At 63.5% G+C, this 57671-nt stretch carries 54 protein-coding genes and 3 pseudogenes; 20 read left to right on the top strand and 37 right to left on the bottom strand.

The annotated features are described in order from the left end of the window. Window positions 1-200: 200 nt before the first annotated feature. Window positions 201-1205: an acyl-CoA dehydrogenase family protein gene (locus AC1D1G_RS07800; RefSeq protein WP_477951634.1), complete on the top strand. Its 1005-nt coding sequence runs from the start codon at window positions 201-203 to the stop codon at window positions 1203-1205. A 577-nt stretch (window positions 1206-1782) separates the two neighbouring features. On the opposite strand, the gene AC1D1G_RS07795 is transcribed toward AC1D1G_RS07800, so the two are convergent. The 3 genes from AC1D1G_RS07795 to AC1D1G_RS07785 all read right to left on the bottom strand — a co-directional run bounded on the left by AC1D1G_RS07795 (window position 1783) and on the right by AC1D1G_RS07785 (window position 5930). Beyond that, on the bottom strand, window positions 1783-4758 hold the full coding sequence (locus AC1D1G_RS07795) for a UPF0182 family protein (protein ID WP_477951633.1): 2976 nt from the start codon (window positions 4756-4758) through the stop codon (window positions 1783-1785). Between the two features lie 663 nt (window positions 4759-5421). Continuing rightward, entirely contained in the window at window positions 5422-5682 is a 261-nt protein-coding gene (locus AC1D1G_RS07790; RefSeq protein ID WP_477951632.1) for a Txe/YoeB family addiction module toxin, read from the bottom strand. After that, on the bottom strand, window positions 5679-5930 hold the full coding sequence (locus tag AC1D1G_RS07785; RefSeq protein ID WP_477951631.1) for a type II toxin-antitoxin system Phd/YefM family antitoxin: 252 nt from the start codon (window positions 5928-5930) through the stop codon (window positions 5679-5681). The genes AC1D1G_RS07790 and AC1D1G_RS07785 overlap by 4 nt, the downstream gene beginning before the upstream one ends. Between AC1D1G_RS07785 and AC1D1G_RS07780 the strand changes: the two genes are divergently transcribed. After that, window positions 5920-6153: an excalibur calcium-binding domain-containing protein gene (locus AC1D1G_RS07780; RefSeq protein ID WP_477951630.1), complete on the top strand. Its 234-nt coding sequence runs from the start codon at window positions 5920-5922 to the stop codon at window positions 6151-6153. The genes AC1D1G_RS07785 and AC1D1G_RS07780 overlap by 11 nt on opposite strands. Before the next feature lie 47 nt (window positions 6154-6200). Here the strand turns inward: AC1D1G_RS07780 and AC1D1G_RS07775 are convergent, their stop codons facing one another. From AC1D1G_RS07775 to AC1D1G_RS07715, 13 genes and pseudogenes are all read right to left on the bottom strand, one after another. After that, window positions 6201-6641: a hypothetical protein gene (locus tag AC1D1G_RS07775; RefSeq protein WP_477951629.1), complete on the bottom strand. Its 441-nt coding sequence runs from the start codon at window positions 6639-6641 to the stop codon at window positions 6201-6203. 216 nt (window positions 6642-6857) lie between these two features. Beyond that, window positions 6858-7028 (bottom strand): hypothetical protein, encoded by a 171-nt coding sequence (locus AC1D1G_RS07770; RefSeq protein WP_005563647.1) that lies wholly within the window; start codon window positions 7026-7028, stop codon window positions 6858-6860. 294 nt (window positions 7029-7322) lie between these two features. Further along, a complete protein-coding gene (locus AC1D1G_RS07765; RefSeq protein WP_164065323.1) occupies window positions 7323-7622 on the bottom strand; it encodes a rhodanese-like domain-containing protein in 300 nt (99 codons plus the stop codon). Next, window positions 7619-7885 (bottom strand): hypothetical protein, encoded by a 267-nt coding sequence (locus AC1D1G_RS07760; protein WP_164065322.1) that lies wholly within the window; start codon window positions 7883-7885, stop codon window positions 7619-7621. The genes AC1D1G_RS07765 and AC1D1G_RS07760 overlap by 4 nt, the downstream gene beginning before the upstream one ends. Further along, a complete protein-coding gene (locus AC1D1G_RS07755) occupies window positions 7882-8337 on the bottom strand; it encodes a hypothetical protein (protein WP_164065321.1) in 456 nt (151 codons plus the stop codon). The genes AC1D1G_RS07760 and AC1D1G_RS07755 overlap by 4 nt, the downstream gene beginning before the upstream one ends. 36 nt (window positions 8338-8373) lie before the next feature. Continuing rightward, window positions 8374-8793, bottom strand: coding sequence for a MarR family winged helix-turn-helix transcriptional regulator (locus AC1D1G_RS07750; RefSeq protein ID WP_061696956.1), 420 nt, complete (start codon window positions 8791-8793; stop codon window positions 8374-8376). A gap of 612 nt (window positions 8794-9405) precedes the next feature. Continuing rightward, the gene (locus AC1D1G_RS07745; RefSeq protein WP_061696955.1) at window positions 9406-9861 is read right to left on the bottom strand and encodes a MaoC family dehydratase; all 456 of its coding nucleotides are present in this window, start codon (window positions 9859-9861) and stop codon (window positions 9406-9408) included. Continuing rightward, window positions 9858-10631, bottom strand: a complete 774-nt coding sequence (gene fabG / locus AC1D1G_RS07740) for a 3-oxoacyl-ACP reductase FabG (protein WP_005563657.1) — start codon at window positions 10629-10631, stop codon at window positions 9858-9860. The genes AC1D1G_RS07745 and fabG overlap by 4 nt, the downstream gene beginning before the upstream one ends. Window positions 10632-10646: 15 nt before the next feature. Then, a pseudogene (locus AC1D1G_RS07735) lies at window positions 10647-10829 on the bottom strand (hypothetical protein); the annotation flags it as partial. A 255-nt stretch (window positions 10830-11084) separates the two neighbouring features. After that, the gene (locus AC1D1G_RS07730; RefSeq protein WP_477951628.1) at window positions 11085-11921 is read right to left on the bottom strand and encodes an SDR family oxidoreductase; all 837 of its coding nucleotides are present in this window, start codon (window positions 11919-11921) and stop codon (window positions 11085-11087) included. Window positions 11922-12039: 118 nt separating this feature from the next. Then, window positions 12040-12987, bottom strand: coding sequence for a helix-turn-helix transcriptional regulator (locus AC1D1G_RS07725; protein WP_477951627.1), 948 nt, complete (start codon window positions 12985-12987; stop codon window positions 12040-12042). 92 nt (window positions 12988-13079) lie between these two features. After that, complete coding sequence (locus AC1D1G_RS07720) at window positions 13080-14600, bottom strand: long-chain-fatty-acid--CoA ligase (RefSeq protein ID WP_477951626.1); 1521 nt, start codon at window positions 14598-14600, stop codon at window positions 13080-13082. Window positions 14601-14652: 52 nt separating this feature from the next. Then, complete coding sequence (locus tag AC1D1G_RS07715) at window positions 14653-15669, bottom strand: polysaccharide deacetylase family protein (protein ID WP_477951625.1); 1017 nt, start codon at window positions 15667-15669, stop codon at window positions 14653-14655. A gap of 187 nt (window positions 15670-15856) precedes the next feature. Between AC1D1G_RS07715 and AC1D1G_RS07710 the strand changes: the two genes are divergently transcribed. Beyond that, window positions 15857-16867, top strand: coding sequence for an NADP-dependent oxidoreductase (locus AC1D1G_RS07710; RefSeq protein WP_477951624.1), 1011 nt, complete (start codon window positions 15857-15859; stop codon window positions 16865-16867). A 547-nt stretch (window positions 16868-17414) separates the two neighbouring features. On the opposite strand, the gene AC1D1G_RS07705 is transcribed toward AC1D1G_RS07710, so the two are convergent. From AC1D1G_RS07705 to AC1D1G_RS07650, 12 genes and pseudogenes are all read right to left on the bottom strand, one after another. Next, entirely contained in the window at window positions 17415-18176 is a 762-nt protein-coding gene (locus tag AC1D1G_RS07705) for an NADPH-dependent F420 reductase (protein WP_477951623.1), read from the bottom strand. Window positions 18177-18430: 254 nt separating this feature from the next. Continuing rightward, window positions 18431-18700 carry an RES domain-containing protein gene (locus AC1D1G_RS07700; protein ID WP_477951622.1) on the bottom strand — a complete coding sequence of 90 codons (270 nt, stop codon included), beginning with the start codon at window positions 18698-18700 and terminating at the stop codon, window positions 18431-18433. 439 nt (window positions 18701-19139) lie between these two features. Then, complete coding sequence (locus tag AC1D1G_RS07695) at window positions 19140-19289, bottom strand: LuxR C-terminal-related transcriptional regulator (protein WP_477951621.1); 150 nt, start codon at window positions 19287-19289, stop codon at window positions 19140-19142. Between the two features lie 195 nt (window positions 19290-19484). Next, window positions 19485-19781 carry a hypothetical protein gene (locus AC1D1G_RS07690; protein ID WP_005560796.1) on the bottom strand — a complete coding sequence of 99 codons (297 nt, stop codon included), beginning with the start codon at window positions 19779-19781 and terminating at the stop codon, window positions 19485-19487. Beyond that, entirely contained in the window at window positions 19778-20434 is a 657-nt protein-coding gene (locus tag AC1D1G_RS07685; RefSeq protein ID WP_477951659.1) for a hypothetical protein, read from the bottom strand. The genes AC1D1G_RS07690 and AC1D1G_RS07685 overlap by 4 nt, the downstream gene beginning before the upstream one ends. A gap of 40 nt (window positions 20435-20474) precedes the next feature. Next, window positions 20475-20576, bottom strand: a pseudogene (locus AC1D1G_RS07680) (hypothetical protein); the annotation flags it as partial. Further along, entirely contained in the window at window positions 20533-21084 is a 552-nt protein-coding gene (locus AC1D1G_RS07675; RefSeq protein WP_477951658.1) for a hypothetical protein, read from the bottom strand. The pseudogene AC1D1G_RS07680 and the gene AC1D1G_RS07675, both read right to left, overlap by 44 nt. A 532-nt stretch (window positions 21085-21616) precedes the next feature. Further along, window positions 21617-22465, bottom strand: a complete 849-nt coding sequence (locus AC1D1G_RS07670; RefSeq protein ID WP_043786965.1) for an SDR family NAD(P)-dependent oxidoreductase — start codon at window positions 22463-22465, stop codon at window positions 21617-21619. A 210-nt stretch (window positions 22466-22675) separates the two neighbouring features. Next, window positions 22676-23419: a carboxymuconolactone decarboxylase family protein gene (locus tag AC1D1G_RS07665; RefSeq protein WP_477951620.1), complete on the bottom strand. Its 744-nt coding sequence runs from the start codon at window positions 23417-23419 to the stop codon at window positions 22676-22678. Window positions 23420-23431: 12 nt separating this feature from the next. Beyond that, window positions 23432-24808, bottom strand: coding sequence for an aldehyde dehydrogenase family protein (locus AC1D1G_RS07660; protein ID WP_477951656.1), 1377 nt, complete (start codon window positions 24806-24808; stop codon window positions 23432-23434). Between the two features lie 100 nt (window positions 24809-24908). Then, a complete protein-coding gene (locus tag AC1D1G_RS07655) occupies window positions 24909-25673 on the bottom strand; it encodes an SDR family NAD(P)-dependent oxidoreductase (protein WP_477951619.1) in 765 nt (254 codons plus the stop codon). Between the two features lie 51 nt (window positions 25674-25724). Then, on the bottom strand, window positions 25725-26981 hold the full coding sequence (locus tag AC1D1G_RS07650; RefSeq protein WP_477951618.1) for a CaiB/BaiF CoA transferase family protein: 1257 nt from the start codon (window positions 26979-26981) through the stop codon (window positions 25725-25727). 182 nt (window positions 26982-27163) lie between these two features. Here AC1D1G_RS07650 and AC1D1G_RS07645 point away from each other — a divergent pair, with 182 nt between their 5' ends. The 12 genes and pseudogenes from AC1D1G_RS07645 (at window position 27164) to AC1D1G_RS07590 (ending at window position 38894) form a co-directional block, all read left to right on the top strand. Beyond that, window positions 27164-27910: a GntR family transcriptional regulator gene (locus AC1D1G_RS07645; RefSeq protein WP_005560782.1), complete on the top strand. Its 747-nt coding sequence runs from the start codon at window positions 27164-27166 to the stop codon at window positions 27908-27910. A gap of 274 nt (window positions 27911-28184) precedes the next feature. Next, the gene (locus tag AC1D1G_RS07640) at window positions 28185-29507 is read left to right on the top strand and encodes an MFS transporter (protein WP_043786954.1); all 1323 of its coding nucleotides are present in this window, start codon (window positions 28185-28187) and stop codon (window positions 29505-29507) included. A gap of 77 nt (window positions 29508-29584) precedes the next feature. After that, on the top strand, window positions 29585-30706 hold the full coding sequence (locus AC1D1G_RS07635; RefSeq protein ID WP_477951617.1) for a thiolase C-terminal domain-containing protein: 1122 nt from the start codon (window positions 29585-29587) through the stop codon (window positions 30704-30706). Continuing rightward, window positions 30607-31110, top strand: a complete 504-nt coding sequence (locus AC1D1G_RS07630; protein WP_082833262.1) for a Zn-ribbon domain-containing OB-fold protein — start codon at window positions 30607-30609, stop codon at window positions 31108-31110. The genes AC1D1G_RS07635 and AC1D1G_RS07630 overlap by 100 nt, the downstream gene beginning before the upstream one ends. A 561-nt stretch (window positions 31111-31671) precedes the next feature. Then, window positions 31672-31911 carry a hypothetical protein gene (locus AC1D1G_RS07625; protein ID WP_061697462.1) on the top strand — a complete coding sequence of 80 codons (240 nt, stop codon included), beginning with the start codon at window positions 31672-31674 and terminating at the stop codon, window positions 31909-31911. A gap of 55 nt (window positions 31912-31966) precedes the next feature. Further along, a pseudogene (locus tag AC1D1G_RS07620) lies at window positions 31967-33371 on the top strand (IS1380 family transposase). After that, on the top strand, window positions 33275-33619 hold the full coding sequence (locus tag AC1D1G_RS07615) for a zinc-ribbon domain-containing protein (protein WP_420855178.1): 345 nt from the start codon (window positions 33275-33277) through the stop codon (window positions 33617-33619). Before AC1D1G_RS07620 ends, AC1D1G_RS07615 begins: the two are co-directional and overlap by 97 nt. A 254-nt stretch (window positions 33620-33873) precedes the next feature. Then, entirely contained in the window at window positions 33874-34242 is a 369-nt protein-coding gene (locus tag AC1D1G_RS07610) for a histone-like nucleoid-structuring protein Lsr2 (RefSeq protein ID WP_061697460.1), read from the top strand. Window positions 34243-34809: 567 nt separating this feature from the next. Continuing rightward, window positions 34810-35868, top strand: a complete 1059-nt coding sequence (locus tag AC1D1G_RS07605) for a hypothetical protein (RefSeq protein WP_477951616.1) — start codon at window positions 34810-34812, stop codon at window positions 35866-35868. 6 nt (window positions 35869-35874) lie between these two features. Further along, window positions 35875-36861, top strand: coding sequence for a hypothetical protein (locus AC1D1G_RS07600; protein WP_477951615.1), 987 nt, complete (start codon window positions 35875-35877; stop codon window positions 36859-36861). 85 nt (window positions 36862-36946) lie between these two features. Next, entirely contained in the window at window positions 36947-38239 is a 1293-nt protein-coding gene (locus AC1D1G_RS07595) for an adenylosuccinate synthetase (protein ID WP_005560763.1), read from the top strand. Window positions 38240-38246: 7 nt separating this feature from the next. Next, the gene (locus AC1D1G_RS07590) at window positions 38247-38894 is read left to right on the top strand and encodes an NUDIX hydrolase (RefSeq protein WP_477951614.1); all 648 of its coding nucleotides are present in this window, start codon (window positions 38247-38249) and stop codon (window positions 38892-38894) included. 508 nt (window positions 38895-39402) lie between these two features. Here AC1D1G_RS07590 and AC1D1G_RS07585 read toward each other — a convergent pair. Then, window positions 39403-39657 carry a hypothetical protein gene (locus AC1D1G_RS07585; RefSeq protein WP_005572871.1) on the bottom strand — a complete coding sequence of 85 codons (255 nt, stop codon included), beginning with the start codon at window positions 39655-39657 and terminating at the stop codon, window positions 39403-39405. Window positions 39658-40061: 404 nt separating this feature from the next. Continuing rightward, window positions 40062-41909 carry an RNB domain-containing ribonuclease gene (locus AC1D1G_RS07580; protein WP_477951655.1) on the bottom strand — a complete coding sequence of 616 codons (1848 nt, stop codon included), beginning with the start codon at window positions 41907-41909 and terminating at the stop codon, window positions 40062-40064. A gap of 1047 nt (window positions 41910-42956) precedes the next feature. On the opposite strand from AC1D1G_RS07580, the gene AC1D1G_RS07575 reads away from it, so the two are divergent. Further along, complete coding sequence (locus tag AC1D1G_RS07575) at window positions 42957-43625, top strand: ScbR family autoregulator-binding transcription factor (RefSeq protein WP_275957911.1); 669 nt, start codon at window positions 42957-42959, stop codon at window positions 43623-43625. Between the two features lie 539 nt (window positions 43626-44164). Here AC1D1G_RS07575 and AC1D1G_RS07570 read toward each other — a convergent pair. Continuing rightward, complete coding sequence (locus AC1D1G_RS07570; protein ID WP_420855168.1) at window positions 44165-44377, bottom strand: zinc finger domain-containing protein; 213 nt, start codon at window positions 44375-44377, stop codon at window positions 44165-44167. Between the two features lie 372 nt (window positions 44378-44749). Between AC1D1G_RS07570 and mihF the strand changes: the two genes are divergently transcribed. Then, a complete protein-coding gene (gene mihF / locus AC1D1G_RS07565) occupies window positions 44750-45067 on the top strand; it encodes an integration host factor, actinobacterial type (protein WP_005564740.1) in 318 nt (105 codons plus the stop codon). Between the two features lie 81 nt (window positions 45068-45148). Here mihF and AC1D1G_RS07560 read toward each other — a convergent pair whose 3' ends face one another. Next, window positions 45149-45490 (bottom strand): histone-like nucleoid-structuring protein Lsr2, encoded by a 342-nt coding sequence (locus AC1D1G_RS07560; protein WP_477951613.1) that lies wholly within the window; start codon window positions 45488-45490, stop codon window positions 45149-45151. Between the two features lie 650 nt (window positions 45491-46140). Between AC1D1G_RS07560 and AC1D1G_RS07555 the strand changes: the two genes are divergently transcribed. Next, on the top strand, window positions 46141-46647 hold the full coding sequence (locus AC1D1G_RS07555; protein ID WP_477951612.1) for a helicase associated domain-containing protein: 507 nt from the start codon (window positions 46141-46143) through the stop codon (window positions 46645-46647). A 293-nt stretch (window positions 46648-46940) separates the two neighbouring features. Here AC1D1G_RS07555 and AC1D1G_RS07550 read toward each other — a convergent pair whose 3' ends face one another. Then, complete coding sequence (locus AC1D1G_RS07550) at window positions 46941-48050, bottom strand: hypothetical protein (RefSeq protein ID WP_206016697.1); 1110 nt, start codon at window positions 48048-48050, stop codon at window positions 46941-46943. Window positions 48051-48302: 252 nt separating this feature from the next. Then, entirely contained in the window at window positions 48303-49397 is a 1095-nt protein-coding gene (locus AC1D1G_RS07545) for an integrase (RefSeq protein WP_477951611.1), read from the bottom strand. A gap of 1649 nt (window positions 49398-51046) precedes the next feature. On the opposite strand from AC1D1G_RS07545, the gene AC1D1G_RS07540 reads away from it, so the two are divergent. Further along, window positions 51047-51967, top strand: coding sequence for a ParA family protein (locus AC1D1G_RS07540; RefSeq protein ID WP_043792356.1), 921 nt, complete (start codon window positions 51047-51049; stop codon window positions 51965-51967). Window positions 51968-52892: 925 nt separating this feature from the next. Further along, complete coding sequence (locus AC1D1G_RS07535; RefSeq protein ID WP_242323783.1) at window positions 52893-53129, top strand: hypothetical protein; 237 nt, start codon at window positions 52893-52895, stop codon at window positions 53127-53129. Between the two features lie 234 nt (window positions 53130-53363). Here the strand turns inward: AC1D1G_RS07535 and AC1D1G_RS07530 are convergent, their stop codons facing one another. From AC1D1G_RS07530 to AC1D1G_RS07520, 3 genes are all read right to left on the bottom strand, one after another. Continuing rightward, complete coding sequence (locus AC1D1G_RS07530) at window positions 53364-53558, bottom strand: hypothetical protein (protein ID WP_005571223.1); 195 nt, start codon at window positions 53556-53558, stop codon at window positions 53364-53366. Window positions 53559-53631: 73 nt separating this feature from the next. Then, window positions 53632-54489, bottom strand: coding sequence for a ParA family protein (locus AC1D1G_RS07525; protein WP_005571224.1), 858 nt, complete (start codon window positions 54487-54489; stop codon window positions 53632-53634). A 115-nt stretch (window positions 54490-54604) separates the two neighbouring features. Then, the gene (locus AC1D1G_RS07520; protein ID WP_477951610.1) at window positions 54605-56224 is read right to left on the bottom strand and encodes a ParB/RepB/Spo0J family partition protein; all 1620 of its coding nucleotides are present in this window, start codon (window positions 56222-56224) and stop codon (window positions 54605-54607) included. Between the last annotated feature and the right edge of the window lie 1447 nt (window positions 56225-57671).

The following is a 57671-nucleotide window of genomic DNA, read 5'->3' as shown; positions in this document are numbered from 1 at the left end:
CCGCACCTCGGCTGGCGGACCGACTGTTACCGCTGTGGGACAACACAAGAGGCGAAATGGGGAACACCCCGATCGACGTTATGACAGCGGACCAAAACTGCAATTGGGCGAGAGCTCGGAAGCTGCACACCTCTCACAGCATCCGCCCACCGTTGAAGTGCGTCGGCGGGGTGCCGAGCAGTGTGGATACGGTGTCAGTCATGACTGACTGGGTGCACGAAGCGCAGGACCTCACCGACCAGGTGCTGCGACCAGCCGCGGCGGAGGTCGACGCAACAGGGAAGATCCCGCCGTCGCACTTCGACGCACTACGTGACCGGGGCTTCTACGGCCTCGCCTTCGCCACCACAGATCCCATCAATACCCTCGCCGACGTCGGCGAAATCCTCGTCAGCGGATGCCTGGCGACCGCATTCGTCTGGGCACAACACCACGGCACCCTGCTCCGAATGGTGATGTCGAGGAACGACACCCTCAAGACCCGCTATCTCGCCGACCTCCGGAGCGGCGCCGTCACCGCCGGTGTCTCCGGCAGCGGCTACGCCGACCCCGACAACCCCCTCATCGTCGCCACCGAAACAGACTTTGGATACACCATTACCGGGCAGGCACCGTTCGTCACCGGATGGGGCCTCGTCGACGTCATCGGTGTCACCGCATACGACCCCCGAGCACAGAAAACCGTCACCTTCCTCATGGACGCAACCGACGGCCCAACCGTCCACGCCAACCGAATCTGCCTGTCCGCGGCCGACGCATCCAACACCGTCAAACTGACCTTCAACGGACACCACATCCCCCACACCGCAGTCATCCACGTCCGAAAGACTCCTCGCGGCGGACTCAGCTTCGCGGACCGCGCCCTTCTCCGGATCAACGGCTCCCTCGCCCTCGGCGTGGCCCGAGCATGCCTGACCGAAGCCGACCGCACCGGACACCCCGCCCCAAAACTGTGGGAAACACACACCACCATCCGCAACGCCCTCAACACGGCGGCCACGGGTGACGGAGACATCTACGACGCCCGCGCCCGAGCCAGCCAATTCGCCGTCACCACCGCGACATACTCCGCCACCGCCGCAGGAAGCCGATCAGTCACACGCGGTGAACCCACCGAGAGAATGGCCCGGGAACCCGCCTTCAGCATGGTGTGCACCACCACCCCGGAAATCAAGTCACGCATCTCGAGCGCACGTCACCCCTAAGACGCCGCCAGGACGACGACACCCAGACAGCGGAGGTACAACACGATCGTCCGCATGAACGCTCTCGCTGATGCACCGTGCATCACGCCGTACCGCCATTCGCGAGCACCCAGCCGGTACCGATCCGCTCAGCCCGCTCCATACCTTCTCCGACCGACCAGGAGAATCGCTCCTGACGAGGCAGTTCGCATGGAGCGTGGCCCGCGGTTCGGGGACTGACCCTCGTACCGGAAGTGAGATTGGGGCTCCGCGCATGCGCCCACTGCTCGCGGTCTTGGACGGTGCTGGTCACCGTACCGGGACGTCCTTCTGGCGGATACGGGACACGCGGGCGTAGGCGGCGGGCCGCCGAGTAACGACACAAGGATGGGTCGCTACCCGACGAGCGGGAGCGAAACCAGACCGAGGATCGGCAGAGAGTTCGCCGCCGTCGATCTTGATCAGTTCGAGGGGGGCGGAGAGACGGCGATGGTGAACGCGTGCGCGGCCGGCGGGTGGTCCTGGCCGGTCTACAGCCCGAATCCGCAATTTTCCATACGGGACAACGTCATTGCGCGGATCGCGCGGAGGGGATGGGTCAGTGCGGGGTGCCGCCCGCGGCCAGGTAGGTGTCGATGGCCTGTTGCAGTCGGTCCAGGGCCGCGCCGTAGGCGGTGAAGTCGCCGGTGCGTTGCGCCTCGCGCAGGTTGGCCAGGGCGTCGTTGAGTTCGAGGACCGCGGCGGTCAGCTGGTCCGATGCCGCCGGTGGCGGGGCGGGCGGGGCGCCCGGTGGGGGCGGCGCCGGTGGTTGCCCGCCGGGAGGTGGTGGTGTGGTGGCGTCGCCGCCGGGTGCGGTGGCAACGGCGCCGGTGCCGGTGCCGAAGACCTGGTCGAGGGCCTCGGCGAGGGTGGGGGCGTACCCGATCCGCACCCCGCCGGTGCCGGGTTCGCGGTAGCTGACCAGGACCCGGGCCAGCTGCGGGAACGTGGAACTGTTGGGCGTGCTGGTCAAACGTTCGGTGAACACCGGTTCGACATAGAGGATGCCGCCGTCGGCGATCGGCAGGGTCAGCAGGTTGGCGTAGTAGATCCGGTTGGACCGCTCGAGCAGGGTGCGCTCGGAGGCGACGCGGGTGTCGGAGATCATCGAGTTCTGGGTCTGCCGCGGGCCCTGGGTCTGGGTGTCCGTCGGCAACCGCAGAATGTCGATCCTGCCGTAGTTTTCGGGGTCGGAGTGCACCGAGAGGTAGGCAGAGAGGAATTCGCGGTTGAAGCCGACCATGGCGCTGGTGAGTCGGAAGGACGGGGCCGCGGTGTCGGCGTCGCCGACCAGAACGTAGTACGGCGGCTGCTCCCCACCGGTGTCGGCGGTCGGATCGCTGGGCACCGACCAGAACGCGTTGGTGGTGAAGAACTCCCGCGGATCATCGACGTGGTACTTCGCCAGCAGGTCCCGCTGCAGGCGGAACAAATCCTCGGGGTAGCGGAAGTGCGCGCGCAGCTCGGTCGGGATCGCCGTCGGCGGCTGCACGGTGCCGGGGAACACCTTCATCCACGCCCGCAGGACCGGGTCGTTCTCGTCGACCTGGTAGAGGGTGACGGTGCCGTCGTAGGCGTCGACGGTAGCCTTCACCGAATTCCGCACATAGGACACCTCCTCGCGGGCCAGGGTTCGGCCGGTGTCGTTCACGACCGGCGCAGCGAGTGAACCGACCTGCGAGTACGGGTAGTGCGCGGCGGTGGTGTAGCCGTCGACAATCCACACGATCCGGCCGCCGACCACCGCCGGATACGGGTTGGAGTCGGTGGTCAGCCACGGGGCGACGTGTTCAACCCGGGCGGCCGGGTCCCGGTTGAAGATGATCTTCGACTCGGACCCGATGGCGCCGGAGAACAAGATGTTTCGCTCGCCGTACCGGGCGGCGAACGCCAACCGGTTGACCCAACTGCCCACCGGCACCCCACCGCTGCCCGTATAGGTGTACTGGGCGGTGTCGGTGTCGTACTCGCGCGGCGGCGCACCCTCCGGGCCTCCGACGATGGCGTAGTCCGGGTCCGCCTGCGCGATCACCTCACCGAAGTAGATGCGCGGTTGCTCGACCGGGATCACCTGGTCGCCGCCCACCTGGGAGGCGATATCGCTGACCGCATAGATCGGATACCCGCTGTCACTGCTCGCGCTCTGCCCAGCGACATCGCGGACGGCGGCGTTGACCCGATTGGCGGGAGCGGCGATGAACCCGTTGCCGTGGGTGTAAACGGTGTGCCGGTTGATCCACTGGGTCTGGTTGCCGCTGAGGCTGTTCGGGGAGAGCTCGCGGGCCGCGACGATGTAGTCGGTGAGTTGTCCGTCGATGGTGTAGCGGTCGATGTTGAGGTGCTCGGGAAAGCCGTAGAAGTTCTTCAGCTGTTGCTGCTGGGTGAAGGTGCGCGAGAGCACGGTCGGGTCCAGCAGGCGGGCGTTGGCGATCGTGGTGACGTCGGCGGGAATGTCGCGGGGCGACCGGGTGCCCACCCCGGGGTAGTCGAGGTAGTCGACCCGGTCCGGGCCGATTCCGTAGGCCTGCCGGGTCGCGGCGATGTTGCGTTCGATGTAGGGACTCTCCCGGTCGGCGGCATTCGGGCGGACCGAGAATTGCTCGATCAGCGCCGGATAGATTCCGCCGACCAGGATCGCCGAGAGCACCAGCAGTGCCGTGGCCATCGCCGGGATCCGCAGGTCCCGCACCGCGATCGCGGCGAAGAACGCCGCCGCGCACAGCACCGCGATCGCGACCATGATCAACCGGGCCGGCAGCACCGCGTTGATGTCGGTGTACCCGGCGCCGGTGAAAGTCGGTTCCTTCCGGCCGCTCCACAACAAGGAGTACCGGTCGAGCCAGTAGGACGCCGCCTTCAGCGCGATGAACGTGCCCGCGAACACCGCAAGCTGGATGCGCGCCGGCCGGGACACCTCGATGACGTGGTCCTTGCTCGGTGCCAGCCGGATGCCGCCGAACAGGTAGTGGGTTCCCAGGCCAATCAACAACGCCAGGAACACCGCGATGAACAGCCACGCCAGGATCAGCCGGTAGAACGGCAGATCGAAGACGTAGAAGCCGATGTCATACCCGAACTCCGCGTCCACGATGCCAAACGCGCCGCCGTGCAAGAACAGTTGCACCGTCTCCCAACTCGCCTGCGCGTGCAGCCCGAACGGCAGCGCCAGCAGCAATGCGATCCCCACCGTGAACGACCGCGGACGGCGCGACACCACCTCCCGGTACCGCTCGACCGGATCCTTCGCCGTGTTCGCGCCCGAGGCCGCGAACAGTGGGCGGGACCGGTACGCCCACACCACGGCCGCGACGATCACCGCACCCACCAGCAGCGTCACCGCCGTGAACAGGATCAGGCGGGTGACCAGGACCGTCCCCCACACGCGACGGTAACCAACCTCACCGAACCACAGCCAATCGGTATACCCCACGACCAGACGCGGCCCGATCACCAGCAACGCAATGAGCGCCACCGTCACCATGATCATGACCCGGGCCCGCCGCGGCAGCGCCCGCATCCGGTCGGACGGTTGCATGGCCACCTCCCACGGGTCGGCTCACGAGCAGCCCCGCCGCGGACCACCTCGCCCGATCCAGCGAAGGCGTTCGTATCATCCCATTCTATTTCTATGCGGCGCCGGGCTCATCCTGGCCGGCGCGCACTCGGCATCGGATTGGGCGAAGTGGACCCGCGAGTGGAGCGCCGCCGGGTTCGCGGGCGTGGCTCGTCGCCGGTTCCTCCTCGGCCGGTGACAAATTGCTCCTCCGGGTCGTCGCGGTGATCGAGATCGGCAGAACCGTGGAAACGACCACCCTGCCACTCGTCGGCCGAGACACGCCGTCCATGCGCATCAGCTGGCTGCAGCGAGAGCGTCGGTGCGGGGAGGCCGTTTCGTCGGCTGAGGTGATGGTCCGTGCAGCGATTCGCGTGGTGCAGGATTCCCCGAAGGTCGTCGAAGCCGATCGTCAGCAGACGCTGCCGATCGGTTCGACGGGTCAGCAGGCCGCGGTCGGTCAGGGCGTCCAGCCCAGCCACCAAGACGTCCCCCAACTCGGCGGGTCGGCCACACCTCAACCACCAATCCTGCCTACTGCGAGCCCTCCCGACACGCGGACAGTCGGAGCGCCATGCCCAGTGGACTAGAACCATTCCGCAGTCGTTGTCGACAAGCCCAGCCGCCGCGCCGTGGTGAGCGCGATCAGTGTCCGAAGTGGTAACGGCAGGCAGCAATGCGGATCTGATCATCGACAATTTTATAGACCAGCCGGTGCTCATCGGTGATACGCCGGGACCAGTAGCCCTGAAAACCGTGCTTGAGGGGCTCGGGCTTGCCGATTCCGTCGTTCCCGTTGCGTTCGACATCCTTGAGTAGTGTGTCGATCCGCTTGACGATCTTCGAATCCTGCGCCTGCCACCAGACGTAGTCCTCCCACGCAGACTCGTCCCAGACAAGTTTCATTCAGCCAGATCCCGGACAGTTCCCCCGCCGGACTCCAACCGATCGATCGACGCCAACAGCCGGCGGGCGTTCTCCGGACTCCTGAGCAAGTATGCCGTTTCCTTCAACGACTCATAGTCGTCGAGCGCAACCATCACCACCGGCTCGTGACCCGCCCGCGTGATGACGATTTCTTCCCGGTCATCGACGACGGCGTTGAGGACCTCGGCGTACCGCGCGCGAGACTCCGAGTAGGTCATGGTTCTCATGAGCACACCTCCAGTTACTACGTACAAGAAATTGTACGTATCCCGACATACTTCCGCAGTCCAAGGGGACGACCGGTGTTCGCCGACGACTTCGACGACACGGTTCAGCTTCGCGTCCTGCGCCGAGGCAGAAGCAGCCGGTGCGGCGCCGATCTACCAAGGCGAGCCCGGCTACTCGACGAAACTCGACCGGGACAAGGACGGTATCGCCTGCGACAAGTGATGCGGCGTCAAAATCGCGCGACGTCGTGCCGTGGTCGACGGTGCGGGTCACAGGGGGCACAGGGTTTGCCGGGTCCGGTTCCAGAACGGAAACAACTCGGGGCTGCCGGCGTCCGGGTGTTGCCGTTGCGCCTGGTCGATGAATTCGAGGACCGTCTTTCCGGTGGTGTGCGAGAGTGCGCAGGCGTCCAGACTCAGCTTCGCCGACGCCACGAACCCGATCCGCTCGGCGTACGGGCCCAGGACCCCGGAATCGACGAACGGAGGGAGGCCTGGCCCCCACCGGTTGAAGGCGGACTGCAACCCGAAATCACAGGGCTGCCCGAAGAGTTCACTGCACGTCGTCGGTCCGCCGTGGACCATGACCGCGGTATCGGGCAGCGGGCGCGGCGGCTCGGGCGGGTGCGGTCGCGACGCGACCGCCCACACCACCAGCACCGCGGCGCCGACCACCAGGCACACCAGCACCGCCTTCAGGACCTGCTTCATCGCTCACTCACCTCGTCACACACCTTCATTGCACCACTCCTGCCCTGCGGCCGACCCGAAAAACCGGTGGACGGCAACGAGAAGGCCGGAACGCGAGCGCTGTCGTGGGTCATCGGCGGGGTATATGCGTAGATCCACCTCATAGAGGCCGCTACAACCGTGCGCGGCCGGCCACCTCAGATGCGAGGCCCCGCCACCGGTCCGCACCGGCGGGGGTCAGTTCCGCTTCCGCGGCGCCCGTTCGAGACTGTTGAGCTCATCGAGAACCCGGTCTACGGCGGTGGTCGGGATCCGTAAGTCTGTGCCCTCCGAGACCCGGAGGCGGTCGCGGACGTAGGCGAGCATGGCGAGCTCACGCTCGACGTCGGCTACGTTTCGCTCGCTCACGGCCTTAGCATCCCACCCCAGCGGAGTGCGAGTAGGAACTATGCCTCCCGCGTGGCGCCGAGCAGAACGCCGACAACGCAGCGCGGACCACCACTCCGCCCTTGCGGGACATGGCGTCACTCCAGTCGACACCCATTGCATATCGAGCGAATGACACCAAGTATCGGGCGGGCGGCGCACACCCTTAGACGATCCGCCCAGGCCGGGGGCCAGCTCGACCAGTGTCGCAAGGGACGGGATCGCGGGGAGAGTGCCACCCTCTCCCCGGGCGGTCAGTGACCCGTCCACACCGCGCTAGTGGACGAGGCCACCGCTCATGTCCACCGCGTCGAAGCCGTTCTCCACCAGCAGGTTCGCAGCCCCGGCCGAGCGAATTCCGCCGGTACAGAAGGTGATGAGCAGACGGTCGTCGGGGAACTCCAGGCAGCGGTCGAGCAGTTCCTCGAGTGGCGCGTGCACGGCGCCGGGGATGTGTACCCGGTTCCACTCGAACTGGCGGCGGACATCGACAACGAGGGCACCGTGTTCGACGAGGCGGACCGCCTCCGCGGCGCTGATCGCCGGCGGTCGGCGCAGATAATGCCTGAGACTCATGCGCTGCGCGCCTCCTGCCGCAGGTTGACCATCGTGAGAGGGCCGCTGAGCACGGGCACGAGCGCACCAATGCGGGTCCGGGTCGGCAGGCCGCGACCGAGCAGTGCCGTGACGGCGACGGACAGGTAGAGCGCACCGTGGATCGGGCCGAGGACACCGGCGACCGCGGCGTCGTGCACGGTGCCGAGGTTGGCCAGCAACCCCAGGACGCTGACGGTCTCGAGTGCCGAGAGCACGGCCAGCGTGCGCAGCAACCCGGTCATACGTAGCTCGATCCGGGTCGCACGATCATTAGCACGACGACGACCACCCACAACAGGTTGAACAGGCCGGTCACCATGCCGAGGCGCCGGAGTTGGATTCCGTCGTCGGGTGTGGTGAGCGCCTGTTGTTGGAGCGGGGCGATTTGCAGGGCGAGCAGTCCACCGGCGATCGCGGTGAGCACCATCGCGACCACAACCCAGACCTCGCTCGTGCGGCCTTGCACGGTGGCGAGGAGAAGGCCGACGACCGGGACCGCGATCGCCAGGACGCCGTAGAGGCGGGTGATCCGGTGCAGCACCCGGGCGGTGTTGATGTTCCGCTCGATCTGCTGCGCACCGCACACTGTGGCGGTCACCGGTGCGTGTCGGGGGAACAGGCTGGTGGCCACCGCGACCGGGCCCACGAAGAGGATGCCCGCCACGACGTGGAGGGTGAGCAACAACGATTCCATGACCTTCAGCCTAACTGAAGGTTGGCGGGTGAGGTGTCAGTCAGTCGCCGACATCACCCGCACCATGTGCGCCCGCAGCGCCTCGGTCAGCTCGGGATGCTGCGCGGCGAACTCGTCATCGAGACGGGCCACTACCTCGGCCGCGCGAGCCAGCAGTGATTCGCCCTCCGCCGTGATCCGCAGGGTCGAGGCGGCCCCGGCGTGCGCGGTCGAGTCGTCGACCAACCCGGACTCGACGAACGCCGCGACCGCCGTGTGAGCGCTCTGCACGGTGATGCGGGAACGCCGAGCGAGCTCACTGAACGAGATGCCCGGCGTCCCGCGGATGTGCCCCAACAGCCCGTACTTGCGGGTAGTCAACCCGAGCGGCTTCAAACCGTCGGTGAATGCCGCCTCCCACACCCGGCTCACCGTGAGCAGCGTGACCGTAGGACTGAAAGGCGGAGGCTGCGACATGGGAGCAGGCTACCCACACCGCACCACCACAGCTCAATTTGTGGGCGAACCGTCGATTCCCCCCTCAGAGTTCACGCCGAGAGAAGCCGAACTCCACCCCGGCCCTGACCAGCCTCGCCGGTGCCGGCGAAGACCCGACACCGGCACCGCTGACGCGGACAACCGCCACCGCACGGCGCCGAAGATCATCGTCCCGCAGGCTCATAGCCTCCCTGGCAGGACGGCCACACTTTGGAACAGGGCAATGTTGCGACTCACGCGACCGGCGTCGCTACCTGAGCATCACGGAAGGCTCGCTCGAGCTCGGCCGAAATCCGCCGCGGGACAACACCTCGTGACCCTCGCTGATCGCCCACTCACGAATCTCCTTCGGCGACGTCTTCACCGGAGCCTCACTCCCCACTTCCCTCGTCACCGAGACCCATTTTGACCCAGTTGTGCAGGGTCGCCTCGGAAATCCCGAAGTCTTTCGCGATCCCGAAGCCGTTCCCCGAAGAGTTTCCGCCGCGACGTGGTCGCCGCAAGCGAGAAGACCCGCTGAGCCAGTGCAGCCCCCTTCGATCACTTGTCATCGTGCAATCTATCCGGTGGGGATTTCGCAAAGTTGCGACGTTAATTCGGAAAGTAGATGCTGACAATCTCAGCAATACAAACCGGCTTGTCGGCATTCTCGCGTTCGATCGTGACGGCCGTGACAACCTGGACGCCCGAGGGAACGGTTTCAACGTCTGCTATTTCAACCCCAGCCCGAATCCGTGAACCGACGGGAACGGGTGCCGGGAATCGAACCTTGTTCGACCCGTAGTTGATTCCCATTCGGACGCCGTCGACAACGTAGACCTCCCATACAAGCATCGGGATCATCGAAGTCAGCAGATGTCCGTGGGCGATGGTGGCACCGAACGGTCCGTCAGCAGCCCGTGAGGGATCGACGTGAATCCACTGGTGGTCACCCGTCGCGTCAGCGAACGCGTCGATTTTCTCCTGTGTGAGGGTGTGCCATGACGAGTAGCCGATCGGGGTGTTCGCCACCGCGTGCAATTCATCGATTCCGTTGAGTGTCTTCATACTTTGGGCCCTCCGGCGACGTAGAGAACCTGCCCGGAGACGAATCCGGCTCCCTCACTGGCAAGGAATGAGATCGCGTGTGCGATGTCGTCGGGGACCCCAACTCGGGCGACGGGGATGTCGGCGGCCGCCCGCTTCTTGAGATCGTCGAATTTCATTCCCATTCGCGCTGCCGTCGCGGCTGTCATCTCGGTCTCGATGAAACCGGGAGCAACGGCGTTGGCGGTAACGCCGAATTTGCCGAGTTCGAGGGCCAGGGTTTTGGTAAAACCTTGCAGCCCGGCTTTGGCTGCGGCGTAGTTCGCTTGACCGCGGTTTCCGAGCGCCGACACGCTCGAGAGGTTGATGATCCGTCCGAAACCGGCCTGAGTCATGTGTCCCTGAACCTCTCTCGTCATCAGGAACGAGCCACGCAAGTGGACGTTCAGGACGGTATCCCAGTCGGTGGCCGACATTTTGAACAGAAGATTGTCGCGGGTGACGCCAGCGTTGTTGACCAGAACGACCGGCGCTCCGAGCTCCGTTGTGATCTTATCCACTGCTTTCTCGACACCAGTTCCGTTGGAGACGTCTGCGCCGACAGCAAGTGCAGTGCCTCCGGCCTGAGTGATCGTGTCGACCACGTACTGGGCGGCGGCCTCCTCGAGGTCGAGGACGGCGACAGCGTGGCCGTCTGCGGCGAGCCGCCGTGCGACGGCGGCGCCGATTCCCCGTGCAGCACCGGTGACGATTGCGGTACGGCGGTGTTCGGGATGAGGTGATGCGTTCACGAGATGGAGTACCTCTCAAGGATTGGATCGATGTGACTTCGGGTCAGGAGAGCGTTCGAGGATCAGTACCATGCCCTGTCCTCCACCTACGCACATGGTTTCGAGGCCGAACTGCTTGTCGTGTGTCTGCAGTGAGTTGATGAGGGTGCTGGTGATCCGCGCACCGGTCATGCCGAACGGGTGGCCGATGGCGATGGCCCACCGCTGACGTTCGGTCACTGTTCGCCGACACCGAGCATGAGGTCGTCGATGGCGCTTGGATCGAGTGCGGGTAGATTCGCCAACGTGGCCGTGACCATCTGGACGGGGAGGTCATCGAGCCGAATGTCCTTCAATGGAGCCCTTGATGGCTCTTCCGATCGACGAACGTGCAGGGGCGACGATGACAACTTCAGGCATGGTTGTTCCTCGAATCGGTGATTGCTGTACGTGGAAGAAGGTGGAGGCGAAGGTTCAGCCGGCGCAGCCGGAGATCCCGCCGTCGAGCGGAATGATGGTGCCGGTCAGGTAAGAGCCGGCACGGGAGGCCAGGAACCGGACCGTGCCGATCAGGTCGTCGGTTTGTCCGTAGCGGCCCAGCGGGACACGCTCAAGCAGCTCTGCCTCGACCTCTGGATCCGCCGCGACGTGTCCGAGCATGTCCGTCAAGACCGGTCCGGGGGCGATCGCGTTGACAGTGATGCCGTCGGAAGCCAGTTGCTTGGCTAAATGGCGGGTGACCATGTGCAGCCCGGCTTTGCTCGCACTGTAGGAGTAGTTCTCCCAGCTAGGTGTAGCCAAGGCATCCACGCTGCCGATGTTGATGACACGAGCGGGCCGGTCGGGGCGTGCCGCATTGCGAAGAAGCGGAAGCGTTCCCGTGATGAGGTAGAACGGAGCGACAAGGTTGGTGTTGAGCACCTTCGTCCAACCGATGAGGGGAAACTCTTCAAGTGGCGCACCCCAGGTGGCCCCGGCATTGTTCACCAGGACGTCGATGCTTGTCAGGTGCTCGCCGAGCCAGTCGACCAGACCGGTCACCCCTTCGGCCGACGACAGGTCACTGGCGACGGGGGTGCAGCGTCCTGCCGTTCCCGCAGCGTCTGCCTCGGCATTGATGGCTTCGGCCGTCGCGCGGCACTGTTCTTCCTTTCGGCTGGTGATGACAACGTGGGCACCACCCAGTACCAGGCCGCGGGCGATCGTGGCGCCGATCCCTCGTGAGCCACCGGTTACGACGGCGGTCCGCCCGGCGACAGAGAAGAGGGTGTCGGGCGCCGGTCGCACTTCTGAGGTGGTTGCACTATTCATGCCATCTACGCTAGGTCCGCATTGGCGTTATCTCCTGGGGGGCAGCGCACTTCGCTTGCATCGCGCGCAGCAGACACGCGCAGACCCCGGTCGTCGAGCGGGCCCGCGGGCCGCTGATTCAGTCGTTTGCGGATGCCGCAGAACGTGTGTCGGACGGGCGCTCACCGAAGGCCCGCCGGTACGCATTACTGAAGGTGCTGAGGTCGCCGAATCCTGAGGAGTAGGCCACCTGAGTCACGCTCTGGTGGCTCCAGCCACGGTCCTGCAGACGCAACCGCGCCAACGCCAGACGCTCCTCTCGGATGAGATCCGACGGTGTTGTCCCAATCCGCTGCAACTGGGCCTGAACGTGCCGGAGCGACCAGCCGAGGCGCGCCGCTGCCACGGCTCCTGTGAGGTTCGGGTCGTGCGCATTCTCTCGAACAAAGCGCCGGATGGCGGTGACCAACCCTTCCTGAACATCGACGGAGGGGGTGGCCGTGTCTGCGTTGTAGGCGAGCGCCACGAGATCGACGATTCGGTCGGCTATCGCATCGAACTGACTCCCGGTGAGCTCGTGCCGCTCCCTGCGCAGACTACTGACCACGTCGACAACGATGCGTCCCAGTCCAGATGTCGCACCGAGGACGGTGCCAGCCTGCGGCAATGTCGGCACCCGCGCCTCGATCCGGTCACGTGGAATCACGAATGCAACAGAAGAGAAGCCATCACCATGGCGCAGAACAGTCGCGGTGTCCAGCGATGTGAGAGCCATGACCGCCGGTGTGATCGTGGCTTCACGACGATCCTGCTCGAGGATCACTTCGCCCCGGACCGGTAGGAGCAGTTCGTAGGCGCCATGTGGATGTCGACGGATGTCCGCTGCCGTGCGGGAGAGGACCTCCGCTTCGCCCCACCAACGAACTAGCTGGTACGTGTCCGAATGTTGATGCTGAAGGGTTCCCTGGTAGCCGTCCGCAAGGGAGAAGGCCATCGGACAGTGAATCGACGAGACCTGATCGCGCCACCAATCACCGCGCTCGCGCTGGTCGTGCTCGTTGCTGCGCAACGTATCGACGGAATACAACGTCAGAGCACCTTCTCACACCGCTATGCCGAAACTGCGACTCGTGCCACCGTCGACGCTAGCGCGCGCCGGCGCCCACGCCAACGGCGTGATCATCGCAGAGCCCGCTTGAGTAGCTTTCCTGTCGCGTTCATCGGCAAGGTATCCCTGAACTCCACCAGGCGCGGGTACTTGTAAGCCGCCAACCGTTCCCGTGACCAGCCGATCAGGTCTTCCTCCTTCAACTCCGATCCGGGCTCGCGGATGACGAAGGCTTTCACTTCCTCACCGATTCGCTCATCGGGGATTCCGACGACGGCCACGAGGCTGACCTCTGGATGGCCGATGATCACCTCCTCGAGCTCGCGCGGATAGACGTTGAAGCCTCCCCGCACGATCAAGTCCTTGGCGCGATCGACGATGGAGTAGTAGCCGTCCTCGTCTCGCGTTGCGATATCGCCCGTGCGGAACCAGCCGTCGCGGATCACTTCCTTTGTCGCCTCGGGCCGCCCCAGGTATCCCTTCATCACGTTGTATCCACGTACGGCGAGTTCTCCTGGTTCACCGACGGGGACCTCGTTCCAGTGATCGTCGATGAGCTTCACCTCTACTCCCCAGATCGGTTTGCCGATCGATCCCGACCGATTTGGTTGGTCGAGCGGGTTGAACGTGACGGTGGGACTGGTTTCGGAGAGTCCGTAGCCTTCCCGGATCCCGACACCGAAGACATCCCTGAACCGCTCCAGCACATCGACGGGCATGGCAGCTGCGCCGGAAAGCGCGATTCGCAGGAGACCGGCGAGGTCAACGTCTATTCCGTCAGCGGCCTTGTTGAGCAGAGCCCAGTACATCGTCGGGACACCGGCGAAGACTGTCACCCGGTGCTGCGTGATCAACGCCAGGGCCTCGGCTGCGTCGAATCGTGGCAGCAGGACCAGGGTGGCCCCCATTGCGAAGCCGGCGTTCAGCTGTACGGTCTGTGCGAACGAGTGGAAGAGCGGAAGAGTGACCAGGTGTACGTCGTCGGCTCGGGCGTCGAGCAGTTGGTTATGCCCGATGGCGTTGAGGACCATGTTGGCGTGGGTGAGCTCCGCCCCCTTCGGCTTGCCGGTCGTCCCGCTCGTGTACAGGACCACCGCTGTGTCCGTTGCCTCGGTCACCTGCAGGACCTCTTCCGCGGGGTGTTCGGCCAATGCGTCAGCCAGGGTAGTTCCCACGCCTGGCTCATCGAGCACTGCGGAGCCAAGGGTGACCAGATGCTCACAGGACTCGACGTCCTGGAATCCGCGCCACGCCTCGTCGTCGAGCCCCAGCACGGTACAGAAGTACGCCGTCGCGCCCGAGTCACGGAGGTGGTAGGCAACCTCCTCCCGCTTGAGCATCGTGTTGAGCGGCACGACGGCTCCACCGGCCTTGAGGATGCCGAAGTAGACAATCGGAAACTCGACAACATTCGCGATCGTCAGGGCAACGCGGTCGCCTGGGCGCAACCCCCGTGAGAGAAGAAAACGGGCAACACTGTTCGCAGCCGCATCGATCTCACCGAAGGTGAGGGTTCGGTCACCTTCGATGACAGCGGTTCTGCCGGGAGTGCGTCGAGCAGTGTCGGCAAGCATGGTGGCCAGGTTGAGCATGATCCTGCTTTCAGATAATGACGGTGTGACGTTGTGAATGTGGATTGCCGACTCAGGACCAATCCCAGTCGTACTCAGCTCCCACCCGCTTCGCCAACGGCTTGAACATGCGCTCTTCGTAAGTCGCCATCGTGTCGAGGCCGGGAATAGGCGCGAGGTTCAGGATCTCGGCAAGCCGCTCGACGTCGAGTTCAGGTTTCGGCAAGCCCGCAGCAAGCGCGAACCTCTGAAGCTGGTTGGTGAAGCTCTCATTACACGGCGGCTTCCCGAAGTTCACCGGATGCTTCATCGCCTCATCGAGGGCTACGAACTCCACGCCACGCTCGAGGAATGCCTCGAGGATCGGAGCGAGGGTGTCACGAGAGATCGTGGTGCCGTGTACGAGCCAGATGAGAGGCGCGTCGGCACCGAACAGGGTATGCGCGGTGTCCGCGTGCTGGTAGAGCATGTCAACAGCGGTCGACACGTGCAGGTCGCGTACCTGCTTCTGCACGTCCTTGTCGCCTAGGGTCATCGCGCGGAAGTACGGCATGATGAACGCGAAATCACTGAACCAACTGGTGATCGGGGCAGTGCGGTAGCCGAGATCAGCGAGGTAGTTCTCGACTTCCCCTCGACGTCGTTCGGATCCTGACGACATGTCCATGGGGTGCCGGAAGTACTTCGACGGTGCGGCGTCGATCAGATGACCGATGTACTTCTCGGCCGTCTCAAAATCGCGTCGGAATGCCGCGTCGGGCATCCAGCGCAGTGGAGCGTGCTGGTGAGTGTGGTTACCCAGGTGATGGCCTGCTTCGGCCCACGCCTCGAAGGCCTCGATTTGCTCTGGCTCGTTCTCGAGCCGGTATGTGTGAGAGAAGCCGTAGGTGCCCTTGAGTCCGTAGTCGTTCAGCGTTTTCGCCACGGAACGCGTGATGTCGGTGGGAGTCGTGTCGTCCGGCATGGGAACGCCGTCCCACAGGACGAAGTCATCGATCGTGACCGCAATCTTAAGAGGTCGGTCGGCGCGTGTGTCATTCATTGCGTTGACTCCGGATCTACCAGGAGGGCTCCTCGGCGCGAAGCCCATTTGTCACCGACCCTATGAAGTGATGGACATCACGTCTTGGCTGTTTGCGCGCACCTGCTTTCCTCAGGCGCATCGCATTCGGCATCGAGATGCGCGCCGTGCGCGCTCTTCGCATCCCGTGCGCATAGGGCCAAGTTTCGCCTTGTCATGACTTCTACCGTCGTTGGTGACGAAGGAGTAGCACACCGTGAATTCATCACAACAGATCGTCCTCGCGCAGCGCCCCCAAGGCCACGTGAGCTTGGAGGACTTCCGCGTGGAGGACGTCGCCCTGCCCGAACTCAAGGCTGGCGACGTCGCACTCGAGACCCTCTTCATCTCGATCGATCCGGCCATCAGGGGCTGGCTCGACGACCGACCGAGTTACCTTCCGCCAGTCGCAATCGGAGAGCCAGTTCGCGCTTTCGGACTGGCCCGCGTGACCGCCTCACGCAACAGCAACTTCACCCCGGGCGACATCGTTCGTGGCTTCGTCGGCTGGCAACGGCACCAGATCGTCAGCTCACCCGGCACTGACTGGGACCGGATCGCATCACGCGAGGTCGTTCCCTTGGAGCACTACCTTGGCGTCCTCGGGATGACGGGCCTGACCGCGTGGGCCGGAGTGTGCGACATCTTGCGGCCGGAACCAGGGCACACCGTTCTGATCTCCGGCGCCTCTGGCGCAGTCGGAAGCGTGGCAGTCCAGCTCGCGAAGCAGGCGGGCGCACAGGTTGTCGGCGTCGCAGGAGGCGCCGAGAAGTGCTCGATGGTGGCCCGGCTGGGCGCCGACGCCGTCGTCGACCGCAAGGCCCCTGAATGGAAGGACCAGCTCGAGGCGGCAACACCGAACGGCATCGACCGCCTCTTCGAAAACTCGGGGGGCCCGATGTTCGAGGCATCGATCGCCCGGCTGAACAACCACGCACACATCGCGTTGTGTGGCCTGATCGACGGCTACAACTTGACCGAACGCCCATCCGGCCCAAAAAATTTCGGACAGCTTCTCACCAAGCGTATCCTCACACAGGGATTCGTCGTGCTCGACTACTTGGACCGTGCGGCAGAGGTTGAAGCCACGCTCGCCGAACTCATCAGTTCCGGACAGTTGGAGGCCGTGCAATCGGTATTGCCCGGATTCGAGCAGCTGCCGGCCGCCTTCGTGGACTCGTTCTCCCACGGCCAACCAGGCAAGCTCATCATCGATCTGACTGCGTAGCCCGCCTCTGAAGCCACCTCAGCCGGAGGTTCGTATCCCGTCACCGCGCAGCCGGGATACAGCCTCCGACGCATGCAAAGGATATCCGGCCGACTTTTGCCTGGGAGCTGGTGGAGTCCCTGGGAGCTGTACGCATTAAGGGCAGTCGAGTGCGCCAGACCTTGTATTTGAACGCGCTGCGGAGCGGCGACGGCACCCGAAGTGGCGTTCAGCGATTGTGCATGTCCAACAAGTTGTGCGTCAACGAGCCAAATCAGGACATCGCGGCTAGCGCGGGTCGCGATGTGGTGTTGTGCAGGCAGGCCACCCCGGAGCCAGCGGGACCGAATCGTCGACCAGGTCCCGATCCGGGTCCGCCACCCGCAACAACCACCGAAATGAGTACCGCGGCCGCACGCTGCCCAGCGGCTGGCCGTACACCGGACAAGGCGCCCGCTCGCCCGCCGCTACGATACCGATGCCGTCCTGGGCGCGCGCGTGGAACCAGGACTAACCCACCGGCCGAGCGGCGTCTTCCTATTCGGAACCGCCACTCGACACCGAACGCTCACTGCGCCACAGCACGCCACTCGTCGGTGCGCTCAGGCGTTGCCTGCGCCAGTGCCTTCAACGTCGCTTCCCGATCAAGATTCTTGCCGTAGACCCGGGTTCCCGGCTGCTGACGCCAGGAATCTTCGACAGTGCCCGCGTCGACAGGGTCGAAGCCGAGCTGATTGATCAGATCGAATACCACCTGCTTCTGCAGTGCGTCGTCGCCGGCGACGGGGATCGCGATCCGTCCGCTCGACCCTTCCGGTAGGCCCTTCTCGAGAAGGTGCTTCCACCAGATTCCGTTGAATGCCTTAAACACCGGAACTCCGAGATGTTCTTGCACCCATTCACTTTCTGCCTGACCGCCTTCGATGGCGGCGATCAATCCGTCTCGCTGCTGCGGGTAGTAGTTGTTGGTCTCGATCACCGGAGCACCATCGGCAGCGCCGGCGAGGATGTCGGCGGGAAGGTCCACGACGTTCTTCTGCGGGATGCTCACGATCACCAGGTCTGCACCCTCGGCGGCTTCGGTGTTCAGTACCGCCTTTGCGCCGGTCTCCGCCTCGAGGTTTGCGAGGGTGTCGGGTGTCCGAGAGTTCGAGATGCGCACATCGTGACCGAGCGCAGTCAGCCTGCGTGTCAGTGTGCCACCGATCTGACCAGCTCCGATGATTCCGATGCGCATATCTCTTGTGCTCCTTCGTCGAGTGCCGCGATACTTTGCGACTGCTGTATGCGTCAACAACGAAGACCGTCGGATAGTTCCGCGTGGGCGCATTCCGCTCGTCCTGATTCAAATACTTGATAGTTCGGCTCAGACGGCCGACGGTCCGCTTTCTCGGTCCTTCGTGGGTGAGTGGATTACCCCGATTGCGGCACGGATCGTGCTGTACGTCGTGAGCTGCTCTTGGAACTCGCGTTGTGGCGGGGTGAGCCCTACTTGCCGCGAAACGTGCGGGAGCATCGCGGACCCCGGCGCCGGACGCCGTGTGCCGCGGGCCCAGCCGGTTCGCCCACGCGTGTTTCGCAGCGTCAGGTGATGGTGTAGCCGAGCTGATAGGCCGCGCTGTCGATCGGTCCGGACAACCCGGGATGCGACCACGGCAGCGACAACGCTGGCAGCGCAGGAAACGCGTCGGCGGCGCGTTCGGTGATCGCGATGCAGACACCGCCGGCGAACCGGCCGCGGTAGGCGATCCCATCGAGATCGTCATGGGCCCGGTGAATGGTGCGGGCCCAGTGCTGGGTTCGGCCGTGGTCGCGGAGTCGAGGGCGTGGTTGCCGCCGACCCGGGTCGCCCACGCCCCCTCCCCGATGCCGGACACATCGAGCAGTCTCAGCGGGCGGGTGAATCGCAGCCCGGTCAGATACGGGTCGCCGCGGTGCCGGTCGATCACCCGGGCGCTCTGAAACGCCTCGGCCAACCCGCCGCGAGGACTGACGGCGCCGTACCAGATGCCGTAACCGGGACGCGCCACCGACCGTGGAGATCCGACTACGAGCCGTCCCCGCGGTGCGTGACGGCGCACGCATCGTCGACGTACCCGAACGGTTCGAGGTCTCCTGACAAACTGTCACGACAGGCGCAAACAGTACGAAGCCGGAGGTCTGGACGGACTGTCCAAGATCGCGCGCCGTCCCCATTCGTTCCCAAGACGCCCCTGTACCGCTCACCCCTGTTCGGGCTCCCGTCTCAACCGCAGCCTGCACGCCCACATCAAACTTGATTGAGCTCGAACGATCAGAGTTCTTCGCGTCGGGTCTGGTCAACGAACCAGGCCGCGATCTGTGCTCGTGAGGTGAATCCGAGCTTGGTCAGGATGTGTTCTACGTGGCCTTGGGCGGTACGGTCCGAAATGACGAGACTGGCGGCGACCGCTCTGTTGGTCAATCCCTTGGCTACAAGGTCGGCGACCTGCCATTCACGTTTTGTCAGGTTTGTCGCGATACCGGCGGGCGGCGTCGTGACCCTGGGCGGCTCGCTCAGGGCATAAACAATGGCACCTTGAATTCCGAGCGCCCGCCCTTCCCGGACGGCCTGAAAGGCGCGCTCACCGAGTGCATGGCGAATCCGGCGCTTGTTCGCTTAATGGTGGACGAGGAGGTGGGGGAACATCACCGTCGAGCTGCCCACGGTGTGCCCCAATTCCTCGGCGGCGCCCATTAGAGCCGCAGCACGCTTTGCACGGCTCTCGTCACAGAGCCACGCGAGGGACTCCAGACACACGGTGACGGTAATTTGATCGTCCGCCAGTCGGCCGAGCCGCAAACTCTGTTCAAGCAAGCGGGCGGCACGATTAGAATCTTCCTGCCGCACCACCCCAACGCCCATGGACCACAACGAATACGAGCGATAAATCGACTCGCCCAGGCTCTGCGTCATCGCGTGACATGCCATCGCCCGCGGAATGTCCTCACGCATCCGTATGCCAAACCCAGCAGGTACAGAACTGCAACCTTCCGATGGTCATCGTTCAGTGTCGCGTAAATATCGCGGGATTCTTCCAGAAGTCCGCTCGCACGCCGAAGGTCGCTGTTGCTGATCGCGAGTAGTCCTTCGGCTTGGGCGACGAGTACATGCGTCATCGGATCGTCGATCTGCTCAGCCAAGGATCGCCCCTCCTCGACCAGGGCAGTCGCCGCGGGGATGTCACCCTGCAGTTCGGACAGCACACTGCTGTAGTACAGGGCTTTGACGCGTGTCGCGGTGGACTGCCGGGGATGGCAGGCTAGGGCGCGGTCGAGCCAGTACCGTCCCTCGGTGAGCTTGCCGCGGGTAAGCCAGAAGGGGTAGAGCGCTGCTGCGATCCGCAGCCCGGCCTCGGTGTCGGTATCGTCAGACTCGGACAGGCACAGCGTCATCGCCTCACGGAGATTCGACTGCTCGCGCCCGAGACGTGCGATCCATTTCAACTGCTGGGAACTGACCCACTCCGCCTCCGCTGTCAGTGCCGGCTTCTCGTACCAATCCCGGTGCCGCCAGCGCAACGCCTGGTAATTCGCTGGACTGCTCTGCTTTGTGTCGGCCGTAGTCACGCACCGTCTCGAGAAGGCGGAAACGGACCACTCCGCCCGGAACATCCCTGATCAGGATCGACTTGTCGACAAACGCTGTCAGCATGTCCAGCAGATCCTCAGGAGCCACCTCTCCCTCGCAAATACCCTCCGCCGCATCCAATTCGAAGATTCCGGCGAATACCGACAAGCGTTCCCACAGCTGCTGTTCCGGGGAACTGCATAGGTCGTAACTCCAGTCCATTGACAACTGCAGCGTCTGTTGGCGCCCTCGGCGCTCCACGACTTCCCAGGGTCAGCAGTTTGTACCGGTCATTCAGTCGTTCGGCGATTTGATCGGCGGACATCGCCCGCAACCGCGCGGCCGCCAACTCGATCGGCAGGGGTAGGCCTTCAAGCGCACGGCAGATGTGCGCTACCGTGATCCGGTTGTCCTCGATCAACTCGAACCTGGACACCGCGGCGGCGGCACGTTCCATGAACAGCGTCACGGCGTCGTACTGGGGCAGGCCGCGCAGGGACAACTCATCGTCCGTGTCGGGAATCGTCAGCGGCGGTACGCGCCGTATCGCTTCCCCTTCGATATCGAGGGCCTCCCGGCTCGTGGCCAAAATCCGAAGCTCGGGACAGGTCCGAAGCAGTTTCCCGGAGAGCGTGGCGACTGCATCCACCAAACGCTCGCAGTTGTCGAGAACGTGCCGAACTCGGCAGACAGATCACCTCGCCGGCGTCCATGCGGCCCAACAGTTCGACGCGCTCGGTCCCGCCGAGAGCCCTGTGGGGATGGCCRGCAATCCGGCGGCGGCATGGCAACCGCCGCAATCACCCTGACCGACTCTCCGAAATTCAAGCTCGCCAGGAGCGCCCCGGCAGTGCAGCGATGAACATTGAGGAACCGGCGTGGGCGTTAAGCATCGCCGTCACCGGCGCGACTGTGCTGCAGCCTTCGGCATCCGGAGACTCTGATCTCAACTTCATGAAATTCAGACTTAGACGCGCCCCGGATGCTGTTCTATCCAGGAGTCGAGACTTCGCCGCGAGATCCGCGCGTGCCCGCGCGAGAACACCCGGTGAGCTGCCAACAAAGCAGTCGTTGTCGAGTCGGTGATCTCGTCGAATGCGTTAACCTCGATCCGGGCCGTAGAGCGCTGCTCGGCGGGCGAAGCGCGTCGGCCAAGCATCTCGGACAATGTGAGTGGGTCTTTACGTGCCCGCTTCGCGCGCGCCGGGCGCTGTACCATCCCTCATCCACGCGATACGTCGCTCCACTCCCTTCAACGCCATGTCGGGATGGGGCAGGATGAAGAAGCGATTGGTTCGGATCGCGTCGACAACCATCTCTGCTACGCGGCCCGGTTCCAGGCCGGACGCGGCGGTAGTGTCTGCCAGACGCTCGACCGAAGAACGCCGAACGGGATCTGCCAACGTGGATACGACGCCGCTGGGCCGGTTGCGTTCGGACTCTGTCATGCGTGTTTTGACCGGACCTGGGCACAGCACCGAGACCCCGATCGACTCTCCTGCCGTTCGCAATTCGATCTCGAGATTTTCACTCATCCCCAGAACCGCAAACTTGGATGCAACGTAGGGGCTCATTGTTGGTGCACCGGTCGCGAATGCAGCCACCGAGCAGGTGTTGACAATGTGCGCCTCGGGTTGTTGCCGGAGGAGAGGGAGAAACTCCCGGCAGCCGTGGAGGACGCCGTAGAAGTTGACATCCATCACCCACTGCCAGGTTCGCAGGGGAATGTCGGCGAACAACGCGCCGCTGTCGACCCCCGCGTTGTTGCACAGGATATGGACACCGGCGAATTCGTCGATCGTGCGTAATGCCAGGTTGTGCACACTCTCCGGATCCGATACGTCTGTCTGGACACCGATAGCGTCGGCTCCTGATGCCCTCAGGGCCGAAACTGCGATATCCAAACTGCCTTCTTCGATATCGGCAAGTACGACCTTCACGCCTTCCCCGGCAAAACGTTCTGCCATTGCGAATCCGATCCCGCTGGCGCCGCCAGTGACGACTGCAACCTTGCCTTCGAGCTCTACCATGCCGATCTCCTGATCCGAAACAGTCACCGTGGGAGGATTGAAAGTTCTGCCTGGCAGCACTTCCTGTGCTGATCAGGATTCATGGACCTTCCGGTGCCTGCGGCGCACAAATCCGATCACCGCCGCCGCAGCACGACTCACGCAGTCGAGTCACACACCAACCGAAGTGCGCGACCCGACTGGATCAGGGAATCCGAGCGAGTTGCCCCGTCACTCGAACAATTCGGGTATGCGCGTCATTGCCTCGAAATACGGATCCGCACCGGTGAACGTGGCTATCTCGATCGCCGACAGGATCTCCTCCACGCTGGCACCTGCATCCAGCGCGGCCCGCGTATGGATCTGCACGCCTGGGACGTATAGGTGTGTGACCACGCAATCAATGGCAATGTAGATCAATTCACGCAACTTCACTGGCAACGAACCGAATTGGGCCCCGACGGTGGAGAAGTTCATGTAGGCCTCGAACATGTCCGGGTCGAGCGCCAAGACATCGTCCCAGCTCTTGTGCCAGTACCCGCGCTTCTGTTCGAAATCCGCACGCAGGTTCCGCTGTCGGTCACTCAGCCCGGATGGAGGACGAATCCCCCGTTCGGACAGAACTTCTGCAACGGCCGGCGCCCCGATCGACAGCGCATGGATACTCATGATGCTGACCAGCTGCAATACGTCACGGACCTCGGCTCGACTCGCGCCGAGGTCGAGAGCGGCCCGCACATATGCACGCAGTCGCGGCCAATTCGTGCTGGCAGCGTTGCCTACGACAGCGACCCCAATCAGCGCGAGTTCGATAGGGGTGAGCGCCCCACGTGATCGGGGGACGTCGACCATAGCGCCAAATCTGTCGAAGAACTCTGGGGAATCGCGGTACTCGGCATCGAGCGTGTCGTTCCAATCACCGAGGTGACCGGATAGAGCCTGCACGGGGGCCAAATTCTCCTTGGAAATTGTCATCGGCATGCCTTCTCAGAGCTGAATCGCGACGGACTTGGTTTGCAGGTAGTGATAGACCGCGTCGGGTCCCTTCTCTCGGCCGAATCYGCTCGATTTGTATCCACCGAAGGGTGTGCGGATTCCGCCCGCGAAGTAGTTGTTCACCGATACCTGGCCGGCGTCGATTCGACCCGCCACGCGGTGCGCCCTGGCGAGGTCGTTGGTCCACAGTCCTGCTGTCAAGCCGTAGGGAGTGTCGTTCGCGATCCGGATCGCTTCCTCTTCGTCATCGAACACGATGACCGAGAGGACTGGACCGAAAATCTCTTCCTGAGCAATGCGCATGTCATTGCGCACGCCGGTGAATATGGTGGGTTGAACAAAGCGGCCGTCCTCCAGTCCTGCGACGTGTGCCGGGCCACCGCCCACGACCACTTCTGCACCTTCGGAGCGTCCGATGTCGAAGTATTCGAGGATCTTTCGGTACTGCTTCTCGGTGGTGATCGGTCCCATGTCGGGGTTGTCGATGCCGCGACCAAGACCGACGGCGCGGTCGAGCCGGGTCAGCCGTTCCACGAATTCGTCGTGGATGCTCGAGTGAACCAGTAAGCGGCTTCCTGCCATGCATACCTGGCCGGCGTTGAAGTTGATCGCGGTCAGCGAACCAGTTGCAGCTTTGTCGAGATCGGCATCGGCGAAAACGATGTTCGGTGATTTGCCGCCGAGTTCGAGGGTCACCGGGCTCAGATGGGTTGCCGAAGCGCGTAATACGGATTGGCCGGTGGGAACGGACCCAGTGAAGGCGATACGTCGGACATCACGATGCTCTACGAGCGCTGCACCGGCCTCGGCGCCGAGGCCGGTGACGACGTTGATCACACCGGGCGGGATTCCTGCGATTTCGACGGCCAGTCTGGCGAATTCGACGACCGCCATCGACGTGTCCTCGGCGGGTTTGACCACTGCTGTGTTGCCCCCGGCAATGGCGGGTGCGACACCGCGTGCGGTCTGCTGTAGGGCTGCGTTCCACGGGACGATGTGCGCGGTGACTCCGTATGGTTCGACGCGGGTGTACGAGTGAAATGCGGGGCCGAGAGGAACGGTTTCGCCGTGAATCTTGTCGGCTACTCCCGCGTAGTACGCGTAGTAGCTGGCGGTCAGTCGTACGTCGGCCTGTGCTTCTCGCAGCGGCTTGCCGTTGTCGACGGATTCGAGGTATGCCAGTACGTCGAGATTGTCGAGAATCGCCTTCGAGAGGGCGTTCATGGCATCGGCGCGAACGGAACCGTCTACTGCACGCCAACGTTCGAATGCGCGTTGCGACGAGGCGACTGCTTCGTCGACGACTGCGGAGTCGGACCGTTGGATTCTGGCGAGAACGCCGCCAGTCGCCGGGTCGATGCTGTCCATCGTCGCTGTACCTGCTTCAGGCAGTTCCTTGCCGTCGATGATCGAACCGTAATATTCCTTGTGCATATTTGTGAGTTCTTTCTCTGTAGCAAGGGCGGGTTCAGGAGCGAGCCGAGATTCCACCGTCGATGGGGAGGGTGACACCGGTGATGAACTCGGAGTCTGTAGATGCGAAGAACAGCGCAGCCTTTGCGACGTCGTCTGCTTGGGCGAGTCGACCGAGCGGGACTCCGGCACGCTGCGCGTTGATGGTCGCTTCGATGTCGTCTTGGTGCTCCATGAAGGTGCGGAGCATGGGTGTCTCGGTGGATACCGGCGCCACGGAGTTGACCCGAACCTGAGGTGCGAACTCGATCGACAATGCACGCGTGAGCTGAATTGCCGCACCCTTGGACGTGGAGTACGCGCTGTTGTTCGGTCGAGCCCGGAATCCAGAGAGGGATGCAGTGATGATGAAAGAGGCGCCGGGGCGCTGCTGCATGAAAGGCATGGCTGCGCGAGCCCCCAGCCACGGCCCCTTTGCGTTGACTGCCATGAGGGTGTCGAAGAAGTCGATGGACTGCTCTGCCAGGGGGCTCATCGGTGCCGCGACGCCTGCATTGGCCCAGAACACGTCCACGCCGCCGAAGGCCTCGACGGCGCCGCGAACGATCGTTTCGTTGCCTTCGAGTGTCGTGACATCGGCGACGACGGTGGATGCTTCGCCACCCTTCGAGCGGACCAGCTCTGCGGTCTCTCGTGCTGCGGTTTCGTCGCGGTCGGCGACGACGATCTGAGCGCCCTCCTGGGCAAACAGCAGCGCGCCTGCGCGTCCCATTCCGGATCCAGCGCCGGTGATGACTGCGACCTTTCCGTGTAGCTTCATGTGAAAGCCTTTCTTTCGGTGTTTGTTTCGAACTTCGAAATCATGGTCTGTTCAGAGGGCGGAATGCGGCTCCTCCGGATCGGCCTGGGGGGCCGGAGGGAACACTGCACCTGACTGGGCCAGGCGGTCGCACTCTGCTGGTGTCAGCGAAAGAAGCTCTTCGAGCACCTCGCGCGTCTGTTCGCCGAGACGTGGCGGGTATCGAAGAGGTGGAGTTTCGGTGTTCTCGAACAAGATCGGAGTCGCGACGCCCTCGAACGAGTGACTCCCGTCGGTCAGTTCGACGACCATCCCGCGGCCTGCACCGCGGGCGTCGTCGAGGGCCTCTGCGACATCGCGGATGGGCGCGCATGGGACTTGATGCCCAATCAGACGTGACACCCACTCGTCGGCGGGCTGTTGTGCGAACCCTTTCTCGAGGATGTCCCAGAGCTCGTCCTTGTGCTGCAGTCGTGTCGTTTGGTCGCGGAATCTCGGATCGTCGGGCAGGGACGGTTCTCCTACGGCGGCACACAGCCGCTCCCACATCGCCTGCGTATTGGCGGTGACGACGAACTCGGCGCCGTCCGAGCCGCGGAAGGATCTGTATGTGGGGATCGAATCGTGCCCGGCTCCCTGACGCCCCGGAGCCCGCCCGGACATCATTGCGTAGACGGACTGGTAGGAAAGTTGACCAAGTTGGGAGTCCAGCATGGAGACATCGATGATGCGGCCCGACCCGGTGTCTGCCCTGGACACGAGCGCCGAGAGCACCCCAATGACGGCGTACATCCCTGCTACGACATCGCCGGCCGGGACTCCAAGCCTTGCGGCAGGCTGGTCGGGATGGCCTGTCAGGCTCATCACTCCACTCATGGCCTGCACGATCATGTCGTAGGCGGGTCTCTGGTGGTGTGGGCCGAACTGGCCGAAACCACTGATGGACGCCCAGACCAAGTCGGGTCGCTCGGCAGTGACTGCGTGCTTGTCGATACCCAGGCGCGCGAACACTCCGGGCCGAAAGTTCTCGATGACCACGTCGGAGACCGCGATCAGTCGCAATGCGACGTCGAGTCCTTCCGGCCGCTTGAGGTCGAGGGCAACACTTCGTTTGTTGCGGTTGTTGGCCAGATAGTACGCACTGTCGTCGCCGAGGAAGTGCGGAGGGATCGATCGACTCGAATCTCCCACTGCAGGTTCTATTTTCACGATGTCTGCGCCGAGGTCTGCCAGCAGTTGTGTTGCGGACGGACCGGACAGGAACGTAGTGAAGTCCAAGACTCTGATGCCGGTGAGAGGTAGTGGCCGAACGGTTGATGGGTTCGCCATTGGGTTGATTCCTTCTTCGTAAGTGTCGCCACTATAAGCACAACAGTCGACGAATTACTAGCAACTCCTCAGAATCAGCCCCAGAGAGTCGACACTTGATGCTTCTAGCGGGGCCAGCGCGAGGATTGCGACTCCGGCTGGAGGTGACGCCGGGGCACCGATCGGGGGTTTATTGTGTCCGCATGGAGAGCGATGGGAACGCGGCGCGGCCGCTGAGTGTGTCCACAGCCGATATCGATGGAATTCTTGCCAGACTCCTCGGCGTGGACGAGCGCCAGGATTCCTTGGTCGGCAAAATCGCCATCGAAATCGCTCGGGACATAATCGAAGAGCGTGTCGGACAGTCCGACGACCTCAACTCGTTTGACCTGGCACAGCGATTCGGCACCAGCCGCACACCAGTCCGCGAAGCACTCCTCGTCTTGGAACGCCAAGGGATGGTCGAGGTCCCGGCACGTCGCCGACCCAGGGCCGCCGAGTTCACTCGACAGACGATCATCGAGATCTACGATCTACGCAGCGAGCTGTACGGTCTCGTTGCCCGCCAAATCGTGGAGAATGCCTCCGATGCAGAACTCGACACTCTGGAGCGACACCTCGCCGGCCTGGTAAGCGCAGCCGAGAGCGGCGACGACGATGCATACTTTTGGCAGGTTGTGTTGTTCCACGAACAAGCATCGCTCATCTGCGGGAACGCGACACTCAAGCGAACCATCGACGGGCTCGGGCTCCGCGTCATGCAGCTACGTCACCTCGGAATGGCACGTGGCTGGAGAATCGAACGCTCACTTGCCGACCATCAACGATTGATGCTCGCACTCCGCGAGCGAGACGGTCAGCTCGCAGCTGCACTCAACCGGGCGATGGCGACCAACGCTCTACCCGGCCTGCTTGCCATTGTCGACGGTAAAGGCCCCGACTCTCGCTAACCTGTCAGGAGTCGACACTTTTGCCTAATTCTCGCCGATAACCCTTGCTTTTGCTCACGCGATGGCAGTACTGTCGACTGTGATCCCGACGACATTGCCCAGCAGTCCAGCCGCTACGGCGAGACCGTCCCCCGCATGTCCGTTCTCGCCGAGCTGTTGAGCAGCCACCGAAGTCCACCCCCACGGCGAGCGGTCGACTTCGAACCGTTTGAGGTAGGCACAGCCCCCTTCAGTCGCGCGTCGACTCCTTCGCCAGTACCCATGGAGACACAAAATGGTAAGCACCACCCAGTCTGTGGACAAGCAAACATCCTCCAGTGCGCAACGCCGCTCATTGGTAGCGGCCGGGGTCGGAAACGCACTCGAGTGGTTCGACTGGAATCTCTACGCGATCTTCTCGGTCTATTTGGCCCACAACGCGTTTCAGTCTGACAATCCCACCTCCGCTCTGCTGAGCACGCTGGCGATCTTCGCGGTAGGATTCGTCGCTCGGCCAGTTGGCGGCTTCGTTTTCGGCCGACTCAGCGACAAGATCGGCCGAAAGAACGTCATGGTCGCGACAATGTGCCTACTCGCGGGGTCGAGCGTGGCAATGGCCGCGCTGCCGACCTACGCGGCGGTCGGAATTGGGGCCTCGGCGTTTCTGCTGATCGTGCGACTGGTACAAGGGCTTGCGCACGGAGGCGAGGCCGGCGTGTCGTACACCTATGCCGCCGAGATCGCTCCGCCGGCGCGACGCGGGTTATGGTCGTCGATGCCTTTCGTAGCATCAACGATTGGGTTGATGGCCGCAACATCCAGTGCTGCAGTACTGACCGGAATATTCGACGCGGATCAGATGGATTCGTACGGTTGGAGGATCGGATTCGCGTTCGGCGGACTGTTGGGACTGTTCGCGTTGTGGATCCGCCGGACAGCCATCGAAACCGAAGTCTTTCTCGAAGAGGCCGAGACCGTCGAAGAATCCGATACCCCCGCAACCAAAATGAGTGGTCGGGAGATCCTCGGTATCGCTCTACGCATCATCATGATCTCGGTCGGCACCAACATCTCCTTCTACGCATGGGTCTCGTTCGCTCCGACCAACGCGATCTCGCAGCACGACATGCATCCCACGTCAGCCTTCGTGGTCAGCTTGCTGTCTCAGGGCCTCATCGTGCTTCTGCTGCCCTTCATGGGAGCCCTATCCGACAAAGTTGGCCGTAAGCCATTCGTGTTCGCGCAAGGCGCGCTCATGATCGCACTCGCGTTCCCCATCGCCGGCATGGTGTCCAGCGCCCCGTGGACTCTGTTCGTCGCGCTGATGCTGGGCCAGCTCGTGTGGGCGTGCGCCGGGGCGATCTACCCCGCGATCGTGGCTGAACAAGCGCCGACCCGGATCCGAGCAACCATCGTCGGACTCGTCGTCTCGTTGTCGGTTGCAATCTTCGGCGGCACTGCCCCCTACCTGAACACCTGGCTCACCTCGACTGGCAAGAGTTCGCTCTTCAGCGTGTACATCATGGTGCTAGGAGCCGTCGTGGTCGCCGGCTCCATCCTGATCAAAGAAACAAAAGGCATAGACCTTCGCGATCTTGATCAGCCCGCGAACAAATAATTCGTATCCGGCCACCAACCCTGACCGCAGGTCGACACCGTGCATTTCAAAGTGAGAGTGAAAGTATGTCCATTGCCATGAAGACCGCCCTGGTCGGTGTCGGAACCACCGAGCAGGGCCAACTCCCGGGCCGTAGTGCCAACGAAATAGCCGCAGAAGCAGTCCAACTGGCGCTCGCTGACGCCGGCTTGACCCAAGACGACGTCGACGGCCTGATCACGTGCCGAAATCTCACTGGCGGCGCGGGAATCGATGAACAAATCGGCCACATGCTGGGTATCAATCCCGACTACAGCGCCACCCTCGATTACGGTACCGGAAACTTCTCACTTCACCTCGGTGTCATGGCGATCACCGCAGGGCTGGCAAACACTGTGGTGCTCACATACGGGACGAATCAACGTTCCCAACGCGTGGGGTTCGGGCGCACAGTCGGTGGTGGTGCCGAATTCGCCGCCGCGGCAGGACTTGTACATGTTGCGGGCTCGGCGGCGATGGCCTTCCGTCGACACCAGCACCTCTACGGAACGACCGAGGAACAGCTCGGATGGGTGTCGGTATCCCAACGGGAATGGGCTCGCCTCAATCCCCTCAGCATCTTCAAGGAAAAGATGACGATCGACGACTACCTCTCCCACCCCTACGTCGCAGCGCCATTGAGGCGTCCCGATCTCACAATGATCTCCGACGGCGGCGCTGCACTCGTACTGACTCGAGCAGATCGCGCAAAGTATTCACCCAAGAAGCCGATTCACATTGTCGGCATCGCAGAGAAGACGGCCTTACGAGCCGACCAGAACGCCGACAATCTCATGCGGCCCTGGCTGGGCGCGACTGCCCGACAGCTCTGGAACACCACGGGTGTGCGCCCGTCGGAAATCGACGCCGTCTACGTTCAAGATGCGACTTCTGTGTGGACCCTCCAGATGCTCGAGAGCTACGGCTTCTGCGAACCAGGCGACGCCGGGCCATTCTTCGCCGCAGGCAACACCCGACCAGGCGGATCACTACCGGTAAACACGAGTGGGGGGCAACTATCAGAGAGCTACATGTGGGGTTGGCTCAACCTCTGCGAGTCAGTTCGACAACTACGTGGCGAATGCGGCGAGCGACAGGTGCCCGGGGCGCGAACCGCGCTCGACTGCTCGTCGCACGACTTCCTGAAAGCCGCTGCCACACTACTGACGGCAGCAGCATGAACAGCCACATTCGACCCGCCCCGGGCGATGATCTGACGGCACCGATGTGGACCGCAATGCGCGAACGACGGCTATCACTCCAGCAGTGCAGCCAGTGCTCATATACAAGATTCCCGGCAAGCGAACTATGCCCGGAATGCTGGTCCCGAAACGCTGACTGGCGTGATGTAGAACCCACGGGGACCATCTGGAGCTACACCGTGTACGAGCGCGCACTACATCCTGAACTGAAGGACGCCGTCCCGTACACGGTTGCGTTGATCGAACTCGCTGCCGGGCCTGTCATTCCAGGGCGCATCCTGTGCGACGAGGACAGTGCGCCAATAATCGGTGATCGTGTGACGGGCCTATTCACCGACATCGACGAGGAATTCACAATGCTCGAATGGGCCCTCCACCGATAGCGCCATTTCCGATGCCTGGCGAGATCCATCTGATCAGTCGTTCGTCAGGAAGCCTGACTTACCGGAACATCGATGAACTCGGCTTAGGTGGTGAACGGGCCCGGGACGGTAGCGATCTTCCGAAACTCGCACGTGCACAGCGAATCACTAACCTCGCGTCCGTTTTCTCCGATAGCTAACAACGGCACCCTCCGGTGGCACAAACTCAGCGGCACGCGACTGCACTCGTCCATGTGCAGCGGGTGTGGGCCGGTGTGGGCGCCTAGTTCCGCTCAATCGGGCGGGCCCGACGTGCCGACATCTCCGCACCGAAACACCCTGCCACATGGCCGCGGAGATTTCCTACGCGATCCGAGTGCGGTCCCATCCGGTAGCACGAACTTGACCCCACAGTTCGACCATGATGAAGGAAGCATGATGGAACCCACGAATCCGGAGTCCTACAGAAACACAGCATCTCGCCCCAGTCCCGGCGCGCAGACTGCCCCTGAGATACGCCGCTACCGACAGTGGCAACAGCGGCGCCGAGCGGCAAATCGGACCCGTGCCGAAGAACCCAAAGTGGACAAAGAGGCCGAGGACATCCTCGAATTTGTCCGAACGTGGGCCCCCTATGGCGGCGCACCCGCAGAGGAAATACTTGTCCGGTTCGGGATGACACCGTCACGGTTCAAGGCAAAGGTCCGCGAGATCCGCGCCCATGATCACCTCGCGATGAAAATGGAGGAGAAACCTTTGCCTGGATCCGTGGAGTTTGCTGTGGGTGCGACGGCGTGCGAATGGCGAAAGCGCTTCCCGTAGTGAGAGAATCGAGATTCTCAGGTCACGATTGTCCACATGCGGAAAGGCACTTTCAGTGCAATCATCGCACACGTTCACGGCTGGGTCCGCGGTGTTCGACGAACGCAATCTCGTGTCGGCGGCCGGGTTGGTGCCGGTTCTCGAACTCGCCGAACAGTCCGGCCTGTCGGAGCTGATCGACTCTCATGTCGACCTCGACTCCACGCGGGTGGCCTCGGGTGCGGCGCGAACGCGGTCGGGAAACTGACCTCGATCGTCGGTGGGACGCTCACCGGAGCCGACAACATCGACGATGTGGACACCATCCGGGCGGGTGGCAGCCCGATCGTGTTCGACCAGATGTATGCGCCGTCGACGTTGGGGATCTTCCTGCGCGAGTTCACCTACGGACACAGCCCGCAGCTCGGGGCGGTGCTGCGCCGACACCTGATCGGCCTCGCCGCCCGCACACCACTGCTGCCCGGCATCGAGGACTTGGCGTACCTCGACATCGACTCGTTGCTGCGGCCGGTCGACGGGCACCAGAAGCAAGGAGCTCCTACGGGCACGCGAAGATCGCCGGTCGCGCCCTGCTCCGCAAGGGCCTCTCGCCGCAGGTCACGGCCCTGTCCACCGCGCAGGCGGCACCGGTGATCGCGGAGATGCGACTACGGGCAGGCAAGGCCGGCTCCGGGCGCGGCGCTGCCTCCCAATTGCGCTCGGCGATCACCACCGCCCGCGCCTGCGGGCGACGGGCAAGATCATGGCCCGCGGCGATTCGGCGTTCGGCAACAAGGCCGTCATCGGCGCCGCGGTCACCGCCGGCATCGAGTTCTCGCTGGTGATGACCCGTAACCCGCGCATCACCCAGGCCATCGACAGTATTGACGGGCAGGGAATGGATGCCCTGCACTCTCCCGGTGCGGTCACCGACCCCGACACCGGGGAATTGATTTCCGACGCCGAGGTCGCCGAGGTCGAGTACACCGCGTTCTCCGGACGCCACCAGGTCACCGCCCGCCTGATCGTGCGCCGCGTCAAGGACGCCAACTACCCCGACGCGCTGTTCCCGGTAGGGCGGCATCACCCGTTCTTCACCAACTCCGACCTGCAGACCGTCGACGCCGACCTCACTCATCGCAAACACGCGATCGTCGAAACGGTGTTCGCGGACTTGATCGACGGACCACTTGCCACATTCCCTCCAGGCGCTTCGGCGCGAACAGCGCCTGGGTGCTCTGCGCCGCGATCCGCACAACCTGCTGCGCGCCGCGGGCACCGTCTGCGGAGGAAGTCACGCCGTTGCTCATGGTGCCACATTGCGCCGGCACCTGGTCAACGTCCCCGCCCGATTCGCCAGACCAGTACTTCACCTGCCTCTCCACTGGCCACCGTTCAAGCCCGGACGTATGGACGCGGCTGTCGCATCTGTTCGCGTAAGGCCGGCAGTAGTCGCCCGCCGAAGCCAGGTACGTCACTAGCTGACAAGCGGCCGGACGTCGTCGCAGACTGGAACTGGGATAGAAACTCCGACATCACACCAGATCAGGTCGGCGTGAACAGTGCCAGGAAGGTTTGGTGGAGGTGCGGCGACTGCGGGCACGAGTGGTCGGCGCCGATCAAGATCAGGGTCCGCTCGAGAACTCATCGATGGGGCATCTGCCCAAGACGATCGAGGAAGACGCCTGGTGTCCTTACCCGCGACAGCTCTGCACGCAAAGCGGTCTGAACCCAATCTCAGCGGCGCCACTCGAGATCTAGTCGGGGAGCAGAATGGTTCAAGGCTTGACGCCACGACGAAATCCATTCGACGTTGGGAGTCGGCATAGTTGGGACTCGCCGCCTGACGGATGGGTTAGCGTCCAAATCTTTCCGTCCGTTTAGCCATTCTTGATGCCGCAGCCTGACGCACCCTCATATTCGCTGAGGCGAGCATTGCGTAATGGACGTAGAGTGGGTGCGAAAGGTGACGAAGGAGTGGAAATGGCGCGCCAAGTAGTTGTCGAGCATGTCGACGATATCGACGGATCCCCTATCGCGGAGGGAAGGGGCGAGACGATCGCATTCTCCGTGAATGGGATCGACTACGACATTGATTTGTCAGCGAAGAATGCGAAGGAATTCCACAAGAAACTCGATTATTACATCGATCACGCCACAAGAGTAGGTGGCCGCAAGAATCGATCAGCGGGCACACTCACGTCGGGTGAGGAGGTCAAGCGGAAGCCTGCGCGGCGGGACCGTGATCATGTGAGGGCAGTGCGAGAATGGGCTCAGGAGCAGGGCTATGACATCGGGGTTCGCGGGCGCATTCCTACCGAGATCGCGGAGGCATACAACGCTGCTCACTGACGACTGTCGGGAGAGCGAAATTACTCGTTGGGCTTCGGTCGAGGGGATGAAGTGGAAGGCTAGGAGCGAACGGCAATCGCAGGTGGCGTATCAACGAGAGTCCCTACTCTTTGACATTCGAACGAACACCAGGTCTTCGAGGAACCGCGACCAATTTCGAACCCTCCAGGAACATCTGCCCTGGCTGCTGGCCGAGATTTCCGAGTCATGCACGAGGACGTCCGAAGTTCTGTCGTCGGGTGCGATGAAACACCGAATCCAGTCCCACCGTTAATCACTTCTCATTGCCCTGCACTATGCCGATACATCCCGATAAGTTGATCCTGCAATCTTGATGTAGGCGCGAAGACCTCGCACCGTGCTGGCATCGCCGTCGGCGCACCGTCCAACGAGTCGTCCACGGGAGCAACGACGGCGGCTTCCATCGCCAGTGCCCCGGTTCGATCGATTTTCCAGCATCGCTCACTCCTCGGAGCTCGGACTGTTTGCCCTGCGACCACGCCTCTGACCGATCCTCACGGGTTGCAGACCGATGTTTTAGTCATCTAGACTAAAAGTATGGAGACGATGACGGAGGCACTCGATGTTGTGGGAGCGGCAATCGTGCCGAGCGACCTGTTCGGCCCAATCACCCACGATCCGGCGGCTCAGCGCGCTGCCCGTCGGCGGTTCCGCCGCCTGTCGGTTCTGATTCACCCGGATCGGGTTGATCGCGCGTACGCCGCCCGCGCGGCAGCAGCATTCACACATGCGTCCGACCTATATCGCCGCTGGCAGCAGGCTGCGACTACCGCGGCCGCGGCCGCGGCGATCGTGTTGGACGGCAGTCGCGGCTCCTACCGACTCGGGACTCGGCATGCCCGTGGTTCGATCGCCGACCTGCACCATGCCACCGACAGCGGCGGCGCGGGCGTGGTGATCAAGGTTCCCCGCAATGTCTCCTCGAACGCTCTGATCGATGCGGAACGGGCGGCGCTCACTGAGATCGCGGCGTCCGCCGAGGGCGGGAATGATTGGCTGCGCGCGTACTTCCCGCAGCTGATCGACCACCTCACCCACGCCGACCCTGTGACCGGCGCCCGGCGGCAGGTGAACGTGCTGGACTCGCTGACCACCGGATTCGTCACCCTCGCCGAGGTCCGGGCTGGCTACCCGGACGGGCTCGATCCGCGGGATTGGGTGTGGATGCACCGGCGTCTGCTGCGGGCTCTTGCCGCCGCGCATCGCGCCGGGTGGGTGCACACCGCGGTGACCGCGGACAACGTGCTCATTCACCCTGAGCGGCATGGAGTGGTACTGGCCGGGTGGTCGTTCGCCACACGCCCAGGCACGGTTCCGCTGGCGACGATCCCCTCTCTGCGGGTGCACTATCCACCGGAAAGTTCCACCGGATCCCCCGCAACCCCGGCCTGGGATGTGTTCATGGCCCATCAGTTGATGCTGACCATGCTCGCCGACACGGCCCCGGACCGCCTGCGCGCGTTCGCATGCGGCTGCATGCAACCACAACCTGGTCTGCGACCTGACGCCGTCGATCTGCTCGACGAGTTCGATGACCTGCTCGACACGCTCTACGGGCGGCGACGCTTCCGCCCGTTCACCATGCCCACCACGAAAGGACAGTGATCCACCATGGGATACGGCAAGTGGGATGACGACACCTACACCGCGGCCAAGACGTTCCGCGCCGCCCGCGGCGTCGACGACTTCGGCTACACCAGCGCGATGTACGCACGACCGAGAGACCAGTGGAAGGCCGATCCGACCCTGGACCCGCTGGGTGTGACCGTGCGGGAATGCCGGGATTCGGCCGGGCACCCCGAGTCGCTACCGATCGCCGTGCTCTTCGACGTCACCGGTTCGATGGGCGCGGTACCGCGGATCATGCAGGACAAGCTCGGCAAACTGCACGGACTGCTGCAGCGCAAGGGGTACGCCGACGACCCGCAGATCCTGTTCGGCGGCATCGGGGACGCCGACTCCGACCGAGTGCCCCTGCAGGTCGGTCAATTCGAGTCCGGCAACGCCATGGATGAGCAACTCCGCACCATCTTCCTCGAAGGCAACGGCGGCGGGCAGAAGTCCGAAAGCTACGAGCTGGCCGCATATTTCATGACACGGCACACCGCCACCGACGCGTGGGACAAACGTGGCCACAAGGGGTACCTGTTCATCATCGGCGACGAACTGAACAAGGCCCGACTGTCGGCCCGCCACGTACGCGCGGTGATCGGCGACGACCTCGGCCGCGATGTCACCGTCGAGTCGGTGTACCGGGAACTGGAACGGCGGTGGAACGTCTACTTCGTACTGCCGAATCAGTCAGCGTACTACCACGATCCCGAGACCGCGGACCACTGGCAGCAGCTACTCGGGGAACGGTTCCTCAAGCTGGACGACCCCGGCGCGGTGTGCGAGCTGATCGCGCTGACGGTCGGCATGGGCGAGGACCGCATCGACCTCGGCGAGGGTCTGGCGGACCTGCGTGACGTCGGATCCGCCGCCGAAGCGGACACCGTCGGTCACGCGCTCGCCGTCCTCAGTGCGGCGCGGGCCCCCGTCGCGGTGAGTCCACTGCCGATCGATCCGGCCGGCAGCGACGACGTGTCCTTCACCTGACACCCGTTCGGGAGGCGGGGCATTCGATCCCGCTTCGGGTGCGAGCCCCCGCCTCCCGACGCCCCCTTCTACGACAGGAGATCCCATGACCACGGTGTTCGGTGACCGCGACATCATCGTCGTCGACCTGGGCTTCGGCGACGCCGGCAAGGGCGCCACCGTCGACTGGCTCTGCGCACCGGACGCCGGCCTCGACGTCGCAGCCGTCGTCCGGTTCAACGGCGGCGCACAGGCCGCGCACAACGTCGTCGTCGACGGTCGCCACCACACCTTTTCCCAGTTCGGGTCCGGGACCTTCTCCGGCGTTCCCACGGTGCTGTCGAAGCATGTCCTCGTCGAACCGATCGCCCTCGCCGCCGAGGCCCGCGCCCTGGCCGCGCTGGGTGTGCCGAATCCGCTCCAGTTACTGCACATCGACGCCCACGCGCTACTGACCACACCGATCCACGTCGCCGCCAACCGCGCCCGCGAGGACGCCCGCGGCGACGGCAGGCACGGCTCCTGCGGCAAAGGTATCGGCGAGACCGCCGCCTACGCCCTCGACCACCCGGACGCACCCACCGTCGGGGACTGCCACCGCCCAGCGGTGCTGCGCGCCAAGCTCGCCGCGATGGCCGACCACTACCGTCACCTGGTCTCCCCCAGCGTGCACCGGTGGCCCGACCTCGACGACATGGTCATCATGTACTCCGAATTCGTGGCCGCGGTCCGGATCACCGACGACGGTGATCTCGCCGCCCTCGCGGACGGAGGGCGCCTGGTTTACGAGGGCGCACAAGGAGTGCTACTCGACGAGTGGCGCGGGTTCCACCCACACACCACCTGGTCCACCGTGGAACCGAGCAACGCGCGCGCACTCTCCGCCGAGCAGGGCCGCGACAGCCACGTGCTCGGCGTCACCCGCACCTACACCACCCGGCACGGTGCAGGCCCGATGCCCACCGAGAACCCGACACTCGGTGCGGTCCTTCCCGAACTGCACAACGGCACCGGCAGCTACCAGGGCACCTTCCGGATCGGGGACCTCGACGAGGTACTGATGCGGTACGCGACAGAGGTATGCGGCGGGGTGGACAGTCTGGCCGTCACCCACCTCGACGCCGTCACCCGTGCCGCAGCGGCCGGCATTCCCCTCCGTAGCGCACGCCGGTACCCCGGCGTCGGCGACCTGCTGCCGCTCGGGCCGTGGAAGGACCTCACGCATCAACAACACCTCACCGACGTCCTGTCCGCACTCACGCCCGACACAGTCGAGTTGCCGACACATCCGGCAGACGTCGCGGCGCACCTCGGATCGCTGGTCGGCGCACCGGTGGTGCTCACCTCCGACGGTCCCAGTCGGGCCGCTCGTCGCGTCCGAGAGCCTGCTGTCGCATGATCACCGTATGGAACAGTCATCGGTCTCCGTCGACGTGGTCGCTCTCCGGTTCGGCAACCCGGAGCCCGGCTCGCTGCGCTACGGCGTCGCACCCCGCCGCTGGGAGCCGTACACCGGGCAGACGGCCCTGCCCGGTGTCCTTCTCGGCGCCGGTGAACGCCTCGAGACGGCTGCCCGCCGCGCCGTCACCACCAAGCTCGGTATCCCGGACGACGCGATCCTGGCCGTGGGACAACTCGAGGTGTTCGACGAACCCAGTCGCGACCCACGCGGGCCGACCCTGTCCATCGCCATGTGGGCCGTCATCACCGCCGACAACATCACCACGGACCCGGCCGCCGCCACACTGTGGCGTGGCTTCGACGAACACGGCACCCTTGCCTTCGACCACGACCGCATCGTCGCGGCCGGACGCCGCATCCTGGCCACCAGCCTCCTCTGGCGGGACGCAACATTCACCCGGGCCCTCCTCGGCGCAGAATTTCCCGCCACCCACGCAGTCACGGTCACCACTGCCCTCACGGGCAGCCGGCCCGATCAAGGCAATCTCAATCGCACGCTCAAGGCGATACCGGGACTCGAACGTACCGACGAGCGCGTCCGAGTGCAGGCCACCGGCCGACCGGCAGTCGTATGGCGTTGGACCACACCATAATTGACACTCTCACGGTCACCGTGCCACGTGCGCACCGAGCGGGGCTACCGTCCCTGCTGACCTCGGTCGCTGACGCGAGCATAGACGTAGCAACGAGTCTGGTCGCAGCTGTTCGGGGTCAGGGCTCGGATTCGACACCTCATACCCTGTCACCGGGTACTGCTCGGTGTCTCGTTCGATCTTTGCCGCATGCGGTGACGCAGGTTGTAGTACCAGTCGGGATTGGTCGGTATACCGTCGGTGCGCCCTCGAAAGCGTCGTGTCGCACTCGTTCCCGTGAACTGTCTACTGCGACAATATGAGCCATTGCGGAGGAGCTGGAAAATTCAGTCGAGCAACGAATCTTTCTCAGGTTCGTGGCTGGGTCGGTGATGGCAGATCCCGAGGTGGTTGGGAGGGCGTATGGAGGGTCGGAACGTTCCTCGTCGTGGTTCGGGATGATCTTGGGGAAGCAGCACCGACTCGCCGGTGCGACCGTTCCCGACCACCTCGTCAGTGGTGCTGCCGGCTATTCGGAGTCTGCTGTGCCGATATCGACCGTGAGGTCCTCGGTGTCGGCGAAGACCAGACGGCCGTCGTCAAGGGCGACCGCCCACCTATGGACAGGTGCCCAATCGTGGCCGCGTCCAGCGGTGTCGGTCAGTTCGGCGTAGTCCTCGACGATCACGCCTGTCGCTGCCTCAGACGGCCTACGCACCAGCACCCGGGTGCCCACGCGCATCGCATCAGGTGACGCCGACTTCTTCTCGCTCTCGTCGCTCATGGACTGCACCTTTCTTCGGCTGCCCTTCGGAGCATAAGCGTGACCTATCCGCGCCCACCAGGCGAACTCACAACCACCGGCCGATCTGTGCTCAGGCTATGTGGGTTCACAAGTGCGCCGGCCGCGTATGTGGCGAGGTGGAATGCGGCTCGCCCACGGACCGCATTGCGGTCGGATTTCTCCGGGGCGAAGCGCGGAGTAATTCGATGTTCCGCGGGTACTCCTGACCTACGCTGCACAGCGGGTTCGACGGCCCCGGTGGCAGCCAGGCCCAACGACCAGCGCTCCCCTTTCGCTGGCCGGAGGGCCGCTCGCCGCCGAGGGATCAAGAGCTCGCCCCCGCCCGTGGCCACGGCGGCGCCATAAAGTCGTTATCGAAACGGACGGGTGGGTGAGCTTCGGGTTTACCGGTGTGATCGGGCTGGGGACGTCTCGTCAAGTAGCGAATCGACAAGGTCCGCTGCCGCGGCGGTTCTTGCGAGGTTCTTTGTTGTCCCGCTGCCGGTTGCTGTGTGGTCGAGGTAGCGGACTTCGCACGTGAACACCGGCGCGTGGGCGGCGCCCTCCATTCTCACGGCCCACTGTGGGGAGGGATGGCCGTGGTGTTCGGCATGGCTGATCACCCAGGCGATCGGGTTCTTCTGCGCTCGCTCCCGCCGTCTCGATGCCTGGCCCGAGTCCGAATCCATGGGTCCGCTGCGCGCTGATGCCGGCCGCGCCCGTACCCCTGCATGCGTGGTGCTCGGGGGCACCGGCTGCGGGTCGTCCCGCAGCGGGGAGTCGACCTCCGGATGGCTCTCCCCTGCCGCGACGGCCTTCGTCAGGCCCCACGCTGCGTCCTGCTCGGCTCGCTTCTTACTGCCCGCGGTGGCCCACGGCCCACAGACCTGACCCACCCGGACTCGTGCCGCGAACACCGGCGTGTGCGAGGGCCCGCGGTGATCGCCGTCGATCTCGGGCCGGGGCAGGTCGGGATGCGCCTGCAGCCACATCGACACCACACTCGGCCCGAACTCCGGATGCGCCCGCGATGCCCAGTCGAAGACCTCACGTCGGATCGGCGCCCAATTCTCCCCGGCTTCGAGCAACGTCACGATCGCGGTCACCGTCACGTCGTCGGTCTGCACGCGGCGGCGCAACTCGTTGACCACGTCACCGATCGGGTCACGTGCTGTTGCAGCCGCGAGCACCTTCGCCCACCGCTTCGAGTCGAGTACCGCGAGTTCGCCGGCGGCGACGACCTGCGCGGTCACCTTTCGATCACGTGCCTTGAAGTGCGCTGCCTTCTCTTCCCGGTCCGCTGCGATACGCCGGTTGATATCGGCGGCGAGGTTGCCGAGTTGCTCGCTCGTGTACGGGGCCGGAGCGGAGTCGAGGTGGGCGAAGATCACCCGCTGGGTGATCAGGTCCGACACCCGGCGCAGCGGCGACGTTGCGTGCGTGTACGCCGCCAGCCGGAGCCCGTGATGGCCGTGCACCGTCGGGGCGTAGGTGGCAGCACGATACGACGATTGCAGACGCGAACGCAGCTTCTCGAACAGCACTGGATCGGTCATCGCCACCGCGACCTCCGCCGCGAGGTCCTCGGTGCTGCCCGCGGTCACCGCGCTGCGATGATTGCGGAACAGGACCGGAAGGTCCTCTTGCACACACCACATGGCGATGGCCTCGTTGGCTGCGATCATCAACTCCTGCACGATGACATATCCCACCGTGCGCACGTCCAGTGGGATCGGCGCGATTCCCCCTTCCTCGGTGGAGCCCCAGCCGTGCGCGAGATCGTAGAGGGCGAAGACACCGGACCTGCGACGTCCCTGGAGCAGCACCTGCGCGGCGTCATTCGCGGCTCGCACGCCCTCGTGTAGCGGGTCGTCGACCGAGCCGAGGATTTCGGTGATCTGCGCATGATCGACCGCGATGCACCTACCGGCCGGCACCCGCCCGCGATCGACGCTCACCCCGGACACCACCCCGTCCGCGGACAGATCTGCTAGTACCCGCAGCGTGGACCTCTCCGCTGTCTCGGTCAATGTCGCCGCCTGCTCGGTGTCGCGGCCAAGCATCGGCACCGTCCGACGGGACAGATACTTCGATTCACGGCGCAGGAATGCCGTCGCATCGGCGTCGGAACCTAGGGCCACGACGTCCGCGACCCCGGCGATGTGCACCTCCAACTTCCAACCCGAACCGTCGGCGAGTTCGGTCACCGCGAACGCATCATCGCGATCGAGGGCCTCGGACCGATCCACCATCAACAATGGCACACCACTATTGGACACTGCGCCTCCTCAACCAGAAATCGGCAGCGACACTGCACCAGAAACCATCAGTACCAGCGACGGACATCAGTGTCGATCACCTCTTCCCTTCGACACGCCCACCGATCCAGCGGACTTGCGGCTACGCCGCCAACGCCCTGTTGAGGCAGCTTTGTCCCCGCCCACCGTGGTGTCCCCCACGCCCCTGGTGCCGGTCTCGTGCCCCTGAGTACCCGTTGCTTCCGGATCTGACGACCACCGAAACGGGGGCCGCGTTGTACGGGAGCGTCTCCAGCGTGCACGAACACGCCCGACCAGCACGAACAAGACGATCACCTCGCTCAAAAAGCGTAGATCTGGTCTAACACCCGGGCCGACAACCTGACGCGAGGCGCGCCGTGTATTCGGTGAGAGTTCACATTGCCCCCTACCTGCCAGTGGACCTGCGCGGCCGAGGTCCACCCAACACTCCACCCCGTCACCGTCTCCACCGCCCGGCTGGCCGCTGGCCACCGCGGATGGAAAATGCTGTCGCTGAATCGAAGTCGGTCCTGACTGTTTTATCGGCGGATCCTACGAATTTGCCCGAACCGCGAGCCGCAGTGGCATATTTCTGAGTATGCCCAGGTACCTGGTAACGCTCGATGATGGAACATCGAGCGAGAAGACATTCGAATCAGACTTTCACGCGATTAACGAGACGCACCGGCCCCATCCACCCCGGCGCGGCATCGCCCAGATCGACCGCCACGACAAGGACGGAACTCGGTTCCCTGTGTGGCCATCCTCCCCCACCAAATCCAGCTGACACGCTTCTCTCCTCGGCCTCGACGGCAGGTGGACGCCGACTGATCAAATCGCCCGTGCCGACATCTTGCCGACTTCTCGGCAACTAAGCCGACTCGCCCGGCGACGTCCCTGGGCGAGTCGGCGCCACCCGCGCACCGGAGACAGCCTTGCCGGAGACCTCCATGCGCAGCGAAAATAGGACATTTGTCCAGTTTTACAAACTAATACCAACCTGTAGGTTTGATATGAACAGTGGGAAATACAGAAGGGAACGCCTTGCAGAAGCGTGCAATCGCTACGCGGCAGGCTGTAGTGGCCGCCGCAGCTGAGGTGTTTAACCGCCTGGGTTACGTGAAGGCGGGCCTACAGGAGATCATCGCCGAATCCGGGGTGACGAAGGGTTCACTGTACTTCCACTTCAGCTCGAAAGAACAGTTGGCACGGGCAGTTATCGACGAGGGCTGCGCAACCCTCGAATCGGCATGCTCTCAACAATTCGACTCCCGCACACCAGCTCTGGAAACGTTGATCGGGATCTCGTATGTGATGATCGACCCGTCCAACAACGACGACCTGGTATTGGCCGCATTCCGCCTTCTCAACGAGATGGGCGACTTCCGAGGCACCGGGAACGTGGTCTTCGATCAATGGATCTCGACCTACCAGGCATTGGCGGCAAGGGCAGTCGAAGAAGGCGACTTCCGCGCTGACACAAATCCGGATGAGGCGGGCCGTCTGCTGCTGGAGATGGCATTCGGCACGCGTCTACTGGCAGCGGCAACCGACACACTGAGGGAACTGCCTGAGCGTATGACCACCGCGTGGAAGGTCTTCCTGCCCGGGCTAGTCGACGACGCGAAAGTCGACTACTTCTCCCAGTTCGCCGCTCGTCGGCTATCCTCCTACCTCGTGCCCTCCTAGCGAAACGCGTCACCCGGTCGACCAGGTGCGGACCCGAACCCCACCTCCGTCCACTGAAAGAGACGACGGCGCCCGACCTACCCCGGGTGCCAAATTAGGACCATCGCCCCGAGCATCTACTCGTCGAGACGCTATGGGCGGCAAAGCATCGTCATCGCCGGATAACGCCGTCGCAACCATGCGTTCCGACAATTCCATACTTGTCCAACAGCGTGTTGAACAAATACGTGGGTAGGGTAACAGCATGTCGTCGCAGTCTGCACCGTAGTTACTTGGCGGCTGCGTCGCCGCGCGATGAACGCCCTTTCCTTCAATTCGGTGAGGCGGACACCAGTCGATTCTCGATGGGGATGAGTCGGACATTCGCGTGCAGGATGTCGTAGGTGTAGTTTGGCCATCGCCAACGGAGCGGTGGCCCCGGCCAGTAGCGGACGACGTTGTTGCAGCGGCCCCTACTAGGCAGGAGCCAGATGGTCGGAGCTTGCTGGTCGTGGGATCCTGTGCATCAGCCGCCACGTCGTCGGATTCAGGGGCGCACTTCACCCGTCGAGGGAGCCCCCAAGCTCGCCATCATCACGCTCCGACTTGGACCCACTATCTGGAAGCTCTTCCGGGTCAGGCCATTTAGCGAGTTTCACGCGGTGAAGGCAGGGGATCTTCCGCACGTACCCGTCCTTGGTGACACACCGTTCACCAATGCCTACGCGGCAGTGCGGACAGGGGATATGAGCAACGAACTCGAATGGATCCATCACTCACCTCCACGACCATGTATGGCGAATCATGCCGCACCGACACACACGCCACCACCGACACCATTGCGCAATCCATCCGAGCGCACGAAACTGAGGAACCTTCGGCCGCCCCTCCTAACGCCGGCACGGAGGTGGGTAGCACGCCGACCCAAGCTCATGCACCTCGAAGTATCGAGAAGCGACTCTGCGACGATGACCACCCAGACGACGTATTCTTCGAATACACCGTCGCCCACATCCGTAGACGTAAGAACAGCCATCCGGAGGTCGGTCCCAACCGCTCAAGACGCGGACATTTCCGTTCCACCTGGCACGATGGCAAGGGACAGCCACACGATCTGGCCGAACAACGCAACAAGGAGCACCATCATGGCACTGCCTGTCTTAACACCCGAACAACGCGCCGAAGCACTGGCGAAGGCCGCTGAAGCACGCAAGGCGCGTAGCGAACTCCTCTCCGCAGTGAAAGCTGGCGACCTCAGCGTCGAAGCGGTACTCACGAAGGCCGAAACAGACGAAATCGTGAAGAAGACGAAGGTCTCGGCGCTGCTCAAGGCTCTCCCCGGCGTCGGATCCGTGAAGGCCGCGAAGCTCCTCGAGGAACTGTCGATCGCCGAGACCCGTCGTATCGGCGGACTCGGAGCCAACCAGCGCCAGGCACTGATAGAAGCGTCGTCCGCCTCCTGACCTTGGAACTGCCACAGCCTCCGGCCAACTCGAAGTGAGCTGGCTGGAGGCTGTTTGTCGAATTCGCGCGAAGGCGTGGACTCAGTGAGCGGCGCTGTACGCTTCCTCGATTTGAGCGGGGATACGTCCGCGCGCGGACAGCTGATAGCCCTCCGTGGTCGCCCATTCCCGAATTTCCTTTGCCCGCTTGCGCCCCTGCGACGTTTCTACTGAAGGAGTCGACCGACGCTTCCTTCCGCCGACTCGAGTTGCGTGCTCGATGTAGTAGGTAAGAATACTGCGGAATTCCCTGGCGTTCTTGTCCTTCAGGTCGATCTCGCAGTCGACGCCGTCGACAGAGAACGCAGTCGTCTCCCCGTTACCGTTCTTGATCGGAGTTCCGTCGATGTCGTCGATGCATTCGACAACAATCTTGCGCGCCACTATTCCACTCCTTCATCGTCGATAACCCGGGGAACACTACTGCGAAGTAATGTTCCCCTGCCACTCCGTGACAGGTTTCGAACAGAACACCGCTGATTCCAGCGTTGAGTAGGGCGGCGCGATCACTGCCCACTCGGCATAGGTCCCGGCTCACAACTCGCATCGCACTGGAGCCGCGAAAATTCAAGCAGTCCACATCCCGCCGACGGCAGGGCCTCTGGTTCACGGGCATGCGCGCAACCATGATGCCCCACCGCCAGCTGATACTCCTGGACCTACGCGGCCTGAACACCAACCGCGACAATGAATCCCCGATAGCGAGATGTCATATTCTCGGCGGGCGCGGACCTTCGGAGCCCGCGAGGAGCAACAACATGCGGCCATTGCGAGGATCCCTCGGATGTCCACACAGCTCAACAGGACCCCGAACTAAATGAATGCGACACTTCCAGATCCCGCTGATGCGAACGGAGGGAATGCCTTCGGCCGTCTCACTGAGGACGACTGCAAAAGGACACGATCGGGCAATCTGGTGAACAGATGCTCGCCGACAGTCCGGTGGTCGCCTCACCTCGATCTGGGCGATTTTCATGACACGCGGTCGATGTGGTTGACATCGCTGAAGAAGAAGCTATGTACTTTACAAATATATGGATTCCACAGAAGGACTGATCTCGATGCGTACTCACCGGTCCGCAGCCTCGGCGCTGGAGCTGTACTCAGCATTCCGGCAACAACATCCTCACACAGCGATACCCGAGAACTACGTAACTGAATGTGGCTTCCAGCTCGGTCGCTGGCAGTACCGCCAGCGCGTCGCGCGAATGCTCGGCACTCTTCCGGCAGAGCGCATTCACCAACTCGATTCAATCGGCTTCGTATGGAGCGAAGACGACGCCCCACTACCCGCGGTCACCCGGACAGACAGCAAGCGACGTCGAATGCTGGCCGAGATCGCCGCTTACCGTGAGCAGCATGGCAATGCACTCGTTCCCGCGAACTATGTCAACGCTGACGGCGAGCAGGTCGGTCAGTGGCTCTACCGGGCAGTGAAGAAGTGGAGATCCGATGCGCTACCAGACGAAGAGCGTGGCCCACTCGCCGCACTTGGAGTCTCTCCCGGTCCCCGCCCGCGCGGACCGAGAACCGCAGCGTAGCCACCGATCCCGACCCAACAGTCCCTCCGTCTAACAGGCATAGAGCAGTCTCTGCATCTTCGCACTATGCCCATTGCGGAGGTCCTTAAAAATCCAGGTGCGGGAATTGTCGTACGCCATCCGCCTGCGCGGTCGGACGTTCCCATGCCGTGCAATACGTACGCCCGTATTGCACGGCGGAATCCTCACCCACCCTCAAACCTCTCGGCGAAGGACACTGTTCAGCGTTCACTCACTGGGACAGGACTGCCCTACAGGGTCTTGTGCATTCCCGGCGGTCGCACCGCCCGCGACTACGCCAGGCCCATCTGCGCGAGCAGCTCCTCAGTGCGACTTAGGATCGCGTCGGCCTTCCGATCGATATCCTCGAACGCCTCGGCGAGGTCTCCCAATGCCCGGACATCCGCATACTTCCGAGCGATAGCCGCCTCATACTGATCGGCAAGTGTGTCCGGGCCGAACGATGTGAAGTCCATCCCGTTCTCGGAGCCGTCGACACAAGACGAGGACACCTCATCTTCCACCTCGACATCGGCAAGCCTGTCCGTCGGATCGGAGCGGGAATGACTCGCCGAAGTGACTCCCGTCAGATGCGCAGTAACGATCGCCGTGACCGACTTGCCGGACACCCCGCGGCGATCGCGGCGGAGTGCGGCGAAATGTCCCCACTGATCGAAGCTCGGCAGCAGGGGCCCGTCCTGGCCCTCCCGCAGACCCGGCAGCTTCCCGTAGGGCTCCACTGTGTCATCGGCGATTTCATGAGCACTGGCAAGACTTCGAGCGAGCACTCGGTTCGAGGGGTAGCGATCGAAGAACGCCTGAAGGCGTGCCCATCTCAGGTAGATCGCGACAGGGCAGCACCGAGGGTCGTCCGCTAATGGGTGCAGCTCCACAGCGTGTCCGGCGCCGACGGCCACGATACTCCCGTCATACGTGACGTCGCTCCGTTGAAGGTCCCCCACCTCGATCGCGGACATCCCAACAATGCAGTTGAGCACCAGGATGAGCGCATCCCTTCGGCCAAACAGTCCTTGTGGCCAACCGACAGTTGGCAGCGTCAACAACGCCCCGCGTGCGGTGCGAGAGAGATCGTCGCGTCTACCTGCACGTGCTGACAGAACTTGGCGGATCACTCGAGCAGACCCAGGCGTGGGGTACCCACTGGCGTTGTGCACCCAATTGATCGCTGCGACACGGCGCCGTTGGGTGGACTGAGCCGCCGGATGCTCGTCAAGGAAGCTCGCGAGGGCAAGGGGATCAGCGGGGAGCGCCGACGCCGCCAGCGCAGTACACCAATCAGCGAACAGAGCCCAATCGTATCGGTACTGTGCACCCTGACCCTGCCGGGGAAACAGCGCGGAAAAATCCTGCACGCCTTTGATTTCCGACTGCCCGATCGTCACAGTACGAGGCTATGCAATACGATGCCGCCGATCACGCACCCGAGCCATGTGTCCCCCAGAGAGTTCTCTTCCCGAGTCGGCCTGCTGCCCCCTCCGCACGTTCGGCCTCGTCCCCCGGGCCAGCCGCGCAACGGACGAAGATGCAACCGCACGCTCACCAAAGCCCCGCCCTCTGTCACCTTCGCTCCCAATAGCGAGATCGGGCCCGGAGCCCAACTCTTCTTACGCTCGCTCCCAAGACCACTCACGACACTAAGCCGTGCGGCGCAAAGATCGGCAGCGCTGCGAGTCGTTGTCCAGGCGCCCCGCAGCAGAGCCGGCCCGCAACGACTCTCCCCCTACCCTTTCGACGAACTCGTGGGAATGGCCGGCAAGGGCTGCGCGCCGCCGTATCGCGGCATGAATTGCAGCGCCCGAGAGCGCGCCCGAGTTTATGTTGCCGTTCGCACGGATCGCACGGAAAACCGGTAGCGCCGGATCCTGGACAACTGGCGCTGCGGAAAGGCAGACGTGGCCTTCGAACTCCTCGTGTTGGTGGAGCAACCGAATCACACCTGGACGACCGAAGCCGTCGACAGCCGAAACCACCTCGAGCCAGCGCCTGTAGGCACACGGCGCGCACATTGTGTGATCCCGCGATGACTCGACATGGTTGATCAAGCCATCAACCAGACCCCCGTGCGGACCTGGAATCTGGACGCGAAGATCCCCGTCTCCGCACTGGGCCACGTCGGCAATGGTGAGCATGGACAGCTCGCAGCGCCGAAGTGCCCCCGCGAAACCCATGAGCAACAGTGCGCTGTCACGGCGCTCGCGCGCACGCTTGACCCATGTCGTCGCGTCACGACGGCTCGCATCGACAATTCCTTCGAGCTCGCCGATACGAAGTGGGTGCGCCCGTTTGGTCGGGCGGTCACCGTTCTGCTTGTACGCCCTTCGCGCGTTCGCGAGCGCGTCTTTGACACACGGCGACCGACCGGGCAGGGGCAATCCAGATGCGCGGTGCCAATAGTTGATGGACGCCACCCACCGACTCAATGTCGCAATGGAGTACATCCGATCGCCCACCTCGGACCGCGTCTCCGCGCTCTCACGCACATAGGCGGCGACAGCACGAGGATCGGTCGGCATCAATGAAATTTCACCGGGCGCGCACCAACTCGCGAACCTAACCCAGTCCTGCCGGTAATTTCGTGCAGTGCTGGCAGATTGCAGCCGGTCGAGTTCGGCGACGATTCGATCGTCAACTCCCGGCAGCGACTCCGTCGCGTCACCGCCCGACGGAACGGTAGGCATGGCCTCCGCTGACGTCGAGCTTGCAGGGCGTGACACATCGTGATTGCTCACGCGCACATCATTCCAGGCGTAGCGGTCGTTTTCGTGGATCCGCCACGCCGTGCCGTGCTGGCACAGCTGCGGACGCGATGTTCTCGTTTGCCGGATGTGGTGATGCACGGTGCATCACCCCGGTCGCGCGGCCGACTGAAGCGGACCCCGCTCCCCACACCCTCACACGACCACCCCCTGACACTTCCTTCTGACGTTGATGGAACCCGAGGCAGCTCCCCGCAACAGTCGATCGCAACTTCCATTGCTCGGATGGCGCCTATACTCTTGGAAGAGGTCCTGACCTGGGGACTCTTCCTCACATCGAGTGCTGAGCTCCTTTTAGCGTGGGTCTGATAACAGATTGTGGAAGTGACTGGACCTAGCTACTTGCCTTCGCCGTTTCCGCAGAATACTTACCGCTCGCCGAGGGGCAGACGGGCCTAGATCCCGCTGCTAGAAACCACACCGAAACCTCTTGACCAGGCATTTCGTTGCCATCAGACGTGATGGCTGCGGTCAGCATGACTTGTGCAACGGTTCCCCATTTTGCGCCGGCACGCGATAACTGGTTGGAGGCACTGCGCCGACGGCTTTGCGCTCATTGACGATGACGTGACGAATGCCTTCGGCCCCGCTTCTCGCTCCGAGCTATCAAGACCCGTTTGCAGGCGTCCCTTCTACCGAGACTGGGGCCGTCACTTATCTCGAAAGTGATAGGACAGCCCCTTCCCGGCGTTTCGTCAAGTGACGTAACACCGGGTGGGGGTGCGGCGGGCTAAATGTGGGTGGGTTCCAGGCGTGGCCGCGCACCTAAGAGCGGATTCCAGGCGTTACTCGGCGACACTCTTCACCGATCGCCCCGGCCAACCAGAGACCGCAGTGGCGACCATGCTAATGGCCTTTGGTATGGCCTTGCATATGGCCTTACATGAGTTGTTCGTGGCAGCTGAATCCAGGAGTTGAACATGGACGCCAATCGCGCTCTTGGTGGTGCACCGAAGGCCAGCCGGCACCCACCCCCGCTCCCCGGCCCGGGTATGCAGCAACGAGAGCTATTTCCCCCTCTGAACAGGAGGTTTATGGCTCCGCGCTTCACGAGAGGCGCCAGGCCGCCTTCGGCTGCCGTCAGCAAGACCAGGTTCCTACCTCGCCACTCCGTGTCGGGGAACGACCCACCGTGGCACCGAATGGTCGGTGTCGAGCAGGCAGAGACCACTCCCCCACCGCGCAGATTCGGGCAACAAGAGAACTAATTTCGTCGCTATGTGAACCGTTCACGTCTGCCAATCTGAACGAACAAAATACCCTCTGAACTGCTCGTATATCTATGGCCTTAAATATGGCCTTGGCAACGTCCTTAACAAACACCGTGATAACCGCCGGTGACATGATCGTCACAGTCACCTTGTTTATGCCCAGATACACCGCCCTCGAATAGGCCGTGTACACGAACATCAACCCGACCTTTCGCAAGACGGCCCATGAGGCCACTGTCAACACCATTCACAAAGCCTTTACCAAGACCTGTTGCGCAACCTTTCCAACCACCATTGAACAGGCGTGGGTAATAGCCTTAGCAACGGCGATACTCATGACGTGTTGCACCCCCTTAGACAGGGGCGTGTCGTTGGCCATCTAGGAGACCGGCCAGCCGTACCGTGCTATGCATGTCACCAACGCAGCCCCCGCGCAGTGTGCTCATCGCCAACCAAAAGGGCGGTGTCGGCAAAAGCTCGATCGTCGCAGCGGTCGCAGGCATGGTCTCAGCCGCCGGACGCCGGGTACTCGTCGTTGACGCGGACCAGCAGGCAAACGTCACAGCCTCCGATCTCGGAGTTGAGGGAGACCGCGGGAAGGGCCTCAGCATGGCCCTTCAGTACGCGCACCCGCTCGAACCCACCCGAGAGGTCCGACCGAACCTCGATCTCATCCCCGGAGGACCGGCACTCGCGGTGATCGGCGCGATCGCAGCGACCGCCGCCCAATCAGGAATGGATCTGCGGGGCAACCTCGTGTCCACCCTCACCGAATTGCAGTCCGTCGAACACTACGACCTGATTCTGATCGACTCGGGCCCCGGAGACGCCCCACTGCTCGACGCACTGCTGGGTACCGCGCGGTACCTCCTCGTGCCGACCAAGGACGACGATGCAAGCCTGTCGGGAGTGGAGCTCCTCGCGGCCCGCTACCTTCGCGCACGGGAGAACGGTTCCCTCATCCAACTTCTCGGTGTCGTTCTCTTTGACGCGAACCCACGCGCGACAGCGCGGAACCGTGAAGTTTTCGAGCAGGTTGAGGACCTGCTCGAAGGTAGCGGCGCTGCTCCGTTCGAAACCTTCATTCGCTCTGATCGTGCAGCCGCCGTCGATCTCCGGATCCGTCACCTGACCCCCGCGGAACTGGTCGCCGCCGCCGAGGATCAACTGAAGAATCGGATCCAGCGGCTGCGCGACAAGAAGCGCCTTGGAGAGCGTTTGTGGTCCCGAGACCCGTCCGGTCTCGCGAGTGACTACCAATCCCTTACCCGAGAAGTTCTCAGCCGGTTGGCGTCGGCGGAGAAGGACGAAGTCTCCGGGGGAGTGGCGTGAGTGCACGACGCCGGAAGGCCGCGTTCGATCCCGGAGCTCTTGGAGATCTCGACGATTTGCTCCCCACGCTGAGCATCGTCACCGAAACGGTCGACGAAACGACTGCCCCGCAGTCCGCACCCTCATCGGACGACCCAGAAAGCGATGCAGCGGCCACCGTACCGGAACCGTCACCCGCAGCGTTGCCCGATCCCCCCGAGTCGGACGACGCGTCGCCAGAATTGCCGAACGCTGAAACTGAAGCCCCCCAACTGCAGTCCGAGGCTTCGAAGCCGGTCGTTGCGCCCCGTCGGAAACCCAAAACACGCAGCGACAGCAGCACGGTGCCAATCCGGACCGCCCCTCCTGAGGTCTATCTCCCCCCGGCGGTATACACCGCACTGCGCCAACTCACGCTCGAGGAAAGACAGCGTGACCGCGCAACGGCGCGTCCCTATGGGCAAGTAGTCCTCGACGCTGTTGACAGGCACGCCGGCGAACTTCAACGCCACTGGAGCGCCGCAGAACCTCAAGCAAGCGCTGGACTGTTCAAGCGGCGCGAGGCAGGTGCGCAACCGCGCCGCCGACGGCACAGCGAGATTCAAGCTCGTGTGCCTCTTGCCGGGATCATCGGTTCCGATACCGCCACACTCGATGCTCTAGCCGAAGAGTGGTCCGCGGGTAGCCGTAGCGCGCTGGTCGAACACGCACTCCGCCTCTATTTGGGCGTCAGACCAGACTGAATAACGGCAACCGCACCAGGACACGCGCGAATCGATAATCGAACGGAGCGGGGAACCGGGGGAGGGGCGTCCAGTCGTGGAGAGAGCCATCGTCGCCTCAACAAAGTGGCGGTGGCGTCCCCAGCCCATCGGACACCACATCGCACGCGGACCCTCCGGGAAAAGGTCGTCACTGCGGACACCCGTCCCGATATGGTGACGCGGTGGCCGAAACAACGTTCTCCCGAGACACGATCGTGGGTCTGGTCGCACTCCTCACGGTCGGTCTCGCGGCACTGGCGCCCGGCCTCTCGCTGGGCTGGAAATGGGTCAGTGGCCAGGGCAGCACGTCGGTTACGGCGATCTTGATTCTGATCCTTCTGATCTTCGGCGGCAGTGCGGCAACGGCGTACGCATGCCGTGGACTCTGGAGCCGCTTCCGTCGTCCAACACACGATTGACTGCACCGTCCGGCACGGCACGATCAACGCGGGAAGGGGACAGCCCAGCCCTATCGATCGTGGCGCCGGAACCGCGCCGCCGACCACACCGACTTGGCTCGCGACCCTCGCTTGGTAGCCCTCGCTTGCCTATGACGATCCAGCAGAGGGCTTACCCGCCGCGGCGATTGCATCGACGGCTTGTCACAGGCCCTTCCGCCTGCCTCTAGAGCTCTCCACGCCACCCGCCTTGCCTCACACCGCCTTACCGGGCTCCAACGGCTCGGCGTCGGGCTGAATCGCGCGACCATCGTTGTAGGTCTCGGCAATCACTCTCAGTTGCGCTGCGAACGCCTCCTGCGTGAACTGCATAAGCGAGTACGGTCGCCCGGTCTTGCGACGCACGAGGCGTACCGCGGCCCGGGCGAGCGCGTGCAGATCATGGGGCACATTGACTGTGCTCGTCCCACGTGAAGGCCGCATGTGCCGCCCAACATCGTTCACCACAGGTGGCCTCCAGTCCCTACGCGACCACTGCCCGTTGTCCGAACAGCCCCAGCTTCTGCATGTGAGTCAGCGCAGCTCGGTAGTCGCTGGTGACCGTCTTTGCCCTGTAACCGTAGATCGGCACCGGAACATAGTTCGTGTAGGCCTCATCCACGATGCTCGCGCGACGGATCGGGGGCGTCACCCTGTCCTCGTATTCGCTCAGCAGATCGTCCATCTGCTCACGGTAAACGTCGCCGATCGGGGGGACTGCGCAGGGGACGATGGACAGCAGCGGAACGTCGACGCGGTAGGTCCGCTTGATCTTCCGCAGTTCCTGCTCCAACGCCGGGATGCCTTCGTTCTCCTTGCCGGAGGGCTTCGTGCATGTGATCAGGCCCCACGATCCGTACGGCCCTTCCTCATCGACGGTTGTCGCGAGGATGCCGGCGATCACCAGAACATTCAAGGAGCCGGGGGAGTCGATCAAGGTGACGTCGACAGGATCCGCTTCCTCGAGGGCGTCACGCAGATGAAGGACACCACCGGTTACTGCGGGCAGCTCCACGATCAGCTTGTCGAGTGTGTCACGAGCGGCGGGGACGATTGTGAGGTTGGGGATCTCCTCGTACACGGGTTGGTCGGCTTCGTCGTATCCCCGCAGCACCCGCGCTGGGCGTTCGACTTCTTTGATAGAAGCGTTGCGCCGGAGGACGTCGGCGGCGGTCTTGCCGGAGGCTTCCGGGTATCCGAGCCAGGTGCTTGCGTTTGCCTGACTGTCCATGTCGAGAACTCGGACGCGGTATCCGTCCTGGGCGAGCAGCGTGGCGGTCGAGGTGACCGTTGTGGTTTTGCCGGCACTGCCGGACAGGGTTGCTACTGCGTAGGTAGCCACGGGAACTCCTTGCGGTTTGAAGGTTCTGAATTCGTTGGTGTCCGCTTATGGGTGATGCACGGTGCATCACCCCGCGGCGGGGGCGAACTCGGTGATGCACGGTGCATCACCGACGTCAATCGGCGAGAGACAGTGCGCGGCGCGCGGCGTCGAGGCGGGCTTCCTCCCATGCGGTCGGCTTGTAACCGGCACGCTCGGACAGCAACTCCAAGTACGCGAGATCAGAACGGCCCCACTCCCGGGAGGAATCGGCTGCCGCGAGTTCGTAACCTGCAACCGCGCATGCCCAGGCGATCTCACTGCGGCGCTTCTCGTCGCCGTTCTCAACACTCACCCGGAACTCGGTGGAGTCGAGACCTTCCAATCCAACAAATGCCTGCGCCAGCCTCCACCCCTCCTTGCTCGTCGCCAGAGCGGAGATGCCATAGGCGTATTGGTCGATAAAGAAGGTCACCAACTTCTCCCGTGACGGAACGGAGGCCGCGAGCTTCTTGCCCGCTTCTCGACGCGCCTTCGCTGCCGCCGCCCCTGCTTCCGCTTCCCGCTTCGCGGCCAACTCGTCGGCATTGTCTTCGGCTCGAGCGGGTTTGTCGACGGCGTAGTAGACAAGCGTTCCTTGCCCGGGGTCGATCGCGCCGACGACTTTGGTGCTCGCGAGATCGATATCGGACACCTCGAACAGTCGATGCTCATGGAAGCTCTCACCGAACCGCTCGCGCGGATCCACGATATCGAGTCCCGCGGCCGATGCCTGCTCTCGGGACTTCCGTTCCGTCAGCACACGTTCAGCCGCGCGCGTCGGGCTCATTCCGCGATCAGAAATCAGCGTGAACGCCGCGAGCTGCTCGGAACGACGGGTATCCGAGCTTTGCGCCGGGTCTGGCTTCTTCTGCCAGCTCCGTGCGGGACCGTAGGGGAGCGCGCCCGCCAAAGCGGCGCCCTCGGCGCTTCGAATCGAGTCCTCCGCAATCGCAGCCTGGACCTCGGGGGCAAGGAGTAACAGCGACAGCCGCCTTGACACCGTCGCCTGATCGACGCCCAGCTTGTCCGCGATGGCACGCTGGCCCATTCCCAACTCGGAGTACCGAGCGAACATCTGAGCCTCGGCGATCTCCGAAAGGTCCTGGCGTCCGAGATTCTCCAGCGTCATGGCGTCGAGGTCGCCGTGATCGTCCATCACGGCGTCGTCAATTACCGCAGGAATCGTTGCCAGGCCGGCTGCGATGGCGGCCGCACGACGACGGTGCCCATAGATGACTACATACTCGGCATCGTCACCGATAGCGTGAGCGAGGTCAGGCCGCTCCGCGAGGAATCCCTCGCGCGTTACCAGCAGTGCGGGAACCTTGATGCCGTTTGCCCTGGCCCCATTGACTAGTTCATCCCACTTTGGGTCGCCAGTCTGAGGCTTGGACCTGTCCGGGTCATTGAACGGGTGCGGGGCGGTCTGGAGAACCGGAACCTGCACAACGGTCTGACCGTCGGCTGCAGCCAATCCGGCCAGCGCGGCGGTGATGCCGCCCGAGTTTGCATCACCATTCGCCTGCGTAGTAGTTACATCACCGGAGGCGGCGGCCGCGAGTTCCTCACTCTCTTCGCCGCCAGCGAACTTTCGGAACCGACTCGCTGTCTTCCTGCCTGCCGGTTTGCGCGCGGCTGGCTTTCGCTTGGTCGCGGCCGGACCGGTCGATGGACTGGCGGCCACCATTTCGGATGTCACTCCGGCGTTCATCATCCTCCATTCTGCGCATGCTTTGCATGTATTTAGATGGAGCGTACTGGGATCGATCTGCCTCCTTTGATATCTCCGGCGGCGTGTCGCCTATGCGGTGATGCACCGTGCATCACATCGCTTTGAACTCCGGGTGATGCACGGTGCATCACCGCCCAGGCAGTCGGATGAGGTTGCAAGCCGCGGTTAGGTTCGGCAGCGAAGAGTCCCAGCGCCCAGGTAAGCGTTCCACTGCCAACCGGTGATGCACCGTGCATCACCGCAGAGGATTCGCGATCAGCCTGGTTCGTCGTCCACTTGACCGCTAGGCGTGGCCGAGCCCCTTCCCTGCCGACTCCCTGTCGGCCTTTGGTGATGCACGGTGCATCACCAGAGGCGCACCCCACTCCCAAGTCAACACCGCCCGTGCGAAGCGGTGGCGCCCCACCGCGTCGGTCATGGGCCTCGACGTTCTTACCTGCCCCTTTGCGGTAACACCGCCACTGCAGAACCCGAACGGAGAGGACGCAGCGGACCGCATATCTCGAGGAGTCACGCAACATTTCGTAGACCACCTCACGGATCTCGCCGTGATGCACCGTGCATCACTGTCGGCGTAACCCACCCCATGCCGGGCCAAGTCAAGATCCCCGGGGCGAGGCGAGGTCCACACAACACGCTTCGCGGTGATGCACGGTGCATCACCGCAAGGGAGTCGCTCAGCGCGGCTCGTCGCCTACTTGACCGCCCGCGCGGCCGAGTCCTTCCGTTGTCGAGGCCTTCGGTGATGCACGGTGCATCACCGAAGGCCTATCCCACCCCAAACCGGGCCGAATCAATACCGCAGGAGCGAGGCGGGTGGCATGTCGGCGGTGATGCACCGTGCATCACCGCACAGGCAGTCGGATGAGGTTGGAAGCCGCGGTAGGCGCTGGCGACAAGAGTCTCACGCCCGGGTAGGACGGTCATTGCCAGACCGATCGATGAGGCGTTCGTTACGAAGCGGATCTTGCTCTACGGGTTGCAAGTCACGTCGAGGCGGTGAACCTTCACGCTCTTGTTGGGGCCGTATCAGCATCGAGGCCATTCCACTTGATGAGCCTCGTGGGAAACCTCCGCTGAGGGCTGGGGCCAATTGGAAGTGGCGTCATACCGGTCGCCGGCTAACTGGGTCCTGAGATGCAATGGACGGCCCCGCGCGCATGTCGGTTTCGCTCTAGCGATCGGCGGGGCATCCCGTTGCGCTGCACCCTTGTTGCTCCGGCATATTGACGCTCTCCCGAGTCCACTGCCTTGGTTCACCTTGGCGAGGCCGTCCCCCCAAGGCAGCGCAACCGGGCCTGGACGGCACCGGGGGAGTGGGCGTGTGACGACTTATGCAAGGAACAGGAGGATGGGACTTGAAGTTGACCAGCTAGCGCTCACGGGAGCGTCGCTCGATCGAGTCGTGGGTGATGCACGGTGCATCACC

This window comes from Rhodococcus sp. P3_B8 (assembly GCF_056402775.1).
Note: the sequence above shows the minus strand (reverse complement) of the source record. Positions and strands in the feature narration are given on the sequence as shown.

What these genes read in the sequence shown, in the direction of transcription:
- AC1D1G_RS07720 (WP_477951626.1), bottom strand. Translation starts at nt 14,600, where the DNA reads ATGCTCAACCTGGCCACCATGCTTGCCGACACTGCTCGACGCACTCCC.
- AC1D1G_RS07755 (WP_164065321.1), bottom strand. Translation starts at nt 8,337, where the DNA reads ATGGAATCGTTGTTGCTCACCCTCCACGTCGTGGCGGGCATCCTCTTC.
- AC1D1G_RS07630 (WP_082833262.1), top strand. Translation starts at nt 30,607, where the DNA reads ATGCGGCGAGCGACAGGTGCCCGGGGCGCGAACCGCGCTCGACTGCTC.
- AC1D1G_RS07800 (WP_477951634.1), top strand. Translation starts at nt 201, where the DNA reads ATGACTGACTGGGTGCACGAAGCGCAGGACCTCACCGACCAGGTGCTG.
- mihF (WP_005564740.1), top strand. Translation starts at nt 44,750, where the DNA reads ATGGCACTGCCTGTCTTAACACCCGAACAACGCGCCGAAGCACTGGCG.
- AC1D1G_RS07585 (WP_005572871.1), bottom strand. Translation starts at nt 39,657, where the DNA reads ATGAGCGACGAGAGCGAGAAGAAGTCGGCGTCACCTGATGCGATGCGC.
- AC1D1G_RS07600 (WP_477951615.1), top strand. Translation starts at nt 35,875, where the DNA reads ATGGGATACGGCAAGTGGGATGACGACACCTACACCGCGGCCAAGACG.
- AC1D1G_RS07595 (WP_005560763.1), top strand. Translation starts at nt 36,947, where the DNA reads ATGACCACGGTGTTCGGTGACCGCGACATCATCGTCGTCGACCTGGGC.
- AC1D1G_RS07715 (WP_477951625.1), bottom strand. Translation starts at nt 15,669, where the DNA reads ATGGGCTTCGCGCCGAGGAGCCCTCCTGGTAGATCCGGAGTCAACGCA.
- AC1D1G_RS07555 (WP_477951612.1), top strand. Translation starts at nt 46,141, where the DNA reads ATGGATTCCACAGAAGGACTGATCTCGATGCGTACTCACCGGTCCGCA.
- AC1D1G_RS07670 (WP_043786965.1), bottom strand. Translation starts at nt 22,465, where the DNA reads ATGGTAGAGCTCGAAGGCAAGGTTGCAGTCGTCACTGGCGGCGCCAGC.
- AC1D1G_RS07730 (WP_477951628.1), bottom strand. Translation starts at nt 11,921, where the DNA reads ATGAATAGTGCAACCACCTCAGAAGTGCGACCGGCGCCCGACACCCTC.
- AC1D1G_RS07520 (WP_477951610.1), bottom strand. Translation starts at nt 56,224, where the DNA reads ATGATGAACGCCGGAGTGACATCCGAAATGGTGGCCGCCAGTCCATCG.
- AC1D1G_RS07760 (WP_164065322.1), bottom strand. Translation starts at nt 7,885, where the DNA reads ATGACCGGGTTGCTGCGCACGCTGGCCGTGCTCTCGGCACTCGAGACC.
- AC1D1G_RS07775 (WP_477951629.1), bottom strand. Translation starts at nt 6,641, where the DNA reads ATGAAGCAGGTCCTGAAGGCGGTGCTGGTGTGCCTGGTGGTCGGCGCC.
- AC1D1G_RS07690 (WP_005560796.1), bottom strand. Translation starts at nt 19,781, where the DNA reads ATGACGCAGAGCCTGGGCGAGTCGATTTATCGCTCGTATTCGTTGTGG.
- AC1D1G_RS07655 (WP_477951619.1), bottom strand. Translation starts at nt 25,673, where the DNA reads ATGAAGCTACACGGAAAGGTCGCAGTCATCACCGGCGCTGGATCCGGA.
- AC1D1G_RS07665 (WP_477951620.1), bottom strand. Translation starts at nt 23,419, where the DNA reads ATGACAATTTCCAAGGAGAATTTGGCCCCCGTGCAGGCTCTATCCGGT.
- AC1D1G_RS07650 (WP_477951618.1), bottom strand. Translation starts at nt 26,981, where the DNA reads ATGGCGAACCCATCAACCGTTCGGCCACTACCTCTCACCGGCATCAGA.
- AC1D1G_RS07780 (WP_477951630.1), top strand. Translation starts at nt 5,920, where the DNA reads ATGGTTCTCATGAGCACACCTCCAGTTACTACGTACAAGAAATTGTAC.
- AC1D1G_RS07610 (WP_061697460.1), top strand. Translation starts at nt 33,874, where the DNA reads ATGGCGCGCCAAGTAGTTGTCGAGCATGTCGACGATATCGACGGATCC.
- AC1D1G_RS07785 (WP_477951631.1), bottom strand. Translation starts at nt 5,930, where the DNA reads ATGAGAACCATGACCTACTCGGAGTCTCGCGCGCGGTACGCCGAGGTC.
- AC1D1G_RS07540 (WP_043792356.1), top strand. Translation starts at nt 51,047, where the DNA reads ATGTCACCAACGCAGCCCCCGCGCAGTGTGCTCATCGCCAACCAAAAG.
- AC1D1G_RS07580 (WP_477951655.1), bottom strand. Translation starts at nt 41,909, where the DNA reads ATGGTGGATCGGTCCGAGGCCCTCGATCGCGATGATGCGTTCGCGGTG.
- AC1D1G_RS07645 (WP_005560782.1), top strand. Translation starts at nt 27,164, where the DNA reads ATGGAGAGCGATGGGAACGCGGCGCGGCCGCTGAGTGTGTCCACAGCC.
- AC1D1G_RS07765 (WP_164065323.1), bottom strand. Translation starts at nt 7,622, where the DNA reads ATGAGTCTCAGGCATTATCTGCGCCGACCGCCGGCGATCAGCGCCGCG.
- AC1D1G_RS07745 (WP_061696955.1), bottom strand. Translation starts at nt 9,861, where the DNA reads ATGAAGACACTCAACGGAATCGATGAATTGCACGCGGTGGCGAACACC.
- AC1D1G_RS07570 (WP_420855168.1), bottom strand. Translation starts at nt 44,377, where the DNA reads ATGGATCCATTCGAGTTCGTTGCTCATATCCCCTGTCCGCACTGCCGC.
- AC1D1G_RS07590 (WP_477951614.1), top strand. Translation starts at nt 38,247, where the DNA reads ATGGAACAGTCATCGGTCTCCGTCGACGTGGTCGCTCTCCGGTTCGGC.
- AC1D1G_RS07790 (WP_477951632.1), bottom strand. Translation starts at nt 5,682, where the DNA reads ATGAAACTTGTCTGGGACGAGTCTGCGTGGGAGGACTACGTCTGGTGG.
- AC1D1G_RS07795 (WP_477951633.1), bottom strand. Translation starts at nt 4,758, where the DNA reads ATGCAACCGTCCGACCGGATGCGGGCGCTGCCGCGGCGGGCCCGGGTC.
- AC1D1G_RS07640 (WP_043786954.1), top strand. Translation starts at nt 28,185, where the DNA reads ATGGTAAGCACCACCCAGTCTGTGGACAAGCAAACATCCTCCAGTGCG.
- AC1D1G_RS07635 (WP_477951617.1), top strand. Translation starts at nt 29,585, where the DNA reads ATGAAGACCGCCCTGGTCGGTGTCGGAACCACCGAGCAGGGCCAACTC.
- AC1D1G_RS07750 (WP_061696956.1), bottom strand. Translation starts at nt 8,793, where the DNA reads ATGTCGCAGCCTCCGCCTTTCAGTCCTACGGTCACGCTGCTCACGGTG.
- AC1D1G_RS07605 (WP_477951616.1), top strand. Translation starts at nt 34,810, where the DNA reads ATGACGGAGGCACTCGATGTTGTGGGAGCGGCAATCGTGCCGAGCGAC.
- AC1D1G_RS07705 (WP_477951623.1), bottom strand. Translation starts at nt 18,176, where the DNA reads ATGCGCCCACGCGGAACTATCCGACGGTCTTCGTTGTTGACGCATACA.